This window comes from Pseudomonas sp. NBRC 111123, assembly GCF_001320205.1.
Lineage (GTDB): Bacteria > Pseudomonadota > Gammaproteobacteria > Pseudomonadales > Pseudomonadaceae > Aquipseudomonas > Aquipseudomonas putida_J.
In genome coordinates this window covers 1-41,117 of sequence record NZ_BCAZ01000050.1, presented here as the reverse complement: position 1 = coordinate 41,117, position 41,117 = coordinate 1, and the positions used below count along the sequence as shown (strand labels likewise).

Genomic DNA, 41,117 nt, shown 5'->3' with positions numbered 1-41,117 from the left:
GCGGGCCGAAAAACCATCAACCCCGGGCAAGTTCCGCCAGGTGAGCCGTAGCTTCTTCGCTCTTGAGCACCAACACGTCGCCTTCTAGAGCGTCCAGTACGACTTCCGAGGTATTGCCGATCAGGGCCCCGGAAATCCCGGTGCGAGCGACCGTGCCCATGACCGTGACCACGGCATCAAGCTGCTTCTCGAAATGGGGGATCAGCACATCCGCAGGCCCCTCCGCGACATGCAGGCGATCTTCACTGATATCGAATTCAGCCTGGAACGCGCTGCAGGCTTCCCGGTAGCGCTTTTCGATGGTCTCGCTCAGCTGATACACAGGATCAGACGCAGACAGCATGGGGGAGGGGTGTGCACTGATCACGTGCAGGTCGCCTTTGGCCAATCCGGCAATGGCATAACCATGGTCGATGATGCTGGCATGCAGCCGACGATGATCTTCGTCCTGGTTCCCCACATCCACCGCCGCGAGGATCACGCCTGCGGTCCATGGGCGTTCGCTTTTGACCATCAGTACCGCGCACGGGCACTGGCGCAGCAGTTTCCAGTCGGCAGGTGTCAGCAATGCCTTCTTGAGCGGGTTATCAGCTCGGTGTTCCTTGATGACCAGCTCACAACCCTCGGCCTGCTGCACATAGATGATCGACTCGTGCAGGCTCTCCTTCCACTTCTGCTCATGGGTGACGTTGTCATAACCGTCGTCATGCAGCTGGCTGCTGAGCAGGCTCAGCAAAGCGCTATGGTCATGTCTCTTGTCACACATCAACAGGTGCAGACGCGCACCGGTCACACCGGCAATCAGCTTTGCCCGGGTGAGTGCACGGCTATGGGCATGGTCGGGGTCAAGGACGACGAGGATGCTGCGGACGGCTTGCATGGCGTGAACTCCCTTCAAAGGTGGCGAGCAATGCCTGACTATAGTCGGCGCCCCTCGCGTCGCCGCTTGATGTACATCAAGCATAGTCACTGGTGCTACCCGTCGCCGTCGGTATAATCGCCGGTCTTGCCCGTTCAGTGTGGTTGTTCGCTTATGTCCCTGATCCCCGAAATCGATGCCTTCCTCGGCTGCCCGACCCCAGATGCCTGGATCGAAGCGGCACTCGCCGACCAGGAAACCTTGCTGATCGACCACAAGAACTGCGAGTTCAAGGCAGCCAGCACCGCCCTCAGCCTGATCGCCAAGTACAACACCCACCTGGACCTGATCAACATGATGTCGCGCCTGGCCCGTGAAGAGCTGGTGCACCACGAGCAGGTTCTACGCCTGATGAAGCGCCGCGGCGTGCCGCTGCGGCCAGTGTCGGCGGGGCGTTATGCGTCGGGCTTGCGTCGCCTGGTGCGGGCCCATGAGCCGGTGAAGCTGGTGGATACACTGGTGGTCGGGGCATTCATCGAAGCCCGCAGCTGCGAGCGCTTTGCGGCCTTGGTGCCACACCTTGATGAAGAGCTTGGCACCTTCTATCACGGCTTGCTGAAAAGCGAAGCACGCCACTATCAGGGCTACCTGAAACTGGCCCACCAGTATGGTGACGAGGCGGACATCGCCCGCCGCGTCACCCTGGTGCGTGAAGCTGAAGCCGAACTGATCCAGTCACCGGACCAGGAGCTGCGTTTCCACAGCGGTATCCCGATGGTGCAAGCTGCCTGACACTCAGTAGCGGCGCCCCAGCAGCAGGCCGATCACCAGGCCGAAGCCTGCGGACACCGCCACCGTCTGCCATGGGTGGCCACCAATGTAGTCCTGGGTGGCATCGACCACCGGTTGCGCCTTGGCGCGTACCTGGCCGGCGGCCTGGCGTGCCTGGCGCAGTTTCAGACTGACCTGCGCACGCAGGGTCTCGGCTTCTTCGCCAACCAGAGCGGCGCTTTCATCGAGCAGCTTTTCCGATTCTTCGATCAATGCCTGCAGTTCACTGAACATTTGGTCCTTGATCTGATCACTGTCGGCCAGAGCGGCGTTTTTACGGGCCATGAACACGTCCTCGTTGATGGAGTGGTTTGAACAATGGATGCCTGCGCGCCGGGAAAGTTGCGACAGCTTTGCCGATGATGCGACGCCACGGTGTAAGATAGCGGCCATTTTCAACAGGCAGGTACTTTCATGAGTTTCAATCTGGCCAACATGAGCTTCGAGGAACGGGCGCAGATCGAGGCAGAAAAGGCCCGGCTGTTCGAGATGTGGCAGAACAACCTGGGCAAAGCCAAGGGCGAAGCCGCGCGGCTGATTTCGGAAAAATCACGGCGTAAAGGCAAGTGGGCAGAGTGGGTACGTGCCGAGCTGGAGGGCATGTCGCCACCAGAGTACGCCAACATGGTGCGCAGCGAAGTCAACAAGATGATGGCCGCAGCCAGCGCTAACCGCTGATCTGGCGCCTCACCAATACAGGCTGCCATCCTTGGGCAGGTCCAGCGTGCCCTCGTCGCTGAAGCGCACCGTGCCCAAGGGGCCCCCGGCCAATTTGCCGCGCAGCTTGTAAGGCATCCCTTGCAGCGAATCGAGCTTGCCCAGGCCATATGCCTGACGCAGAAAGGCGAACGCCGTGATGCTTACCGGTACCACGATCACGGCTTCGTCGTAGCGGCCGATGTGCCCTTTCTGGTCACTGACCCCAGCTGCCAGTGGTTGGCCGTTGACCTCCAGGTTCAGCGCTACACCGTTGTAATCGATGGCCGACTCGTTGGGGTTTTGCACCCGCATCTTCACCGCCATGCGCATTTCCAATTCCTGCCCCGGCAGTGGCTCGATGCCGATCACACTGATATTGAGCGGGTCGCTGGCCTGAAACAGTGCACAGGCGTTCAGCCCGCCTGCCAGTAGCAGGACCAGAAGCAAACGAACGTAGCGGCGCAAATGGGCAACCATGGAGAAAGACCTTGCCGGCGAAGTTGAGACTGGAGTGTGGCAAATGCACGGCAGCGTTGAAAGTGTCGGGCCTAATGAAAGATACTGTTTCTCATTAACGCCCGATAATCCCTCTTGCTGGCAGTGTTTTTACCCAATGCTGACGTCTCCCGTGTCCGGTCTGCTGGCGAGTTTCCAGGAGCACTACGACGACCTTCTGCAGTTTCTTACCCGGCGCATGAACGACCGGCAGCGTGCCGCCGACGTGGCCCAGGAGACGTACCTGAAGCTGGTGAAGATCGACGAGCAAGCGGTACCGGTGCTGCATGCACGCAGCTTCATCTTCCGTGTAGCTGGCAACCTGGCCATCGATGCACTGCGCCGCGAGCAGCGTATCGCCGCCAGCCATGAGGACAGCGAAGGGGCAGGGGAGGTGGCCTGCCCGGCGCCCGCCCCGGAGGCAACGTTGCTGGCCCGCGAGCGACTGCAGATACTCGACGAGGCCCTGCTGCAGTTGTCCAGCAATGCGCGTCAGGCACTGTTGCTCAATCGAGTCGAGGGCCTCACCCAGGCGCAGATTGCACAACGACTGGGCGTTTCCGAGAGCATGGTGGCAAAATACATCGGCCACGCCCTGCGCCATTGCCGCGATTGGCTCAAGCACAACCATGACTGAAACTTCGACCATGCACGCGCCCCACCCCATCAGCGACCTGTCCGACGATGCCCTCGACTGGCAGGTGCTGTTGCACTCGGGCCATGCCAGTGCAAGTGACCGGGCCGGTTACCAGCGCTGGTGCCAGCTGAGCCTGGCGCATGCCGAAGCTGCGCGGGAGGCTGAGGCACTCTGGCAGGATCTTGGCCATACGCCGACTGCCCAAGTGTTTCAGGCAGCGCCTGCGCGGCGCAGCAAGTGGCACTGGGCATCGGGCATCGCCGCCTCACTGGTGCTGCTGGTGGCAGGCTACAGCGGTTGGCAAAACGTACCGGTGTGGCTGGCGGACTATCACACGGGCGTTGGCGAGCAGCAGCGCGTTACCTTGGCAGACGGTACGCGTGTCGTGCTCAATAGCGGCAGTGCCCTGAACGTGGCCTTCAGCACCAGCGAACGCAGGGTGACGCTGCAGGCTGGCGAGGCGCTGTTTGAAACCGCCGATGATCCGCGACCCTTCGTGGTCGAAACCGCCGGTGAGGCTGTGCAGGGCAGTGCGGCCACCTTCAGCGTGCGCCGTGACGGCCATGTGGTGCTGGCCAAAGGTGAAGCCTGGGTCGGTGCACAGCACCTGGCCATCGCCGCCGACGCCGGCGCGCAGACAGCCTGGCAGCGCGGCAAGTTGATCTTCAATGGCAAACCACTGCGCCAGGTACTGGCCGAACTCGAGCGCTACCAGCATGGCCGTATCGTGCTCTCCGACAACAAGCTCGCCGCACTCGAGGTCAGCGGCGTGTTTGACCTGAACGATCCGCAGGCCCTGCTGCGCACGCTGGAGCAGCGTTACGGCCTCAAGGTCACTTATCTGCCGTGGCTGGCAGTGGTGCACTGATTCTGTAAAAAATAATCGAAATATTTTTCATTTGGCGCTGCAAGTTCGTGCAGGCCAGATCGTCGTAGTGGGACTGATCAGCAACCCTTCTCAATCACGACTTGTCTGGAAGCTCATTCGTGCCTCTTTTGCCCAAGCCTACCCACCGTCGCGGCGGTCGCCTACACCATGCCTTGATGTCTTGCAGCGCCCTGGCAGTTCTTGCCGGCCCCCTGCAAGCATGGGCCGCCCCAGATGCGCAGGCACACATGCAGGCCCGCCAGGTCCAACTGGACCTGCCGGCACAACCCCTCGATCAGGCCCTGACTGCATTTGCCGACCAGGCCGGCCTGCACCTGCTGTACACCACGGGTGATGTAGCAGGCCTGAGCAGCCCGGCGCTGCAAGGCAGCTACAGCATCGAACAGGCGCTGCAGCTGCTGCTGGCCGGCAGTGACATGGCCTGGCAGTTCAGCGATGCCCGCACGGTTACCCTGCGCAAGGCGGGGCCAGCAGGGCAGGCGGTCAACCTCAAGCCTATCGAAGTCAGCGTTGCCTCGCGCACCAGCACCGCCATCAGCGAAATCCCCGGTACGGTGTGGGTGGTAGACCAACAGCAGCTGCGCGAACAGATCGACAGTGGGGTCAGCCTCAAGGAGGCCATCGGCAAGCTGGTGCCGGGCCTGGACCTGGCCCCCGAAGGGCGCACCAACTATGGCCAGAACATGCGTGGGCGCAATGTGCTGGTGATGATCGACGGTGTCAGCCAGAACAGCTCGCGTGGGCTGTCACGCCAGTTCGACAGCATTTCGCCGTTCAACGTCGAACGCGTCGAGGTGCTCTCCGGCGCCAGCGCCATTTACGGCGGCGGTGCCACCGGCGGCATCATCAACATCGTTACCAAGAAGGGCGAACCGGGCCCGGCACGCTTCGAAACCCAGCTCGGTGCCAGCAGTGGCTTCAACAACAGCGACGACCTGGCCACGCGCTTCGCCCAGTCGATCAGTGGCGGCAACGACCGGGTCAATGCGCGCCTGGGGATTTCCGGCGAGCAGAACGAAGCCTTCTACGACGGTGCGGGCGAGCAGATCTTCATCGACAACACCCAGACCGACCTGCAGTACAACCGCACCCTCGATGTGCTGGGCACTCTGGGCCTGAAACTCACCGATGAACAAAGCCTCGACCTGCTGGCCCAGTACTACGATTCCGGCAACCACGGCAGCACCGGTATCTACTTCCCCAACCTGAACTACAACGCCCCCTCCGACCTGGAGGACGCCGAACTGCGCAGCGGTTATTCCTCGGATCTGGAGCCTCGCACCCGGCGACTGCTGCTCAACGCCAACTACCACCATACCGATGTGCTGGGCCAGGACTTCTACCTGCAGGCCTCGTACCGCAAGGAAGACGACAATTTCTACCCGTTCCCGTACTACAACCGAGCCACGCCGACCGGCTCGCGCGGTGTGTACTTTGCCGCTTCGCAGCAGAATTTCGAGGTCACCAGCCTCAAGGGGCTGTTCGCCAAGCAGTGGGACACCCTCAAGCTGACCTATGGCGTCGACCTGGATCGGGAGCGCTTCAATGCCGACCAGACCACCTTCGATGCCCTGACTTCATCCGAGAGCGGCGGGCTGGACCTTGAAAAAGAGAGCAAGGCGCCGCGTTATCCCAGTTACCGGGTCGACGGTGTTTCGGTCTACGCCCAGCTCGACTGGCATGCCACTGACAACCTGACCCTGTCCGGTGGCGCCCGGCGCCAGCAGATGGACGTGGATGTCAGTGATTTCAAGGGCGTGCCCGGTGGCAGCAATGACTATGAGGTCAACCTGTACAACATTGGCGCCATCTACGACTTCAAGAACGGCCACCAGGTGTGGACCAACTATGGCGAAGGCTTCGACCTGCCGGACCCGGCCAAGTACTACGGCAAGCCTGGGCTGAGCGTGGCGGACAACCCGCTGGCTGGCATCAAGAGCCGCCAGGTCGAACTGGGCTGGCGCTATGCCGACCTGGATTGGGACGCGCAGGCGGCGCTGTACTACATCTGGTCGGACAAGATCATCAACGTCGATTCGCAAACCCTGACCATCAACGTCGAGGACCAGAAGAGCCGCGACTTCGGCTTCGAAGGCGCGCTGACCCGGCACTTCCAGACGGGTTGGGAAGCGGGCGGTACCGTGCACTTGACTCGTTCCGAGGAGGAAGGCGCCAACGGCGACTGGATCAAGCGTGATGCCCGTTATGCCTCGCTGTCCAAGGCCACCGCGTTCGTCGGCTGGAAGGGCGATGGCCGCAGTGCGCGGCTGCAGGCCAACCATGCCTTCAGCCTGAAGGATGATGCCGACCATGAGATCGACGGTTACACCACGTTTGACCTGCTGGGGAGCCAGGACACCGGTTTTGGGACCTTCAGCGCGGGGATCCAGAATTTGCTGGACAAGCAGTACAGCACGGTCTGGGGGCAGCGGGCCACGCTGTTCTATTCGCCGACCTATGGCCCGGCCTATCTTTATGACTACCAAGGCCGGGGTCGTACCTACACCCTGACCTGGAGCATGGCCTACTGAATGCTCCGGCCTCTTCGCGGGAAGGCCCGCTTTCACAGGTATTGGGCAACCTTCAAACCGTGCGCGATCCCTGTGGAAGCGGGCTTGCCCGCGAAGAGGCCGGTTTAGGCAAACGCCACCAGCAAATCATCCATGAATGCCGCCTGGGCCTCTCCAGCTACCTGTCCCCGATGCCGGGCCAAGGTGAATGGCACCACAAAATCCAGCCCCGGATCCAGCGCCCGCAACATCCCCTGAGCCTCCCAGCTCGCCGCGCAGTGGCACGGCAGATAACCAATGTGCCGCCCAGAGAGAATGAGCGTCAGCACGCTCTCGATCTGCTCCGCCACCGCCATGCTGCGCCGGCTCTGAAACGGCTCGCCGCCCTTGAGAAAGCGGTACGGGTGACGTACCTGATCCGCCTCCAGCAACTGCTCAAGCGTCACCTCGGTCGCATCGAACAGCGCATGCCCTTTGGCACAGTACAAACGCTGGCGCTCCTCGAACAAAGGTTGATAGTCGAACGCCGCCTGGTTGCCGGAAAAGTAGCTGATGGCGAAATCCAGCCGTTGTTCCAGCAGCAGCCGCTCCAGTTCCGCCGGAGGCGCGCTGATCAACTCCAGTTGCACCGATTCATCGCGTAGGCGAAAACGTGAAATGGCCATCGCCAGGCGCAGGTTTACGGCCGCATCCTGGTTTTCCGCAATGCCCACCCGCACCGTCCCCAGCAAGCGCCCGGCCACGCCGTTGGCCTGTTGGCGAAACAGCTCGATGTTCAGCAGCAGGCTACGTGCCGCCTCCAGCAGCAGCTCGCCCTTGTCGGTCAGGCGAAAGCCGCTCTTGCCGCGGCTGCACAGGCGATAGCCGAGCCGCGTTTCCAGCTGCGCCATGCGCTGGCTGATGGTGGGCTGGCTCAAGCCCAGCACGCCCTGGGCGGCACTGAAACCGCCGGCCTCTACTACAGTGACGAACAGCCGCAGCAGGTGCAGGTCAGGGTCGTGCAGTTGTCCGAGCATCACATTGCTCCTGAAGAATGTCAGCTTTGTAAACTTGCCATTCTTGCAATGTTACCCGGCTGGCATGCTGGCGGCATCCACCCCATTTGCCGAGGTGTCCGTCATGCGTCGATCGTTGTGCCTGTTGTCCCTGATTCTGGCCCTGCCGCTGCAGGCCGAAGAAAAGGTCGTCAATCTTTACAGCTGGGCCGACTACGTTGCCCCGGAAACGCTCAAGCGCTTCGAACAGGAAACCGGCTACAAGGTGCGCTACGACACCTTCGACACCACCGAGGTCCTGGAAACCAAGCTGCTCACCGGGCGCAGCGGCTACGACGTGGTGGTGCCCTCAGCCACCGTATTGGCCCGGGCGCTCAAGGCCAATGCCCTGCAACCGCTCGATGCGCAAGGCATGCCTGGTTACGCCAACCTCGACAAGGACCTGCTGGCCAAGCTGGCCGAGACCGACCCAGGCAACCGCTACGCCGTGCCCTACACCTGGGGCACCCTGGGCCTGGGGGTGAATGTCGAGGCGGTGCGCCAGCGCCTGGGCGATGTACCGCTGGACAGCCTCGACCTGTTGTTCAAGCCCGAGTACGCCAGCCGCCTGAAGGCGTGCGGCATCGCCATGCCGGACTCGCCACAGGAGGTGATCGGTGTCGCGCTCAACTACCTCGGCAAGGACCCGTACAGCCAGGACAAGGCAGATCTCAACGCCGCGCAGAACTTGCTGAACCAGCTGCAACCGTCGATCAGCTATGTCGCCAATGGCCGGCAGATCAGCGACCTGGCCAACGGCAGCGTGTGCCTGGCGCTGACCTACAATGGCGATGCTGCCATGGCCGCCGACCAGGCTCGCCGCGCCGGCAAACCGTTCGAGCTGATCTACCGCATCCCCCGTGAAGGCACGCTGGTCTGGCAGGACAACCTGGTCATTCCCAAGGATGCCCCGCACCCGCAAGCCGCCCGGGCCTTCATCGCCTTCATGCTCAAGCCAGAGTCGGTGGCGGCGCTGACCAATACGCTGTTCTTCGCCAATGCCAACCAGGCAGCGACGCCTCTGGTCGATGACGCCGTGCGCAACGACCCGGATATCTACCCACCAGCGGAGGTGCGTGGGCGGTTGTATGCCGACCGCAGCATGGCGCTGTCCGACCTGCGTCAGCGCAACCGGCTGTGGACGGCGTTCCGCAGCCGCCAGTGACCGACAACCACAAAGGAGCCCAACCGTGGAACAAGCCCAGAACAACGACCAGGCCATGACCCGCGACAGCCTGTACGGTACCGCAGCGGAAAGTACCTACGCCGGCATCACCAGTTTTTCCCGCCGGCGCTACAGCCGCGACTTGCGTGGGGTGGATGTGGTGGTCAGCGGAGTGCCGTTCGACACCGCCACCAGCAACCGCCCTGGCGCACGCTTTGGCCCGCGCGCGATCCGCGCTGCCTCGGTGCAGCAGGCTTGGGCGCGCCACTGGCCCTGGGCGTTCGACCCTTTCGACCACCTGGCCGTGATCGACTATGGCGACTGTGCCTTCGACAGCGGCACGCCGCAGTCGGTACCGGGCAGCATCCAGGCCCACGCCGAGCATATTCTTGAAGCGGGTTGCGCCATGCTCACCCTGGGCGGCGACCATTTCATCAGCTACCCCCTGCTCAAGGCCCATGCCCGCCGCCATGGCCCCCTGGCGCTGATCCATTTCGATGCGCACAGCGACACCTGGCCGGACGAAGAGGGGCGAATCGACCATGGCACCATGTTCTGGCATGCCGCACGGGAAGGGCTGGTCGATCCGTCCTGCTCGGTACAAGTCGGCCTGCGCACCACCAATGACGACAGCCAGGGCTTCGCCATTCTCGATGCCCGGCAGGTGCATCGCCAAGGTACCGAAGCGATCATCGCGGCGATCCGCCAGCGGGTCGGTGACCGGCCGGTGTACCTGACCTTCGACATCGATTGCCTCGACCCGGCCTACGCGCCCGGCACTGGCACCCCGGTGTGCGGCGGCCTGAGCACGGTGCAGGCACTGGAAATCCTGGGCGGCCTGCGTGGCATCAACCTGGTGGGCATGGACCTGGTGGAGGTGGCACCGGCCTATGACCATGCCGATATCACTGCGCTGGCCGGGGCCACCCTGGCCATGGAGATGCTGTGCCTGTACGCGGCGCGGCACAAGGTCGACGCAGTGCAAGGCCAATAGTGCCCGGTGATCGGCGAGCCGGATGGCCAACGCCATCAGGCCCATACTGAAACATCAGGAATCGCATTCACACTTTTGCCGCGAACCCTTCGCGCCTTAGGCTATCCAAACGCTCAAGGCGCGCTTTTTCGTACAGAGGTGAAGCATGAATCTTACATTGCCGACCCTGGCCATCGGTTTGGTGCTGTGCCTGCCGGTGCAGGCAGCGCCCGTGCAGCCACTGCAGCTCGCCGCCAGCAACAACAATCCGTACAACAGCCCGATTCAGCGCGCCAACCCCAATAGCCGCCAGGGCAGCATGCCGGCCACGCCACCCGTGCGTGGCCCGTCCACCCAGCCTGTGTACCGCACGCCAAGCCTGGATAACCGCGGCATCGGCAATGGCGACAACCTGCGCCGCCAGCAGCAGGCGCCGAACCTGGAACCCACCCGGCCGCCGCGTGACACCCAGCGCGCGCCTTGAGCCCCACTCGCGAGAAAGGAATTCTGCATGATCAAAGCTACCTGGCTGACAACCCTGACCGCTGCTGCACTGTTGCCTTTGATGGCCCATGCCGCCCCCGAGCAGCAGTTTCCCAGCGAGGAAGGGCAACTCACCGTCAGCACCTTGACCGACGGCCTGCGCAACCCCTGGGCGTTGGCATTCCTGCCCGGTGGCAAGGACATGCTGGTCACCGAGCGCCCCGGCAACCTGCGGGTGATCAATGCCGAAGGCAAGGTCGGCCCACCCATCAGCGGTGTGCCCAAGGTCTGGGCCGAAGGGCAGGGTGGCTTGCTCGACGTGGTGCTGTCGCCTGAGTTCGCCAAGGACCGTACGGTGTACCTGTCGTATGCCGAGGAGGGCAGTGATGGCAAGGCCGGCACGGCGGTGGGCCGTGGCCAGCTGTCCGAGGACCGCGCGCGGCTGGAGAACTTCAATGTCATCTTCCGCCAGCAGCCCAAGCTCTCGGTAGGCAACCATTTCGGCTCGCGTCTGGTGTTCGACCGTGACGGTTTCCTGTTCATCGCCCTGGGCGAAAACAACCAGCGCCCGACCGCCCAGGACCTGGACAAGCTGCAGGGCAAGATCGTGCGCATCCTGCCCGACGGTGAAGTACCGAAGGACAACCCCTTTGTCGGCAAGCAGGGTGTGCGTCCGGAAATCTGGTCGTTCGGCCACCGCAACCAGCAGGGCGCGGCATTGAACCCCTGGACGGGCAAACTCTGGACCCACGAGCACGGCCCACGCGGGGGCGACGAGATCAACATTCCGGCGCCGGGCAAGAACTATGGCTGGCCAATCGCAACACACGGTATCAACTACTCGCTGCTGCCTATCCCCGAGGCCAAGGGCAAGCATGTCGACGGCATGGTCGACCCGCACCATGTCTGGGAGAAGTCGCCCGGTATCAGCGGCATGGCCTTCTATGACAGCCCCACCTTCAAGGCCTGGGACCACAACCTGTTCATTGGTGCGCTGGCTACGCAGGAGCTGATTCGCTTGCAGCTCGATGGCGACAAGGTCGTCCATGAAGAGCGCTTGCTGGGTGAGTTGAAGGCACGCATCCGTGATGTGCGGGTGGGGCCCGATGGCTACCTGTATGTGCTGACCGATGCCAAGGATGGGGCACTGCTGAAGGTGGGGCTGGGCGAGGGCTGAGAGCGTTGTGGAGTACCTGTGGGAGCGGGCTTGCCCGCGAAAGGGCCAGTGCAGACAATGGAGCTCCAACAGGCCAAGCCAGTGACCATGCCCCTCGATCCGCAATCCCTCTATCAGCAGGCTTTAATTGAGCAAGGCTTCGCCCATGACCCGGCTCAGGCCCAGGCTGTCATGGCCCTGCAAACCTGTTTCGACGCCTTGGAAAATGGCCATGCCACACAGGGCCTGTACCTTTGGGGGCCGGTCGGTCGTGGCAAGACCTGGCTCATGGACCTGTTCCACCGTTGCCTGAACGTCCCGTCCCGGCGCCAGCACTTCCATCACTTCATGGCCTGGGTCCACCAGCGCCTGTTCCAGCTCAACGGCACTGCCGACCCCTTGCAGGCACTGGCCCGGGAACTGGCCGGGCAGATCCGTGTGTTGTGCTTCGACGAACTGTTCGTCAGCGACATCGGCGATGCGATCATCCTCGGCCGCCTGCTCCAGGTGCTGTTCGATCACGGTGTGGTGGTGGTCGCCACGTCCAACCAGCCACCGCAGCAGCTGTACCGCGATGGTTTCAATCGCGAGCGCTTTCTGCCAGCCATCAGCGCCATCGAGCGGCACATGCAGGTGCTTTCGGTGGCCGGTGAGCAGGACCATCGCCTGCACCCGGGGGCACAGCACCAGCGTTACTGGGTGGCCGAAGCGGGGACCGAAGGCGGTGCGCTGGCCGTGGTTTTCCAGCAGCTTAGCCCGGACGACCCTGGCAGCAGCGCACCACTGCAGATCGGCTCGCGGCAGATCGAAGTGATCCGCAGCAGCAGCCAGGCCGTCTGGTGCCGCTTTACCGAGCTTTGTGAACGCCCCTTGGCCGCCATGGAGTTCATGGCCTTGTGCGATCGCTTCCCGGCGATACTCGTCGAGGGTGTGCCGGCCCTGGGTGGTGAACAGCGGGCCGGGCGTATCGCCCGCGGCACCGAGGATGGCGCGGCGCGTGTCGCGGCAGGCGACCGCGAGCTGCCGATGCTGTCAGCCAAGGACGACGCCGTGCGTCGTTTCATCGCCTTGGTCGACGAATGCTATGACCGCCGGGTGGCGCTATACCTGGAGGCGCAGGTTCCCCTTGATGCCCTCTACACTCAAGGGTATCTGGCGTTCCCGTACCAAAGGACCTTGAGCCGGCTACGGGAGATGCAACTGCAACGCTTCGCCTGAAGGAGCCGAACCATGGAGCCGCTGTCGCATCATCTGCTGACCCAGGCCTACAACAATGGCTGGGCCAACCACCGCCTGTACAAGGCCTGCCTGCAACTGACCCACGATGAGTTCGTCGCCCCCCGTTGCAGCTTCTTCCCGTCGATCAAGGCCACCCTCAACCACCTGCTTACAGTGGACTGGTTCTACCTCGACATGCTCGAGTGCGAACAGCGCGGTGAGGCGCCGCACCCGGATGGCGAGCGCTTCTTCGAACCGGAGCAACCGTTCGCCACCTGTACTGACCTGCATGCCGAGCAGGCCCAGGCCGATCACCGGCTGATTGCCTATTGCAGCCTGTTGCAGGACGCCCAACTGGAGCGTTACGTGAGCATCGTGCGGCCGCAACGGATTCAGCGCGAACAGCGGCTACGCCTGCTGGCACACCTGTTCGAGCACCAGATCCATCACCGTGGGCAGGTGCATGCGATGCTCAGCGACACGGCGGTACGGCCACCGCAGCTGGATGAGTTTTTCTGCGAAGATGAAGCCGACCTGCGGGCGCTGGATTTTGCCGAGCTCGGCTGGACCGAGGCGCAGGTCTGGAGATTGTAGGGGGCCGCTGTGCGGCCCTTTCGCGACACAAGGCCGCTCCTACAGGAGAATGCGGTCCCTTGTAGGAGCGGCCGTGTGTCACGCATGGGGCGCAACGCGCCCCCATTCATCGGGTCAGCGGCCGAGCCACTCCACCAGTGTCCGGTTGAAGCGCCGTGGCTCCTCGATCTGCGGCGCATGCCCCATGCCCTCGAAGGTTACCAGCTCGCCCTGGGAATCAGCTTGGCTACCTGCGGCCCCAACACCTGGTACTTGCCCAACTTCGCCTTCACCTCTGGTGGGGCGATGTCGCTGCCGATCGCTGTGGTGTCCTGGTCGCCAATCAGCAGCAGTGTGGGCATCTTCAGGTCCTTGAACTCGTGATACACCGGCTGGGTGAAGATCATGTCGTAGATCAGCGCCGAGTTCCACGCCACCGCTTCATGCCCGGGCCCCTTGTTCAGCCCCACCAGCATCTGCACCCAGCGCTCGTACTCAGGCTTCCAGCGCCCCGCGTAGTAGGTCTTGCGCTCATACTCACGCACGCCTTCGGCATCGAGCTTGAGTTCGCGGGCATACCACTGGTCCACCGTACGATACGGCACGCCCAGTGCTTTCCAGTCCTCCAGGCCGATCGGGTTGACCATTGCCAGGCGCTCGACCTGCTGCGGGTACATCAGTGCATAGCGGGTAGCGAGCATGCCCCCGGTGGAGTGGCCGAGGACGATTGCCTGCTTGATGCCCAACTGCTCGAGCAGGGCGTGGGTGTTCACCGCCAGTTGCTGGAAGCTGTACTGGTACTGGGCCGGCTTGCTCGAAGTGCAGAAGCCAATCTGGTCGGGGGCAATTACCCGATAGCCCGCCTGGCTCAAGGCGTCGATGGTGGTTTCCCAGGTGGCGGCGCAGAAGTTCTTGCCGTGCATCAGTACCACGCTGCGGCCATTGGCCTGGCCTTGGGCCGGCACGTCCATGTAGCCCATCTGCAGGTGCTGGCCCTGGGACTGGAAATCGAAATGCTTGAGTGGGTGAGGGTAGCTGAAGCCTTCGAGCTGTTTGCCGTAGGTGGGCGATTCGGCGGCGATGGCCGGGGCGCCGACGAGGCAGGCCAGGGCCAGGGCGGTTGCGCGCAGCATGGGGGCACTCCGTGTAGGACCATGTAGGAATTGGCGACTGTAGCAGTCAGTGGACCACCTTAAACGTTAAAGGTGTTACCAGGCGTGAAACCCGCCCAGGGTAATCATCGCCACGATGATATAGCGCCCTGCCTTGGCCAGGGTGACCAGCAGCAGAAAGCGCCAGAACGGCTCGCGCATGATGCCGGCGATCAAGGTCAGCGGGTCGCCGATCACCGGCATCCAGCTCAGCAGCAGCGACCATTGCCCCCAGCGTTGGTAACGTTGCTGCGCCCGCTCCAGTTGGCGGGTGCTGAAAGGGAACCAGCGCCTGTCACGCAGGTGCTCGATGGCCCGGCCGAGCAGCCAGTTGACCACCGAACCGAGCACATTGCCCAGGGTGGCGACCAGCAGCAGCGTCAACCAGGCTTCGGGCTGGCGCAGCAGCAGGCCGACCAGCACAGCCTCCGATTGCAGCGGCAGCAGCGTGGCGGCACCGAAGGCGCTGAGAAACAGCGCCCAGAGGCTCAGCATCAGTAGCTGGCGACCACGGTGTCCTGGCCATCCTGGGTCACGCCGATGACCTGGTAGGCATCCTTGTGGTCACCCATTTCCATGCCGGGCGAACCCATGGGCATGCCTGGCACGGCCAGCCCCTTGAGGTCGCTGCGCTTGGCCAGCAGGCGTACCTGCTCGGCGGGCACATGGCCTTCGACGAACTTGCCGTCGATCACCCCGGTGTGGCATGACGCCAGGCGCGGCGCCACCCCCATGCGCTGCTTGACGGCGCTCATGTTCGGCTCGACATGGTCGTTGACGGTGAAACCGTTGTCGCGCAGGTGGCTGATCCAGGCCTTGCAGCAGCCACAGTTGGGATCGCGATAGACATCGATGGTTTCGGCAGCCTGGGCCAGGCCGGTGATGGCCAGCAGGCCGAAGGTGATCAGGTGTTTACGCAGCATGGTCAAACAACTCCTTAGAAACGCAGGCGTATGCCCGCCACCAGGCGGGTCTGGCCGAGGTCTTCGCCATCTTCACGGGCCTGGCTTGCGCGGTTGCCGTGCAGGCGCTCGAAGCTCACCCCGACATAGGGCGCAAAGCCTCGGCTGATTTCGTAGCGCAGGCGCAGGCCGACTCCGCTGTCGGCCAACCCGGCACCTTGTTCACGGCCGGCATCGTTGCGGCCAAAAAAATTGGCTTCCAGGGTCGGCTCGAGGATCCAGCGGTTGCTCAGCAGGATAGCGTAAGCGGCCTCCAGGCGCAGCGCGCTCTGTTGTCGCTCGCCGGCATAGGCTGTGGCTTGGAGTTCCAGGCCGTACAGCGGGGTGCCCTGGATGCCGAAGGCGGCCCAAGCCTGCCCGCTGCCCGGCTTGAAGTCTTGACGCAGGCCGCCGACCAGCTCCCACCACGGGCTGATCGCGTGCCCCCACAGCGCCTGCAACTCGGCCTTGTGGGTCTTGCCTTGTTGCCGTTCGCCCTCGGTGCGAAGCCACAGGCGATCGATGTCGCCGCCGACCCAGGCCGTGGCGTTCCATTTGAGGGCGCTGCTGCTTTCGACATGCTGGTATTCCAGCTGATCGACGATCACCGCCCAGTTGATTGCGTGGTCGTGCACCTGGTGGCCGGGCAGGGGCGGGAAGGCGGCCTGGCGGTCGGCGTCGTTCAGTACCGGGAGCGGCGTACGGGGTTGGCTCGGCGCACTGGCGTGGTTCATCTGGCCATGGCTTGTCTGACTGTGTTCCGTTGGCATGGCGTCATGGTTCATGTGCGCCATGCCGGCGGCCATGGCCCGTTCGCTGGCCAGCAGCGCGGCCAGGGCGACGCCGGTGACCAGGCGCCGGTTGTTGAGCTCATTCATCGACCCGTACCTCGCGGAACATGCCGGTCTCCATGTGGTAGAGCAGGTGGCAGTGGTAGGCCCAGCGGCCCAGGGCATCTGCGGTGACCCGGTAACTGCGGCGGCTGCCGGGCGGGATGTCGAGCGTGTGCTTGCGCACCAGGAAGCGCCCGTGCTCGTCCTCCAGGTCGCTCCACATGCCATGCAAGTGGATGGGGTGGGCCATCATGGTGTCGTTGACCAGGGTGATGCGTACGCGCTCGCCGTAAGCCAGGCGCAAGGGTGCGGCATCGCTGAACTTGACCCCGTCGAACGACCAGGCGAAGCGCTCCATGTGCCCGGTCAGGTGCAGCTCGATTTCCCGTGAGGGTTCGCGACCGTCCGGGTCGGGGTAGGGGCTGCGCAGGTCGGCGTAGGTCAGCACCCGGCGACCCTTGCCACGCAGCCCGATGCCGGGGTCAGCCAGGTTGGGCCGGGGGGCCAGGGTCTGCATGTCGACCAGCGGGTTGCCGGTTTCGCTGGCCGGGTGCTGCTGCATGGCCATCATCGCTGAGTGATCCATGCCGGCCATGTTGCTATGGTCCATGCTCGCCATGCCGCCGTGGCCCATGTCGGCCATGCCCAGCACCGGCCGGGGGTCGGGTTGCGGCACTGGCGCCTGCAAGCCGCTGGCGCGGGCCAGGGTTCCGCGGGCATAGCCGCTGCGGTCCATGCTCTGGGCGTACAGGGTGTAGGCGGGCAGGTCGCCCACAGTCACCAGCACGTCATAGGTTTCGGCCACGGCGATGCGCAGTTCGTCCACGGTCACGGGCGTCACCGGCAGGCCGTCGGCGGCGATTACCGTGAGCTGCAGGCCGGGGATGCGGAAATCGAAATAGGTCATGGCCGAGGCGTTGATCAGCCGTAGGCGTACGGTTTCGCCGGGCTGGAACAGGCAGGTGAAGTTACCGTCCGGTGGCTGGCCGTTGAGCAGGTAGGTGTAGGTGGCAGCGCTGATGTCGGCGAGGTCGGTGGGGCTCATGCGCATGCGCGCCCAGCTCAGGCGTTCGTCAACGGTGTTGTCCCAGCCCTGTTGCGCGACGTCGTCGATGAAATCGCCAAGTGTGCGCTTGTGGTCGTTGAAGGCGTCGGACTGCTTTTTCAGGGTCGCCAGCAACGCTTCGGGCGCCTCGTCGGACCAGTCGCTGAACAGCAGCACATGGTCGCGCTGGTAGACGTGCGGCTCGGGCTCGCGTGGCGCGATGACGATCGCGCCATAGACCCCGGCCTGCTCCTGCAAGCCAGAATGGCTGTGGTACCAGTAGGTACCGCTTTGGCGCAGGGTAAACCGGTACAGGTAGTCGCCACCCGGCGCGATGCCAGCGAAGCTCAGGCCTGGCACACCGTCCATGTTGGCCGGCAGGAGGATGCCGTGCCAGTGGATCGAGCTGCTTTGGTCAAGATGGTTGCGCACGCGCAGGGTCACCGTGTCGCCTTCACGCCAGCGCAGCAGCGGGCCGGGCAGGCTGTCATTGACGGTCAGCGCGGTCCGTGGTCGGCCGGTGATGTTGATCAGGGTCTGGCCGATGAACAGCTCGAAGTGCTGGCCGGCCAGCTCGCGGTCAGCGCTGGCCTGTGCCAGCGGGCGCCACAAGCCCAGGCCGGCCAGTGTGGTGGCGGCGCCCAGGCCTTTGACGAAGGTGCGGCGGGTTGGGTTGCGCAACATGGCGTGGCCTCATGCAGGAGAGCCACGATCCTCGCCGGTTGCGCCTGTCAGCTGGCTGAGGCGCAGATTACAGCGTTGTCAGGCGCTTGTTCATCGTTGCCCAGGTCGCGCATCAGCAGGCCAAACTCAAGGGCAACCTGCTCGGGGATCGGCAGGTACACCACATGGCCGTCACCGGGCGCCACCTCGATGGCGTGCTGCTGGCGATCGAGCAGGCGGTGCAGGTCGAAGTGGTAGTTGCCGCGCGGGGTCATCAATTCCAGGTGGTCACCCAGGGCGAAGCGGTTCTTCACCTTGACCTCGGCCAGGCCGTCGACGCGCACCCCCGTCAGTTCACCGACGAACTGCTGGCGCTCGGACAACGAATTGCCGCGCAGGTAGTTCTGGTATTCATCATGCACATGGCGGCGCAGGAAGCCCTCGGTATAGCCGCGCTGGGCCAGCGATTCGAGGTTGTCCATCAGCGCCATGTCGAACGGCCTCCCGGCTGCGGCATCGTCGATGGCTTTGCGGTAGGACTGCACGGCCCGCGCGCAGTAGAAGTGGCTCTTGGTGCGGCCCTCGATCTTCAGCGAGTGCACGCCCATGGCCGCCAGGCGCTCGACGTGCTGGATGGCGCGCAGGTCCTTGGCGTTCATGATATAGGTGCCATGCTCGTCCTCGAAGGCCGGCATCTCGCTGCCCGGGCGATTGCTCTCCTGCAGCAGGAATACCTGTTCGGTGGGCGCGCCGACGCCCAGGGTCGGCTCGACCTCGCGGACAATGTCGCCGGTGGTATTTTCGGTGGCAGGCGTGGCCTCGTATTTCCAGCGGCAGGCGTTGGTGCAAGTGCCTTGGTTGGCATCGCGCTTGTTCAGGTAACCGGACAGCAGGCAACGGCCGGAGTAGGCCATGCACAGGGCACCGTGGACGAATACTTCCAGCTCCATGCCCGGTACTTGCTGGCGAATCTCTTCGATTTCCTCCAGTGACAGTTCGCGCGACAGGATCACCCGGCTCAGGCCCAGTTGTTGCCAGAACTGCACGCTGGCCCAGTTCACCGTATTGGCCTGCACCGACAGGTGCACCGGCATCTGCGGAAAATGCTGGCGCACCAGCATGATCAGGCCGGGGTCGGACATGATCAGCGCATCGGGCGCCATCTCTACCACTGGCGCCAGGTCCTTGAGGAAGGTCTTCAGCTTGGCGTTGTGCGGGGCGATGTTGACCACCACATAGAAGCGTTTGCCCAGGGCATGCGCCTCGCTGATGCCCAGCGCCAGGTTGGCGTGGTCGAACTCATTGTTGCGCACCCGCAGGCTATAGCGCGGCTGGCCGGCGTAGACCGCGTCGGCACCGTAGGCGAAGGCATAGCGCAGGGTCTTGAGGCTGCCAGCAGGGGCGAGCAGTTCGGGCTTGGCGGGTCGATTCATGGGCGCACCGGGGCAAAGGCGCGGATGCTAACGGCTGATCGGGGGTATGGTATTGATTTGAATCAAGACCAAGGTGGCACTTTTGCGCAGGTGGCGTGCACTAATAACCATGACACTTGAGGATTCGCCATGAACCAAGACGCGCTACAGAACAGAGCCCTCGCCGTACTCCTGGCTCTGGTGACCATCGCCTTCGTGTGGATCCTGTTGCCCTATTATGGCGCCATCTTCTGGGCGGTGATTCTCGGCATCCTGTTCGCGCCGTTGCAGCGCCACTTGTTGATCCGCTTCGGCCGGCGCCGCAACCTGGCAGCGTTCACCACCTTGCTGGTGTGCCTGCTGGTGGCAGTGCTGCCGGTGATCATCACCAGTGCCTTGCTGATGCAGGAAGGCGCCACCTTGTACCAGCGTATCGAGAGCGGGCAGCTGGACATCGCCAGTTATGTCGCACGGGGCAAGGACATGCTCCCGGCCTTTGCCCAGCATGGGCTGGACACCATGGGCATGGGCAACCTGGACGGGCTGCGCGACAAGATCACCAAATGGGCCACCCAGGGCAGCCAGGTGCTGGCCGGCCAGGTCTTCAACTTTGGCCAGGGCACCTTCGAGTTCCTGGTGAGCTTCGGCATCATGACGTACCTGCTGTTCTTCTTCCTCCGCGAAGGCGCCGACGTGGCCCGCCGGGTGCGTCTTGCGGTACCGCTGCCGGAGCACCAGAAGCGCCGCTTGCAACTGAAGTTCAGCCGTGTGGTGCGGGCCACGGTCAAGGGCAATGTCCTGATGGCCATTACCCAGGGTGCGCTGGGTGGTTTGATCTTTTGGGTGCTGGATATCCCCAGTGCGCTGGTGTGGGGCGTGCTGATGGCGTTCCTGTCGCTGTTGCCGGCGGTGGGGGCGGGGATCGTCTGGGCGCCGGTGGCGGCGTACTTCCTGCTCACCGGGGCGATTTTGCCAGGGGTGATCCTGACGGCGTTCGGGGTACTGGTGATCGGCTTGGTGGACAACCTGTTGCGGCCGATCCTGGTGGGCAAGGACACGCGCATGCCCGATTACCTGATTCTGGTGTCCACCTTGGGCGGGCTGGCGGTATTCGGGCTCAATGGCTTCGTGATCGGGCCGTTGATCGCGGCGCTGTTCGTCTCCAGCTGGGCGATTTTCGCCGCGACCAAACCCCAGGTGCAGTTGCCGTCCTGAGCCGCTGCGTCAACGGAAGCTGTACGAAACGCCGGCGTAAACGCCAAAGCCTTCACCCGGTGTCGAGCGGGCAACATCCTGCCCGGCGTCGTTGTACCCCGGCGTCACCGTAGCGGCATAGCGCTTGTCGGTCAGGTTGCGCAGGTCCAGCCAGGTTTGCCAGTCCTGTTTCGGCGAGTTCCAGCCCAGGCGCGCACCGAGCAAAGCATAGGCATCGGCGTGGTAGCTGTTGGCGTAGTCAACCTGCACGTTCGACGCCATCTGCGTGTTGACCCCGGCGTAGAAACCGCTCGGCCAGTCGTAGCGCAGTTCGGCCTGGTAATAGTGCATGGGGATGCCGGGCAGGCGGTTGTCGCCGAACGTGTCGTCGTCGCGGTAATGGAAGTCGCTGAAGGTGTACGCCTGGCGCAGGCTCAGCTTGCCCGTGCCGGGTTGCTCCCAGAGGTTGCTTTCCAGGCCGGCTTCGACGCCCTGGTGCACGGTGGGGCTGGCGTTGAACTCCTTGAACGGCAAGCCTTGCACGACCTCGACGTTCAGCAGTTCATGACGCACTTGCGAGTAGTACCAGGCCAGGTCCCAACGCCCCAGCGCCGAATCGCCGCGGGCGCCCAGTTCCAGGGTGGTGGCGGTCTGGTTCTGCATCTTCATGGGCTGGTTGGTGACCGGCGCGCTCCAGACCAGGGACCACGGATGCGGTGGCTCCACCGAACGGCTGAGGTTGCCATAAACCTGAAGGTCCGGGCGAAGGTCGTAACGCAAGCCAATGCGTGGCGCATAGTCCCAGTCATGCTGGCTTACCTTGCCGCCATCGGCAGGGTACGTGACATCGCTTTCACGACGGGTGTAGATCATCGCCAGCCCGGTGGTCAGCCACAGGTCAGGGATCAGCTCCAGGTCGTTGCCCACATGCAACACGGTGTCCGACCCCTGATAGGTGAAGTCACGCGTGCGTGCGCCGACTACATCGTTGACCCGCGAGAACTGCGAGGCGCCACTGTTGGGCAGGTGCTTGGTGGTGCGCCAGCCGATGGTGGTCTTGCTCTCGTGGCCGAACAAGGTGTCGCGACGGAAGTAGTTCAGTGTGCCGCTGGCATCGGCGTAGGCCACCTTCAGGCGCATGGCGCCCTCGCGCAAGTCCATCGGGTAGTCGTGATAGACCAGCCCGGCCTCCAGGCGTGAGTCGTCGTCGAGGTAGAACGTGGTCTTGTTGCCCACCCAGGTGCTACCCGGTTGCGGGCGGCTGTCGTTGCGCGACAGGTAGCCCGGGTTGGCAGCGCGAGGGTCGTGCTTGATCTGCTCCTTGGTCAAGCGCCCGGCCAGGTCGTTTTCGGTTTCCCGGTAACGCAGGTAGAAGCGCGTCTCCAGGTTCGGGTTGAAGCGGTAGCCGACGTCGGCGGCGATGCCTTTCGCGCTACCGCTGCTATGCGCCTGGTAGCCGTCGTACTCCGAGTCGGTCAGGGCCACGTAGTAGTCGAGATTGCCCAGCACGTGCCCCGCGCTGATGTGGCGGTGCTGGTAACCGCGGCTGCCGACCTCGTAGCGCACCTGCAAGGGCGCGGCGTCGTAGCCGGTGTGGGTCACATAATTGATTGACCCACCCAGGGCCAGCGAGCCTTGGTCGAAGCCGTTGGCCCCGCGCAACACTTCGGCCCGGTTCAGCCATAACGGTTCGAACAGCTCGTAGGGCGTACCGCCGGGGCCGGTCAGCGGCAGGCCGTCGAACATCGTGTATACCCCGGAGCCATGGGCGCCAGGGGCTCGGTTGATACCCGAGCCGCGGATCGACAGCTTGATGCCATCGTTGCCCGCCGATTGAGCGAACACGCCGGGCTGATAGGCCAAGACGTCCTGATTGCTGGCGACCCGGCCTTGCCCGACGCGTTGCATGTCCACCAGGTTGGTGGCGCCTGGCACCGCACGCAGGCGTTCGCGGGCGTCGTTCAGTTCGCTTTGTTCTTCATCGTTGATCAGCACCTGGCCCAATTCAACGGCAGGCGCTGCCGCAGTTTGCTGGCTGACCGTGAACATGGCCAGCAGGCCAAGGTAAGACGAGAAGGGTAAAACGGGACGCATCGTACAACTCCAGGCGATTGGCAGACAGGCAACCGCGTTGTGACGAGCGAAGATCCTGCCAGAGCACGAACAATTGAGATTTTCATGCGTACGTCGTGTTGAACGGATGTGTAGGACGGTTCTTTACAAGTTGCATCGCTGGAGTGGGCACGGCTGGCATCCGTAAGGTGGGCCCTACACAGCGGCAGCACGCTGCGCTGCCACAACTGGCGACTACTTGGGGAACTCAGTGATGGAAACCAACATGCGACGGACACCTGAAAGCCATACCGAAGCGCCGATTTACCTGACACCGCGAGAACAGCAAGTGCTGTTGTGGTGCGCCTATGGCAAGACCTCATGGGAAATCGGCCAGATTCTGCAGTGCAAAGAGTCGACAGTGAATTTCCATGTGGCCAACTTGCTGCGCAAGTTCGATGTTCCCACACGTGTCGCGGCCGTCATCAAAGCCATTCGCTACGGCATGCTGGCCGAGCAGTGAGGGGGCGATATGCATGATGGTCACCTGACCCCGCAATCACGGATCGCGCCTTTTTCCAAGGCTTCACGGTTTCCCGATTGTCACGATCCATTCTGGCCACGCATCGAACTGAATGTGTTACGCGAACGCCTGCACCTTGACGAAAATGTCAGTGAGGCTCGCCTTGCATTGGCCATGCGCTGCGCCGCGATAGATGCCGCCAGAGAGTTCGCGAGCTGGCGCATTGCACTGCGTAGCCGTGGTTACCGGCGCCTTGAAGATGTCGCAGGTCATGCCAGCGGACGGGCCCTGTCGGTCTGCTACCGATATTTCATCGCGGCTGCGGTGAGGCTCAACCTGCAGGCAGGGCCGGCAGCGGGCGGAGGGGCTGAGCATGGATGAGTCCTATCTGGTGGAGGCCGCCATCGCTGCATTCTACGAATTGCTGGACACCGAGGGCAGGGCCCTGTTCGGCGCACTGTTGGGGGCACTGTTGGTGAGCGCCGCCCGGGATCGACTCATCATCGTATCTCGCAGGCGCCTGTCGGCCCGCAAGCAGGTCTTGCTGGTATTCCTGACCCTGGGGGTCGGCTACCTGTTCGAGCCACTGCTGCATGCGCTGGCGCCGATGTTGTCGCGTGGCATGGCCGCGTTTGCCGCTGCGGTAGTGGTTATACCGATAACCTTGAAGGTGCTGGTATGGCTGGACTCGGTGGACCTGCGCGAGGTCATCCAGCGCTGGCGCCGCCGAGGCTGACGTTACTGTGCCGCAGAGCTGCGCTTGGCCAGATCCTGCAGTTGTCGCTCGAGCTGACGGATACGTTGCTTGTCCTCGATATGCAGTTGTACCGACTGGCGGTCTGTGTGGGAAAGCTCGCGCAGGCGGCCGAGCATGTCGCTCTCCCAGTCGTTCTGGCTTTGCACAGCAAGGCTGTCATCTTGCTTACCCAGGAGGAGCCAATCCAGCGAGCAGCCATGCTGACTGGCCAGGTCTACGCAAAGTGAATATGGAATGCTGTCGCGAACTTTCCAGCTGCTCAGTGTCTGTGGGCTGACTTTCATGGCTCTTGCCAACTGAACGTCAGTCTCGGAGCCGGTAAGAAGCTTCAGGCGCGCCAGCACCGGTGTAAGCAATTGGCTATTCATAACAAATATCCATGACTGGTTTAACGACATTCTCTGGGCTTAAAATACTCGTTATGAATACTAGCCATTCGATTTGAGGAGATATCTTGGCATGAGAAGTACTTTGATGAAAAACCTTTCTATGACCGTAGCTAATACGCAGCACACTGGCGGCCTTTTCTTACGGCTAATTTTTTCAAGCAGCGCTGGCAGGTATGTTGTGTGAGTACTTACAAACTGGTCTGCCCGCACTGCAACAGCCGTATGCGCATTCGCACCAGTGAGGGTCGGCATATCTTTTTGCGCGTGGCCTACTTGCAATGTATCAATGAGGCTTGCGGCTGGTCGGTGAGGGCGGAGTTTGAAATGACCCACGAACTTTCACCCAGTGGCATGCCCAACCCGGAAGTACAGCTGCCATCTGCCGGCAAGGAATTGCGCAAGTCTGCTTTGGCACGTGATGAGGGGGCACCGAGTCGCCCGCGTTTGGGAAAGCCTTCGCAGGCGGCCACCAGGCACAGATAAAAAAACACCCCGCATGTGCGGGGTGTTTTTACTTAAGCTGCGATCAGCCGAGCAGTTGCAGGCCTGCGTGCTGAACCAGGTCCAGCAGCGGCTGCGGGTACACACCCAGGACGAAGGCCAGAATGGCGATGGCCAGCAGCATCACGCCGCCGGTGCGCTGTTCCCACTTCAGTGGGGCGTCGTGGCGACGCAGGTTCGGCTCGACCAGGTACAGGGTGACCATGACGCGCAGGTAGTAGTACACGCCGATGGCGCTACCGATCACCAGCGCACCGACCAGCCACCACAGCTGCGACTCGACGCCGGTGGCGATGATGTAGAACTTGCCGATGAAGCCAGCGGTCAGCGGAATGCCTGCCAGCGACAGCATCATCACGGTCAGTACCGCAGTCAGGTACGGACGGCGCCAGAAAAGGCCGCGGTATTCGTACAGTGCATCGGCGTCACGGCCGCCGTAAGGCGAGGACATCAGGGTGATGACACCGAAGGCGCCGAGGCTGGTGATCACATAGGTGACCAGGTACACGCCCATGGCTTCCATGGCCAGGCCCTTGCTGGCAACCAGGGCGATGACCAGATAGCCGAAGTGGGCAATGGACGAGTAACCGAGCAGGCGCTTGAGGTTGCTCTGGGTCAGCGCCAGCAGGTTACCGATCAGGATCGAGGCGACTGCAATCACGGCCAGTACGGTGCTCAGTACGCCGCTGCTGGCAGCAGGGGAGAGCATGAACAGGCGCACGACCACGGCGAACACGGCAACCTTGCTGGCGGTGGCCAGGAACGCGGCAACCGGCGCCGGGGCGCCTTCGTACACGTCCGGGGTCCACAGGTGGAACGGTACCAGCGACAGCTTGAAGGCCAGGCCGACCAGCATCATGCCCAGGCCCAGCTGGGCCAGCAGGCTCGGCATGCTGGTAGTGGCCAGGGCCTTGCCCAGCTGGTCGAAGGTCAGGCTGCCAGCGTCGGCGTACAGCAGGGCCATGCCGAACAGCAGGAAGGCGGAGCCGGCGGCCGACAGCACCATGTACTTGATGCCGGCTTCCAGCGAGCGCTTGTTGAAGAAGGCATACGCCACCAGGCCGTAGACCGGTACCGACAGCAGCTCCAGGCCGATGAACAGGCCGGCCAGGTGGTTGGCGCTGACCAGCACCAGGCCACCGAGGGCGGACATCAGCAGCAGCAGGTACAGCTCTTCACGGTTGCCCGGGAAGCCCTTGGAGCCTTCGCCGAGGTAGGCGTGGGCGAGGGTGACGCAGGCCAGCGTGGCAACCAGGATGATCGCCATGTACAGGCAGGCGAACTTGTCGATGGTAACCAGCGAGGTGACCGCCAGTGGCGCGACTTTCAGCGCCGGCAGAATCGACAGCAGGGCCAGGTTCAGGCCCACGGTGGACAGCAGGAAGGTCTGCGAGTGGTTGCGCTTCCAGGCGATCGCCAGCATCACCACCACCGTGGTGAGGGTGGTGATCAGCATCGGCGCCAATGCGATGAAGTGTTGAGTGGTGAATTCCATAGCGCTCTTACCGGGCCGAAGCGAGTTGAGTGAAAGCGGAACCGAGCCACTGCTGCACACCACTCATGGTGGCGGCAGAGGTGTCGAGGAACGGCTGTGGATACACGCCCAGCAGGATCAGCAGCCCGGCAAGGCCGAGGACCATGATCAGCTCGCGACCGTCCATGCCGGCCAGCACGGTGTCGGACTTGGCTGGGCCGAAGTAGGCACGGTGGATCATGATCAGCGAGTAAACCGAACCGAACACCAGGCCGGTGGTGGCGATCACGGTGATCCACGGTACATGCATGAAGCTGCCGATCAGGATCAGGAACTCGCCGACAAAGTTGCCGGTGCCTGGCAGGCCCAGCGATGCCGCCGCGAAGAACAGGCTGATGGCCGGCAGGTAGGCGATGCGGTGCCACAGGCCACCCATCTGACGCATGTCGCGGGTGTGCAGGCGCTCGTACAGCTGGCCGGACAGGATGAACAGCGCGGCAGCCGACAGGCCGTGGGCCAGCATCTGGATCACCGCGCCTTGCAGGGCCTGCTGGCTGCCGGAGTAGATACCGATCAGCACGAAGCCCATGTGCGAGACGCTGGAGAAGGCGATCAGGCGCTTGATGTCGGTTTGCGCAAAGGCCAGGAAGGCACCGTAGAAGATACCGATCAGGCCCAGGGTCATGGCGATCGGCGCGAACTCGGCCGAGGCGTTCGGGAACAGCGGCAGGGCGAAGCGCAGCAGGCCGTAGGCCGCGGTCTTCAGCAAGATACCGGCCAGGTCCACGGAACCTGCGGTCGGTGCCTGGGCGTGAGCGTCAGGCAGCCAGGAGTGGAACGGTACCACCGGCAGCTTCACCGCGAAGGCGATGAAGAAGCCCAGCATCAGCAGGTACTCGGTACCGGCCGGCAGGTCGGCCTTGAGCAGGTCGCTGTAGTTGAAGGTGATCACCCCGGTGTTGGTGTAGTTGACCAGCACCAGGCCAAGGATCGCTACCAGCATGATCAGGCCGCTGGCCTGGGTGAAGATGAAGAACTTGGTCGCCGCGTAGATCCGGGTCTTCTTGCCATCTGCCGAGCTGTGACCCCAGAGCGCGATGAGGAAGTACATCGGCACCAGCATCATTTCCCAGAAGAAGAAGAACAGGAACAGGTCCAGGGCCAGGAACACACCGACCACGCCGCCAAGGATCCACATCAGGTTGAGGTGGAAGAAGCCGACGTGGCGCTGGATTTCTTTCCAGGAGCACAGTACCGACAGCACACCGAGCAGGCCGGTGAGCAGGATCATCAGCAGCGACAGGCCATCGAGGGCCAGGTGGATGCTGATGCCGAAGCGCTGGATCCACTGGACTTTGTATTCCAGGGCCCAGGCAGGCTCGGCGCCCGGAGCAGGGGCGAGGGTGTAGTCGCCGTGAGCCCACAGCCAAAGGCCGATGCCGAGCAGCAGGGACATGGTCAGCAGTGCAATCCAGCGCGGCAGGGTGGCGCCGAAGCGCTCACCCAGCCAGCACAGGAAGCCGCCGATGAAGGGGATCAGGATCAGCCAAGGCAAAATCATGACGGGTTCGTTTCCTTTCGCAGAGTCGCAAGGTTCGCAAAGTTCATGGTCATACCGCTGCCACTACTACAGCGCCGAGTACCAGCACTGCGCCAACGGCGATAGAAGCGGTGTACCAGCGCAGCTGACCGGTCTCGGTCTTGCTCATGGCGACGTGGCCGCCGCGAGCCATGCGAGGGATGAGGCCGATGCTGCGGTCAACCGGATCCTTGCGCAGGATGTGGCTGATCAGCAGGTAAGGTTTGACGAACAGCTTGTCGTAGATCCAGTCGAAGCCCCAGGCGGCGAACCACCAAGCCGACAGGACGCGACCGATGCCACTGTTGGCGATCGCGCTGACCAGGCGGCGCTTGCCGAGGAACAGCATGGCCGACAGCAGGATACCGGCGATGGCGATGGCACCCGAGGTGATCTCCAGCGCGTGCTTGGCTTCGCCTCCGGCATGGCCGGCGCTCTCTGGCAGTACGCCTGCCAGCGGTGGGGTGATCCAGGCGCCGACGAAGGTCGACAGCACGATCAGCACACCCAGCGGCAGCCAGTGGCTGATGCCGTGGCCAGCATGGGCTTCGGTCTTCGCTTCGCCGTGGAAGGCGATGAAGATCAGGCGGAAGGTGTACAGCGACGTCATGAACGCGCCGACCAGGCCGGCGTACAGCAGGCCGGTGTTACCGCTGGCGAAGGCCTCCCAGAGGATTTCGTCCTTGGAGTAGAAGCCCACGGTCACGATCGGCAGGGCTGCCAGGGCAGCGCCACCCACCACGAAGCTGGCGTAGGCCAGTGGCAGTTTCTTCCACAGGCCGCCCATCTTGAAGATGTTCTGCTCGTGGTGGCAGGCAACGATCACTGCACCGGAGGCCAGGAACAGCAGGGCCTTGAAGAAGGCGTGGGTCATCAGGTGGAAGATCGCCGCGTCCCAGGCACCCACGCCCAGGGCCAGGAACATGTAGCCGATCTGGCTCATGGTCGAGTAGGCGAGGATACGCTTGATGTCGGTCTGCACCAGCGCGGCGAAGCCGGCCAGTACCAGGGTCACGCCACCGACGACGCCGACCAGGTGCAGGATGTCCGGCGCCAGCAGGAACAGGCCGTTGGTACGGGCGATCAGGTACACGCCCGCAGTTACCATGGTTGCCGCGTGGATCAGTGCCGAAACCGGCGTCGGGCCTGCCATCGCGTCGGCCAGCCAGGTCTGCAGTGGCAGCTGGGCCGATTTACCGACCGCACCACCCAGCAGCATCAGGGTTGCCAGCACCATCCAAGTGTCGCCAGCCTGGAACTTCTGCGGTGCCAGCACCAGCAGTTCCTGCACGTTCAGGGTACCCAGCTGGGCGAACAGGATGAACAGGCCGATGGCCATGAACACGTCGCCGATCCGGGTGACGATGAACGCCTTGAGTGCCGCGTTACCGTTGTTGCGGTTGCTGTAGTAGAAACCGATCAACAGGTACGAGCACAGGCCCACGCCTTCCCAGCCGAAGTAGATGAACAGCAGGTTATCGCCGAGGATCAGGAACAGCATGCTGGCGATGAACAGGTTGGTGTACGAGAAGAAGCGCGAGTAACCGGCTTCGCCGCGCATGTACCAGGACGCGAACAGGTGGATCAGGAAACCGACACCGGTCACCACGCCAAGCATGGTCACCGACAGGCCGTCCAGGTACAGGGTGAAGTTCGGCGCGAAGCCGTCCACCGACATCCACTGCCACAGCAGCTGGCTGTACGCGCCGCCCTCAGGCGGGGCGACGTTGAATTGCCAGATGACGTAGGCAGCGGTGGCGGCCGAGAGGCCCACCGAGCCGACGCCGATCAGGGCGGACAGGTTCTCCGAGAACCGCCCGCGCGAGAACGACAGCAGCAGGAAGCCGACGAGGGGGAAGACGAAAGTCAGGAAGAGAAGGTTCATCCGCGCATCTCACTGGCAGCATCGATGTCGAGAGTGTGGAAGCGGCGATACAGCTGCAGCAGGATCGCCAGGCCAATGCTGGCCTCGGCGGCTGCCAGGCTGATCACCAGAATGAACATCACCTGGCCGTCGGGCTGGACCCAGCGGGCACCGGCGACGATGAACGCCAGGGCAGAGGCGTTCATCATGACTTCCAGGCTCATGAGCACGAAGAGGATGTTGCGGCGGACCATCAGGCCAACCAGACCTAAGCAGAACAGGATGCCGGCGACTGCCAGACCATGCTCGAGAGGGATAGCACCCATGATTTACTCCTTCGCCTCGTTGCGGCCCAGGTGGAAGGCGGTGACGGCTGCAGCCAGCAGCAGCATCGATGCCAGTTCGACCACCAGCAGGTACGGGCCGAACAGGCTGATACCCACTTCTTTCGGGCTGACGGTGGTACCGCTGATGGCCGCGCCGCTAGGGGAGACGAACAGCACGTACAGCAGCTCCAGCAGCAGCAGGGCGGCAAGGATCACCGGCCCGGCCCAGATGCCGGGCTTGAGCCAGCCCCTCTCCTGGGCGACCGAAGCCGGCCCGAGGTTGAGCATCATCACCACGAACACGAACAGCACCATGATGGCGCCGGCGTAGGCGATCACTTCCAGGGCGCCGGCGAACGGCGCACCCAGGGCGAAGAAGATCATCGCTACGGAAATCAGCGAGATGATCAGGTAAAGCAAGGCGTGCACGGGGTTGGTGCCCGTCACCACCCGAAGGGTGGAGACCACGGCGATCCCGGATGCGAAGTAGAAAGCGAATTCCATCTTTCTGTCCTTATGGGAGCAAGCTCTTCACGTTGATCGGCTCGGCTTCGTTCTGTGCAGCGCCCTTCGGCTTGCCAGCGATTGCCATACCCGCAACACGGTAGAAGTTGTAGTCAGGGTTCTTGCCGGGGCCGGAGATCAGCAGATCTTCTTTCTCGTACACCAGGTCCTGACGCTTGAACTCGGCCATTTCGAAATCCGGAGTCAGCTGGATCGCGGTGGTCGGGCACGCCTCTTCACACAGGCCACAGAAGATGCAGCGCGAGAAGTTGATGCGGAAGAATTCCGGGTACCAGCGGCCGTCCTCGGTTTCGGCCTTCTGCAGCGAGATGCAGCCGACCGGGCAGGCCACCGCGCAGAGGTTGCACGCTACGCAGCGTTCCTCGCCATCGGGGTCGCGGGTGAGGACGATGCGGCCGCGGTAGCGCGGCGGCAGGTACACAGGTTCTTCGGGGTACTGCAGGGTGTCGCGCTTGCGGAACCCGTGGGAGAACACCATTGCCAGGCTGCGCAGCTGGGTGCCGGTGCCCTTAACGATGTCGCCGATATACTTGAACATGGGTCAAATCCTCACTGGGCCGCGACGGCTGGCGTGTTGTAGAGCACGATCGCAGCGGTCACCAGCAAATTGATCAGGGTCAGCGGCAGGCAGAACTTCCAGCTGAAGTCCATCACCTGGTCATAGCGTGGGCGCGGGATCGAGGCGCGCAGCAGGATGAACAGCATGATGAAGAACGCGGTCTTCAGGGCGAACCACAGGAACGACAGTTGCGGCAGGATGCCGAACGGGCCGTGCCAGCCGCCGAAGAACAGGGTCACCAGCAGCGCCGAGATGAGGATGATGCCGATGTACTCACCGACAAAGAACATGCCCCATTTCATGCCGGCGTACTCGATGTGGTAGCCGTCGGCCAGTTCCTGCTCCGCTTCTGGCTGGTCGAACGGGTGACGGTGAGTCACGGCGACGCCAGCGATGAAGAAGGTGCAGAAGCCGAAGAACTGCGGAATGATGAACCACAGGTTCTGTGCCTGGTATTCAACGATGTCGCGCATGTTGAACGAACCCACCTGCACCACCACGCCCATCAGCGCCAGGCCCAGGAACACTTCGTACGACACGGTCTGTGCCGAGGCACGCAAGCTGCCCAGCAGGGCGTACTTGTTGTTCGACGACCAGCCGGCGAACAGCACCGCGTAGACCGACAGGCCGGCCATGGCGAAGAAGAACAGCAGGCCGATGTTCAGGTCGGCGACGCCCCACAGCGGGGTGATCGGGATTACGCAGAAGGCGATCAGCAGTGCACTCATGGCCACGACCGGCGCCAGGGTGAAGATCATGCGATCGACGAAGGGCGGGTTCCAGTCTTCCTTGAAGAACATCTTCAGCATGTCGGCAGCGATCTGGAACATGCCGAACGGGCCGACGCGGTTCGGACCGTAACGGTCCTGCCACCAGCCCAGCAGGCGCCGCTCGACGAAGCTGAGCAGCGCGCCGCAGACCACCACCGCAAGCAGGACCACAACGGCCCGGACCACGGTGAGGATCACATCGATCACTTCGGGGGTGAACCAGCTCATTGTGCTGCCTCCTGCAGACCTTCGACGGATGCACCGAAGATGGCAGGCGGAATGCCGGCCAGGCCTTTGGGCAACGCAACCAGGCCAGCGCCCAGTTCTTCATTGATGCGCAGCGGCAGGCGCAGGGCCACACCGGCCACGTTCAGGCTCAGCAGCGCGCCGTCGTTGACACCCAGGCGGTCGGCTTCGGACTTGGCCAGGCCGACGTAGGCGGCCGGGATGCGCTCTTGCACCGGGGCGGCGCGCGAGGAGCTTTCTTCGCTGCCGAACAAGTGGAAGAACGGTACCGCAGTCCAGGTGCCACGGGCCGGGTTGAACGCGCCGGGGATGGCGTTGAACCAGTTCAGGCGATCACCTTGCGATTCGATCAGACGAACGCCCGGGTCACCGGCACGCAGGTGGCCACCGACCTCGTCCTGGAACTTGTTCCAGGCTTGCGGCGAGTTCCAGCCCGGCGACCAGGCGAACGGCACCTGCTGGCGCGGTTCGGCCGAGCCCGAGTAGCCTTCCATGGAGAAGGCGAACGCGGTGTCCTTGTCCTGCGGCGTACGCGGCTCGTGCACGCTGATATTGGCGCGCATGGCGGTACGGCCCGAGTAGCGCAGCGGCTCACGGGCAAGCTTCATGCCCTTGATGCGGAACGCGGCGCTTGGGGCGGCGTTGATGATACCGGCCAGTTGCGGCGCGGCTTCGGCGCAGGCGCTGGTGACGTGGTCCAGCTGGGTCCAGTCGACCGGCTTGTTCAGCAAGGTGGCACGCAGGGCGTGCATCCAGCGCCAGCCTTCGTGAACCAGGATGCTGCTGTCCAGGTACTGCGGGTCGAACACCTGGAAGAAGCGCTGGGCGCGGCCTTCCTGGCTGACCAGAGTACCGTCGCCTTCGGCGAACGAGGCCGCCGGCAGTACCAGATGGGCGCGATCGACAGTGGCGGTCTTGGAGTGGTCGGCGACGATCACTACCTTGGCCGCGGCCAGGGCTGCATCGACCTTGGCAGCTGGTACGCGGGCGTACAGGTCGTTTTCCAGCACGACGATGGCGTCGGCCTTGCCGCTGATGACGGCGTCCAGCGCAGCATCGACCGACTCGCCACCCAACATGGCCATGCCCAGGCTGTTGGCCTCAGGCACCACCAGGCTCAGCGAGCCGTTCTTCTCGCGCAGCTTCAGGGCCTTGGCGATGTTGGCGGCGGCTTCGATCAGCGCAGGGTCGGCCAGCGAAGTACCGGCAACCACCAGCGGGCGCTTGGCCGCGACCAGGGCGTCGGCGATGCGCTGGGCCAGGGCCTTGGCTTCGTCGTCCAGGCCGGCAACAGCCGGTGCGCTCGGGTCGATGGCGTGGGCCACGGCGAAACCGATGCGGGCCAGGTCGGCCGGGGCGGCGTGTACGCATTCTTCGGCGACGTCGTCCAGCTTGGTTTCAGCCAGCGAGGCGATGAACAGCGGGTACAGTGCGTGCTGGCCGATGTTCTTCACGGCGGCGTCCAGCCAAGGCTGCACTTTCATCGCTTCGGCCATGGCCTCGGCCTTGCCTTTGGTGGCCTGGCGCACGGACAGCGCCACACGGGCAGCGGTCTGGGTCAGGTCTTCACCGAGCACGAACACGGCGTCGTGGTCTTCGATGTCGCGCAGGGTCGGCACCGGCAGCGGGCTGTTGTTCAGCACGTTCAGTGCCAGGCGCACGCGGGCCAGTTCGCCTTCTTCCATACCGGAGTAGAAGTAGTCGGCGCCGACCAGCTCACGCAGGCCGTAGTTGCTTTCGAGGCTGGCGCGTGGCGAGCCGATGCCGACGATGGTACGGCCGCGCAGCAGGTCGGCGGCCTTGTCCAGGGCAGCGTCCAGGCCCAGCTTGGTGCCGTCGGCCAAGTGTGGCTGGCGCGGGCGGTCCTTGCGGTTGACGTAGCCGTAGCCGAAGCGGCCGCGGTCGCACAGGAAGTACTGGTTGACCGAGCCGTTGAAGCGGTTTTCGACCCGACGAAGTTCGCCGTAGCGTTCACCCGGGCTGATGTTGCAGCCGCTGGAGCAGCCGTGGCAGATGCTTGGGGCGAACTGCATGTCCCACTTGCGGTTGTAGCGCTCGGAGTGGGTCTTGTCGGTGAACACGCCGGTCGGGCAGACCTCGGTCAGGTTGCCGGAGAACTCGCTTTCCAGCACGCCGTCTTCGACGCGGCCGAAGTACACGTTGTCGTGGGCGCCGTACACGCCCAGGTCGGTACCACCGGCATAGTCCTTGTAGTAACGCACGCAGCGGTAGCAGGCGATGCAGCGGTTCATCTCATGGGCGATGAACGGGCCGAGGTCCTGGTTCTGGTGGGTACGCTTGGTGAAACGGTAGCGGCGCTCGTTGTGGCCGGTCATTACCGTCATGTCCTGCAGGTGGCAGTGACCGCCTTCCTCGCACACCGGGCAGTCGTGCGGGTGGTTGGTCATCAGCCATTCGACGACGCTGGCGCGGAACGCCTTGGACTCGTCATCGTCGATGGAGATCCAGGTGCCGTCGGAGGCAGGGGTCATGCAGGACATGACGATACGACCACGGGTGTCGTTCTCGTCGGTGTACTGCTTGACCGCACACTGCCGGCAGGCGCCGACGCTACCGAGCGCCGGGTGCCAGCAGAAATAAGGGATGTCGAGGCCGAGCGACAGACAAGCCTGTAACAGGTTGTCTGCACCGTTGACTTCGAGCGCTTTGCCGTCTACGTGGATAGTGGCCATTGTTCAAAGTTCTTCGTTGGCCCGCGTGAGCGGGCGTGGCTAATGGAAATCGGTGAGCTTGCGACACGCCGCGAACGAATCGGGCCTGCCGGCAAGCTGGCGAGTGGCACGGACCACCCGCTTAATCATCTTGTTATGCGCCGACCACGATCGGCTTGGCCAGGTTAGGGCGCAGGGTGTCGGCAGCGCTTGCTGGGGCGACACCGGCCTCGAACTCGGACCGGAAGTATTTGATGGCGCTGCCCAATGGCTCGACGGCACCTGGTGCGTGAGCACAGAAGGTACGGCCTGGGCCGAGGAAGTTGACCAGCCCCAGCAGCGTCTCGATGTCTTCGGCGCGGCCCTGGCCTTTCTCCAGTGCGCGCAGCATCTTCACGCTCCACGGCAAGCCGTCACGGCATGGGGTGCACCAGCCGCACGATTCGCGTGCGAAGAACTCTTCCATGTTGCGCAGCAGCGAGACCATGTTGACGCTGTCGTCGACCGCCATGGCAAGGCCGGTACCCATACGCGTGCCGACCTTGGCGATGCCACCGGCGTACATCTGTGCGTCGAGGTGCTCGGGCAGCAGGAAACCGGTACCGGCGCCGCCTGGCTGCCAGCACTTGAGCTTGAAGCCATCGCGCATGCCGCCGGCGTAGTCTTCGAACAGCTCGCGGGCGGTGACGCCGAACGGCAGTTCCCACAGGCCCGGGTTCTTCACCTTGCCGGAGAAGCCCATCAGTTTGGTGCCGTGGTCTTCGCTGCCTTCACGGGCCAGCGACTTGTACCAGTCGTTGCCGTTGGCAACGATGGCTGGCACGTTGCACAGGGTTTCGACGTTGTTCACGCAAGTCGGCTTGCCCCACACACCAACGGCGGCCGGGAAGGGCGGCTTGGAGCGCGGGTTGGCGCGGCGGCCTTCCAGCGAGTTGATCAGTGCGGTTTCTTCACCGCAGATGTAGCGCCCGGCACCGGTGTGCACGAACAGCTCGAAGTCAAAACCGCTGCCCAGGATGTTCTTGCCCAGCAGGCCTGCGGCCTTGGCTTCATCGATGGCACGGTTGAGGTTCTTCGCCGCGGTGGTGTACTCGCCACGCAGGAAGATGTAGCCACGGTAGGCCTTCAGGGCGCGGGCGCTGATCAGCATGCCCTCGACCAGCAGATGGGGCTGTTGCTCCATCAGCATGCGGTCCTTCCAGGTGTTCGGCTCCATTTCGTCCGCGTTGCACAGCAGGTAGCGGATGTTCATGGATTCGTCTTTGGGCATCAGGCCCCACTTCACGCCAGTGGGGAAGCCTGCACCGCCACGGCCCTTGAGGCCAGAGTCCTTGACGCTTTGCACGATGTCGTCAGCGGACATGTCTGCCAGCGCCTTGCGCGCGGCGGCATAGCCGTTCTTCGACGCGTACTCGGCCAGCCAGACGGGCTCGCCGTCATCACGCAGGCGCCAGGTCAGCGGGTGGGTTTCGGCCGAACGCGCGATGCGGTTGGCCGGGCCGAAGGAAGTAATGGTCATACGTAACCCTCCAGCAGTTTGGAAACGCCAGCCGGCTGCACGTCACCGAAGGTGTCGTCATCGATCATCAGCGCCGGGGCTTTGTCGCAGTTGCCCAGGCAGCACACCGGTAGCAGGGTAAAGCGCCCGTCCGCGGTGGTCTGGCCGAGGCCGATACCCAGCTCGCTCTGGATCTGGCTGACCACGGATTCGTGGCCACCGATGTAGCAGACCATGCTGTCGCACACACGGATGATGTGGCGGCCAACAGGCTGACGGAAGATCTGGCTGTAGAACGTGGCCACACCTTCGACGTCGCTGGCCGGGATGCCCAGCACTTCGCCGATGGCATGAATGGCGCCGTCCGGCACCCAGCCACGTTCCTTCTGGACGATCTTCAAAGCCTCGATGGACGCCGCGCGCGGGTCCTCGTAGTGATGCATTTCGTGCTCGATGGCCGAGCGCTCGGTTTCGCTCAGGGCGAAACGGTCTGTCTGGATAAGCGTGCTGTTCATGCTTAGCGGTCCACGTCAGCCATAACGAAGTCGATACTGCCCAGGTACGCAATGAGGTCGGCGACCATGCTGCCTTTGATCACAGAAGGGATCTGCTGCAGGTGCGGGTAGCTCGGGGTACGGATCCGGGTGCGGTAGCTCATGGTGCCGCCATCGCTCGTCAGGTAGTAACTGTTGATGCCCTTGGTGGCCTCGATCATCTGGAACGACTCGTTGGCCGGCATGACCGGGCCCCACGAGACTTGCAGGAAGTGCGTGATCAGGGTCTCGATGTGCTGCAGGGTGCGCTCTTTCGGCGGCGGCGTGGTCAGCGGGTGGTCCGCCTTGTACGGGCCTTCCGGCATGTTGCGCAGGCACTGGTCGATGATGCGGATACTCTGGCGCATCTCCTCGACACGGACCATGCAGCGATCATAGGCATCGCCGTTGTGGGCCAGCGGTACTTCGAACTCGAAGTTTTCGTAGCCGGAGTAAGGGCGGGCTTTACGCAGGTCGAAGTCGCAACCGGTGGCGCGCAGGCCGGCGCCGGTGGTACCCCACTCCAGGGCTTCCTTGGTGTTGTACGCGGCAACGCCAATGGTACGGCCCTTGAGGATGCTGTTCTGCAGGGCAGCCTTGGTGTACTCGTCGAGGCGCTTGGGCAGCCATTCGACGAAGTCCTTGACCAGCTTGTCCCAGCCGCGCGGCAGGTCGTGGGCGACGCCACCGATGCGGTACCAGGCCGGGTGCAGGCGGAAACCGGTGATCGCTTCGATCACGGTGTAGGCGCGCTGGCGGTCGGTGAAGGTGAAGAACACCGGGGTCATTGCGCCGACGTCCTGGATGTAGGTACCCAGGAACAGCAGGTGGCTGGTGATACGGAAGAACTCGGCCAGCATGATACGGATCACGTCGACCTTCTGGGGCACCTGGATGCCGGCCAGCTTCTCGACCGCGAGCACGTACGGCAGGTTGTTCATCACCCCGCCGAGGTAGTCGATACGGTCGGTGTAAGGGATGAAGCTGTGCCAGGACTGGCGCTCGGCCATTTTTTCGGCACCACGGTGGTGGTAGCCGATGTCCGGTACGCAGTCGACGATCTCTTCACCGTCCAGCTGCAGGACGATACGGAAGGCACCGTGGGCCGAAGGGTGGTTGGGGCCGAGGTTGAGGAACATGTAGTCCTCGTTGGCGCCCTGACGCTTCATGCCCCAGGCTTCCGGGTTGAAGCGCGCCGATTCCTCTTCAAGCTGCTGCTTGGCCAGGGTCAGGCTGTAGGGGTCGAACTCGGTGGCACGGGCCGGGTAGTCCTTGCGCAGCGGGTGACCTTCCCAGGTCGGCGGCATCATGATGCGGCTGAGGTGTGGGTGGCCGGCGAAGTCGATGCCGAACATGTCCCAGACTTCGCGCTCGTACCAGTTGGCGTTTGGCCAGATGCCGGTGACGGTTGGCAGGTTCAGGTCGCCTTCGCTGAGCGACACCTTGATCATCACGTCGCTGTTACGTTCCACCGACAGCAGGTGGTAGAACACACTGAAGTCGGCAGCTGGCAGGCCGCGGCGCTGGGTGCGCAGGCGTTCGTCGACGCCGTGAAGGTCGTACAGCATGCTGTAAGGCTTGGCGACGCCACGCAGGAAGCTGAGCACTTCCTTGAGCTGGGCGCGCTTGACCCACAGCACGGGCATGCCGGTGCGGGTTTCCTGGGCGACGAATGCGTCGGCGCCAAAACGGTTGTGCAGTTCGACGACCACATCCTGGTCGTCAGCCTTGTAGGGCGGAATGAAAATAGCGTTGTCCGCTGTCATGGTCTCGGTCGCTTTGGGTCAGCGTTAAGAATGAAGCCAGGCCGCCGGCTCCTTCGGGAGCGGGCGGCAGGTCGCTGGATCAGACTTCGTCGGGGCTGCGCAGGTTGGTTACCGCAATGCGCTGTTCGCGACGCAGGTCTTTCTGGGCTGGCATCTCGGCACGGTAGATGCCTTGATCACCAACCACCCAGGAAAGCGGGCGTCGTTCTTGGCCGATCGACTCCTGCAGCAGCATCAAGCCTTGCAGGAAAGCCTCAGGGCGCGGCGGGCAGCCAGGCACGTAGACGTCCACGGGGAGGAACTTGTCGACCCCCTGAACGACCGAGTAGATGTCGTACATGCCGCCGGAGTTGGCGCACGAACCCATGGAGATGACCCACTTGGGCTCGAGCATCTGCTCGTACAGGCGCTGAATGATCGGCGCCATTTTGACGAAGCAGGTACCGGCAATGACCATGAAGTCGGCCTGACGCGGCGAGGCCCGGATGACTTCGGCGCCGAAGCGGGCGATGTCGTGGGGTGCCGTGAAGGCCGTGGTCATTTCCACGTAGCAGCAGGACAGGCCGAAGTTGTACGGCCAGAGGGAGTTCTTGCGACCCCAGTTGACCGCGCCACGCATCACATCTTCAAGCTTGCCCATGAAGATGTTCTTGTGGACCTGGTCCTCGAGCAACTGGTCGGTGACGGTTTCCCGATCACCTACCGGGTATTGCTCGTTGGGCGCATCCGGATCGATTCTGGTGAGATTGTATTGCATTGCCAAAGCCTCATTGTTTCAGCTTCGCTTGCCGCTTGCGGCGACCTTCGGGAGCCCAGTCAAGGGCCCCGACGCGCCAAAGGTAGACAAGACCAGCCAACAGAATTGCTATGAAAACGAGTGCTTCGACGAATCCGGTCCAGCCGCTTTCGCGGACGGACACAGACCATGCATACAGGAAGAGGGCTTCGATATCGAAGATCACGAACAGCATCGCGACCAGATAGAATTTGGCGGACAGGCGCAGGCGGGCGCTGCCGACGGGCAGCATGCCGGATTCGAAGGGTTCGTTCTTGGCACGGCCCCAAGCCTTGCTACCGAGCAGGCTGGAGAGGCCGAGCATGAAGGCACACAGGCCGACGACACCCAGAAGGAAGATGGCAAAGCCCCAGTTGTGGGCGATGAGTCCTGCCGAATCGGACATGCTAGAGATCCTTATACAGAGACCCAGCTCTGCAGTCTGAAATAAGTAGAGCGGCGACGTGGTGTCGCAGGTGCAGTGACCAAATGTCGCAGCTGAATCAATCGCGCTGATTTTATGGGTAAACCCGGTGCAAGTAAAATTTCCGTTGCAAATTTATTCGTAGGATTTAGAACAAATCCCGCTCCTAACTGGCTGAAAGCCTTGATATTCGGGCATTGCATGCGGTTTTGTTAATTATGTTTCTTGCCACGGGTAACGAATGACAAACTTCGTAATGATAATTGATATCATTTGAGCTGATGCCTTCTAATTTGTCTGTTCTGTGCCTTGTAAAGTTCATTTACGGGCTTGCCCTACTTGCAAATGCGAAATAGTCCTGTTCTAGCAGCTTCCGACACCGCGCGCACCGCTCTGGGTCAATACTTTATCGGTTGAGCCATGGCGAACGGATGAAGCAATCGCCCATTGGCCAAGCCAGTAGGCGAGGATGATCACGTAGGGCGCGGCAGCGAACGGGCTGACGAAGCGGTCAATGCCGATCAGGCTGTCAGAGAACACGAACAGGCAGGCGCCGAGCGCGGCGATACCACCGCAGGCCAGGGCCCGCCAGAGCATGGCGCTGATCGCCAATGCGTAGACCGACACCGGAAGCAGCAGCGGGCCAAGGCCATGGCTGGCAAGCACGCTGAACAGGCTGACGCCGATGATGGCACTCGACAGCAGTGCGGGCAGGGCGGGGCGTAAAGTCAGGCCGCAATAGGCGCGCAGGTAGGCGAGGTGGGCGCAAAGGAAGGCGGCCAGGCCGAACACGAACAGGTCAGCGGGGATGGCCAGAAGAATGTCGCCGAGCACCGAGAAAGCCAGGCCGACGCTGATCCCGCGGCGATAGGGTGTGGCGGGGGCGCTGCGCAGCCAGGCGATCAGGGCCAGTACCGGGACGGGTTTGGCCAGCAGGCCGAGCACGGTGTTGTCGCTGGCCAGTGCATATATATAGAGAGAAGCGGCGGCCAGGGCGATGACGATCAGGTGGCTTGGGCGGGGCATGGGCGATCCTTGCTGCTGTGCTGCCACAAGCATAGACTTGATCGCGGTTTTTGCTGCTCCCAGGTTGGCTGCAATCCTTGTAGGAGCGGCCTTGCGT

General features: G+C 63.2%; 40 protein-coding genes and 2 pseudogenes. 16 read left to right on the top strand and 26 right to left on the bottom strand.

Features of this window, described 5'->3' with window-relative positions:
• Window positions 1–16 precede the first annotated feature (16 nt).
• Window positions 17–880 carry a universal stress protein gene (locus tag APH27_RS21355; protein ID WP_060485840.1) on the bottom strand — a complete coding sequence of 288 codons (864 nt, stop codon included), beginning with the start codon at window positions 878–880 and terminating at the stop codon, window positions 17–19.
• Between the two features lie 153 nt (window positions 881–1,033).
• On the opposite strand from APH27_RS21355, the gene APH27_RS21350 reads away from it, so the two are divergent.
• Window positions 1,034–1,651 (top strand): tRNA-(ms[2]io[6]A)-hydroxylase, encoded by a 618-nt coding sequence (locus APH27_RS21350; RefSeq protein ID WP_027920630.1) that lies wholly within the window; start codon window positions 1,034–1,036, stop codon window positions 1,649–1,651.
• A 3-nt stretch (window positions 1,652–1,654) separates the two neighbouring features.
• Here the strand turns inward: APH27_RS21350 and APH27_RS21345 are convergent, their stop codons facing one another.
• Window positions 1,655–1,975 carry a YqjD family protein gene (locus tag APH27_RS21345; RefSeq protein ID WP_027920629.1) on the bottom strand — a complete coding sequence of 107 codons (321 nt, stop codon included), beginning with the start codon at window positions 1,973–1,975 and terminating at the stop codon, window positions 1,655–1,657.
• Window positions 1,976–2,104: 129 nt separating this feature from the next.
• Here APH27_RS21345 and APH27_RS21340 point away from each other — a divergent pair, with 129 nt between their 5' ends.
• Window positions 2,105–2,368, top strand: a complete 264-nt coding sequence (locus APH27_RS21340) for a hypothetical protein (RefSeq protein WP_027920628.1) — start codon at window positions 2,105–2,107, stop codon at window positions 2,366–2,368.
• A 9-nt stretch (window positions 2,369–2,377) separates the two neighbouring features.
• Here the strand turns inward: APH27_RS21340 and APH27_RS21335 are convergent, their stop codons facing one another.
• Window positions 2,378–2,866 (bottom strand): LEA type 2 family protein, encoded by a 489-nt coding sequence (locus tag APH27_RS21335; protein WP_027920627.1) that lies wholly within the window; start codon window positions 2,864–2,866, stop codon window positions 2,378–2,380.
• Window positions 2,867–3,002: 136 nt separating this feature from the next.
• Between APH27_RS21335 and APH27_RS21330 the strand changes: the two are divergent.
• From APH27_RS21330 to APH27_RS21320, 3 genes and pseudogenes are all read left to right on the top strand, one after another.
• Window positions 3,003–3,509 (top strand): annotated as a pseudogene (locus APH27_RS21330) (RNA polymerase sigma factor); the annotation flags it as partial.
• A gap of 4 nt (window positions 3,510–3,513) precedes the next feature.
• A complete protein-coding gene (locus tag APH27_RS21325; RefSeq protein WP_256250673.1) occupies window positions 3,514–4,389 on the top strand; it encodes a FecR domain-containing protein in 876 nt (291 codons plus the stop codon).
• 128 nt (window positions 4,390–4,517) lie between these two features.
• The gene (locus APH27_RS21320; RefSeq protein ID WP_060485839.1) at window positions 4,518–6,941 is read left to right on the top strand and encodes a TonB-dependent receptor; all 2,424 of its coding nucleotides are present in this window, start codon (window positions 4,518–4,520) and stop codon (window positions 6,939–6,941) included.
• A gap of 104 nt (window positions 6,942–7,045) precedes the next feature.
• Here APH27_RS21320 and APH27_RS21315 read toward each other — a convergent pair whose 3' ends face one another.
• Window positions 7,046–7,936 (bottom strand): LysR family transcriptional regulator, encoded by an 891-nt coding sequence (locus APH27_RS21315; protein WP_027920625.1) that lies wholly within the window; start codon window positions 7,934–7,936, stop codon window positions 7,046–7,048.
• A gap of 103 nt (window positions 7,937–8,039) precedes the next feature.
• Here APH27_RS21315 and APH27_RS21310 point away from each other — a divergent pair, with 103 nt between their 5' ends.
• The 6 genes from APH27_RS21310 (at window position 8,040) to APH27_RS21285 (ending at window position 13,543) form a co-directional block, all read left to right on the top strand.
• The gene (locus APH27_RS21310) at window positions 8,040–9,119 is read left to right on the top strand and encodes an extracellular solute-binding protein (RefSeq protein ID WP_060485842.1); all 1,080 of its coding nucleotides are present in this window, start codon (window positions 8,040–8,042) and stop codon (window positions 9,117–9,119) included.
• Between the two features lie 25 nt (window positions 9,120–9,144).
• Entirely contained in the window at window positions 9,145–10,113 is a 969-nt protein-coding gene (gene speB, locus APH27_RS21305) for an agmatinase (RefSeq protein ID WP_060485838.1), read from the top strand.
• Between the two features lie 145 nt (window positions 10,114–10,258).
• Window positions 10,259–10,576: a hypothetical protein gene (locus tag APH27_RS21300; RefSeq protein WP_060485837.1), complete on the top strand. Its 318-nt coding sequence runs from the start codon at window positions 10,259–10,261 to the stop codon at window positions 10,574–10,576.
• 27 nt (window positions 10,577–10,603) lie between these two features.
• Window positions 10,604–11,752, top strand: coding sequence for a PQQ-dependent sugar dehydrogenase (locus APH27_RS21295; RefSeq protein WP_060485836.1), 1,149 nt, complete (start codon window positions 10,604–10,606; stop codon window positions 11,750–11,752).
• An 87-nt stretch (window positions 11,753–11,839) separates the two neighbouring features.
• Window positions 11,840–12,949 (top strand): cell division protein ZapE, encoded by a 1,110-nt coding sequence (zapE, locus tag APH27_RS21290; protein ID WP_060485841.1) that lies wholly within the window; start codon window positions 11,840–11,842, stop codon window positions 12,947–12,949.
• A gap of 12 nt (window positions 12,950–12,961) precedes the next feature.
• Window positions 12,962–13,543 (top strand): DinB family protein, encoded by a 582-nt coding sequence (locus tag APH27_RS21285; RefSeq protein WP_027920619.1) that lies wholly within the window; start codon window positions 12,962–12,964, stop codon window positions 13,541–13,543.
• A gap of 114 nt (window positions 13,544–13,657) precedes the next feature.
• On the opposite strand, the pseudogene APH27_RS21280 reads toward APH27_RS21285, so the two are convergent.
• From APH27_RS21280 to yegQ, 6 genes and pseudogenes are all read right to left on the bottom strand, one after another.
• Window positions 13,658–14,655, bottom strand: a pseudogene (locus tag APH27_RS21280) (alpha/beta fold hydrolase).
• 75 nt (window positions 14,656–14,730) lie between these two features.
• A complete protein-coding gene (locus APH27_RS21275; protein ID WP_027920617.1) occupies window positions 14,731–15,168 on the bottom strand; it encodes a YqaA family protein in 438 nt (145 codons plus the stop codon).
• Window positions 15,168–15,596 carry a DUF411 domain-containing protein gene (locus tag APH27_RS21270; protein ID WP_027920616.1) on the bottom strand — a complete coding sequence of 143 codons (429 nt, stop codon included), beginning with the start codon at window positions 15,594–15,596 and terminating at the stop codon, window positions 15,168–15,170. The genes APH27_RS21275 and APH27_RS21270 overlap by 1 nt, the downstream gene beginning before the upstream one ends.
• 14 nt (window positions 15,597–15,610) lie before the next feature.
• Window positions 15,611–16,492, bottom strand: a complete 882-nt coding sequence (locus tag APH27_RS21265; protein ID WP_060485835.1) for a copper resistance protein B — start codon at window positions 16,490–16,492, stop codon at window positions 15,611–15,613.
• Window positions 16,485–18,176 (bottom strand): copper resistance system multicopper oxidase, encoded by a 1,692-nt coding sequence (locus APH27_RS21260; protein ID WP_060485834.1) that lies wholly within the window; start codon window positions 18,174–18,176, stop codon window positions 16,485–16,487. The genes APH27_RS21265 and APH27_RS21260 overlap by 8 nt, the downstream gene beginning before the upstream one ends.
• Window positions 18,177–18,223: 47 nt before the next feature.
• A complete protein-coding gene (yegQ, locus tag APH27_RS21255) occupies window positions 18,224–19,588 on the bottom strand; it encodes a tRNA 5-hydroxyuridine modification protein YegQ (RefSeq protein ID WP_060485833.1) in 1,365 nt (454 codons plus the stop codon).
• Window positions 19,589–19,717: 129 nt separating this feature from the next.
• On the opposite strand from yegQ, the gene APH27_RS21250 reads away from it, so the two are divergent.
• Window positions 19,718–20,782, top strand: coding sequence for an AI-2E family transporter (locus tag APH27_RS21250; RefSeq protein WP_027920612.1), 1,065 nt, complete (start codon window positions 19,718–19,720; stop codon window positions 20,780–20,782).
• 9 nt (window positions 20,783–20,791) lie between these two features.
• On the opposite strand, the gene APH27_RS21245 is transcribed toward APH27_RS21250, so the two are convergent.
• Window positions 20,792–22,855, bottom strand: coding sequence for a TonB-dependent receptor domain-containing protein (locus APH27_RS21245; protein ID WP_060485832.1), 2,064 nt, complete (start codon window positions 22,853–22,855; stop codon window positions 20,792–20,794).
• A 232-nt stretch (window positions 22,856–23,087) separates the two neighbouring features.
• Between APH27_RS21245 and APH27_RS21240 the strand changes: the two genes are divergently transcribed.
• From APH27_RS21240 to APH27_RS21230, 3 genes are read left to right on the top strand one after another with little or no spacing between them, the layout of a single operon-like run.
• Entirely contained in the window at window positions 23,088–23,336 is a 249-nt protein-coding gene (locus APH27_RS21240) for a response regulator transcription factor (RefSeq protein ID WP_027920610.1), read from the top strand.
• 9 nt (window positions 23,337–23,345) lie between these two features.
• The gene (locus APH27_RS26170; protein WP_082435229.1) at window positions 23,346–23,717 is read left to right on the top strand and encodes a head completion/stabilization protein; all 372 of its coding nucleotides are present in this window, start codon (window positions 23,346–23,348) and stop codon (window positions 23,715–23,717) included.
• Window positions 23,710–24,072, top strand: coding sequence for a hypothetical protein (locus APH27_RS21230; RefSeq protein ID WP_027920608.1), 363 nt, complete (start codon window positions 23,710–23,712; stop codon window positions 24,070–24,072). Before APH27_RS26170 ends, APH27_RS21230 begins: the two co-directional genes overlap by 8 nt.
• A 2-nt stretch (window positions 24,073–24,074) precedes the next feature.
• Here the strand turns inward: APH27_RS21230 and APH27_RS21225 are convergent, their stop codons facing one another.
• On the bottom strand, window positions 24,075–24,461 hold the full coding sequence (locus APH27_RS21225) for a helix-turn-helix domain-containing protein (RefSeq protein ID WP_027920607.1): 387 nt from the start codon (window positions 24,459–24,461) through the stop codon (window positions 24,075–24,077).
• A gap of 201 nt (window positions 24,462–24,662) precedes the next feature.
• On the opposite strand from APH27_RS21225, the gene APH27_RS26165 reads away from it, so the two are divergent.
• Entirely contained in the window at window positions 24,663–24,965 is a 303-nt protein-coding gene (locus APH27_RS26165) for an ogr/Delta-like zinc finger family protein (protein WP_081784344.1), read from the top strand.
• Between the two features lie 43 nt (window positions 24,966–25,008).
• On the opposite strand, the gene nuoN is transcribed toward APH27_RS26165, so the two are convergent.
• The 14 genes from nuoN to APH27_RS21155 form a co-directional block, all read right to left on the bottom strand.
• The gene (nuoN, locus tag APH27_RS21220) at window positions 25,009–26,478 is read right to left on the bottom strand and encodes an NADH-quinone oxidoreductase subunit NuoN (protein ID WP_027920606.1); all 1,470 of its coding nucleotides are present in this window, start codon (window positions 26,476–26,478) and stop codon (window positions 25,009–25,011) included.
• A gap of 7 nt (window positions 26,479–26,485) precedes the next feature.
• Complete coding sequence (gene nuoM / locus APH27_RS21215) at window positions 26,486–28,018, bottom strand: NADH-quinone oxidoreductase subunit M (protein WP_060485830.1); 1,533 nt, start codon at window positions 28,016–28,018, stop codon at window positions 26,486–26,488.
• A gap of 49 nt (window positions 28,019–28,067) precedes the next feature.
• Entirely contained in the window at window positions 28,068–29,921 is a 1,854-nt protein-coding gene (nuoL, locus tag APH27_RS21210) for an NADH-quinone oxidoreductase subunit L (protein WP_027920604.1), read from the bottom strand.
• Complete coding sequence (gene nuoK / locus APH27_RS21205; protein ID WP_008096201.1) at window positions 29,918–30,226, bottom strand: NADH-quinone oxidoreductase subunit NuoK; 309 nt, start codon at window positions 30,224–30,226, stop codon at window positions 29,918–29,920. The genes nuoL and nuoK overlap by 4 nt, the downstream gene beginning before the upstream one ends.
• Window positions 30,227–30,229: 3 nt before the next feature.
• Entirely contained in the window at window positions 30,230–30,730 is a 501-nt protein-coding gene (gene nuoJ, locus APH27_RS21200; protein ID WP_027920603.1) for an NADH-quinone oxidoreductase subunit J, read from the bottom strand.
• A gap of 10 nt (window positions 30,731–30,740) precedes the next feature.
• Window positions 30,741–31,289, bottom strand: coding sequence for an NADH-quinone oxidoreductase subunit NuoI (nuoI, locus tag APH27_RS21195; RefSeq protein ID WP_016488223.1), 549 nt, complete (start codon window positions 31,287–31,289; stop codon window positions 30,741–30,743).
• An 11-nt stretch (window positions 31,290–31,300) separates the two neighbouring features.
• The gene (gene nuoH, locus APH27_RS21190; RefSeq protein WP_027920602.1) at window positions 31,301–32,308 is read right to left on the bottom strand and encodes an NADH-quinone oxidoreductase subunit NuoH; all 1,008 of its coding nucleotides are present in this window, start codon (window positions 32,306–32,308) and stop codon (window positions 31,301–31,303) included.
• Window positions 32,305–35,019 carry an NADH-quinone oxidoreductase subunit NuoG gene (nuoG, locus tag APH27_RS21185; protein WP_027920601.1) on the bottom strand — a complete coding sequence of 905 codons (2,715 nt, stop codon included), beginning with the start codon at window positions 35,017–35,019 and terminating at the stop codon, window positions 32,305–32,307. Before nuoG ends, nuoH begins: the two co-directional genes overlap by 4 nt.
• 133 nt (window positions 35,020–35,152) lie before the next feature.
• On the bottom strand, window positions 35,153–36,517 hold the full coding sequence (gene nuoF / locus APH27_RS21180; RefSeq protein ID WP_060485829.1) for an NADH-quinone oxidoreductase subunit NuoF: 1,365 nt from the start codon (window positions 36,515–36,517) through the stop codon (window positions 35,153–35,155).
• Entirely contained in the window at window positions 36,514–37,011 is a 498-nt protein-coding gene (gene nuoE, locus APH27_RS21175) for an NADH-quinone oxidoreductase subunit NuoE (protein ID WP_003251433.1), read from the bottom strand. The genes nuoF and nuoE overlap by 4 nt, the downstream gene beginning before the upstream one ends.
• A gap of 2 nt (window positions 37,012–37,013) precedes the next feature.
• Complete coding sequence (gene nuoC / locus APH27_RS21170) at window positions 37,014–38,795, bottom strand: NADH-quinone oxidoreductase subunit C/D (RefSeq protein WP_027920599.1); 1,782 nt, start codon at window positions 38,793–38,795, stop codon at window positions 37,014–37,016.
• A 79-nt stretch (window positions 38,796–38,874) separates the two neighbouring features.
• Window positions 38,875–39,552, bottom strand: coding sequence for an NADH-quinone oxidoreductase subunit B family protein (locus APH27_RS21165; protein WP_027920598.1), 678 nt, complete (start codon window positions 39,550–39,552; stop codon window positions 38,875–38,877).
• Window positions 39,553–39,562: 10 nt separating this feature from the next.
• Window positions 39,563–39,976 (bottom strand): NADH-quinone oxidoreductase subunit A, encoded by a 414-nt coding sequence (locus tag APH27_RS21160; RefSeq protein ID WP_011534614.1) that lies wholly within the window; start codon window positions 39,974–39,976, stop codon window positions 39,563–39,565.
• 381 nt (window positions 39,977–40,357) lie between these two features.
• The gene (locus tag APH27_RS21155; RefSeq protein ID WP_177331702.1) at window positions 40,358–41,020 is read right to left on the bottom strand and encodes a lysoplasmalogenase; all 663 of its coding nucleotides are present in this window, start codon (window positions 41,018–41,020) and stop codon (window positions 40,358–40,360) included.
• Window positions 41,021–41,117 lie beyond the last annotated feature (97 nt).

Excerpts from the sequence above, each read along its gene's own strand:
- APH27_RS21245 (WP_060485832.1), bottom strand. The coding sequence starts at position 22,855 with ATGCGTCCCGTTTTACCCTTCTCGTCTTACCTTGGCCTGCTGGCCATG.
- APH27_RS21340 (WP_027920628.1), top strand. The coding sequence starts at position 2,105 with ATGAGTTTCAATCTGGCCAACATGAGCTTCGAGGAACGGGCGCAGATC.
- APH27_RS21250 (WP_027920612.1), top strand. The coding sequence starts at position 19,718 with ATGAACCAAGACGCGCTACAGAACAGAGCCCTCGCCGTACTCCTGGCT.
- APH27_RS21295 (WP_060485836.1), top strand. The coding sequence starts at position 10,604 with ATGATCAAAGCTACCTGGCTGACAACCCTGACCGCTGCTGCACTGTTG.
- APH27_RS21315 (WP_027920625.1), bottom strand. The coding sequence starts at position 7,936 with ATGCTCGGACAACTGCACGACCCTGACCTGCACCTGCTGCGGCTGTTC.
- APH27_RS21310 (WP_060485842.1), top strand. The coding sequence starts at position 8,040 with ATGCGTCGATCGTTGTGCCTGTTGTCCCTGATTCTGGCCCTGCCGCTG.
- nuoL (WP_027920604.1), bottom strand. The coding sequence starts at position 29,921 with ATGAACCTTCTCTTCCTGACTTTCGTCTTCCCCCTCGTCGGCTTCCTG.
- APH27_RS21345 (WP_027920629.1), bottom strand. The coding sequence starts at position 1,975 with ATGGCCCGTAAAAACGCCGCTCTGGCCGACAGTGATCAGATCAAGGAC.
- APH27_RS26170 (WP_082435229.1), top strand. The coding sequence starts at position 23,346 with ATGCATGATGGTCACCTGACCCCGCAATCACGGATCGCGCCTTTTTCC.
- nuoN (WP_027920606.1), bottom strand. The coding sequence starts at position 26,478 with ATGGAATTCACCACTCAACACTTCATCGCATTGGCGCCGATGCTGATC.
- nuoC (WP_027920599.1), bottom strand. The coding sequence starts at position 38,795 with ATGACAGCGGACAACGCTATTTTCATTCCGCCCTACAAGGCTGACGAC.
- nuoE (WP_003251433.1), bottom strand. The coding sequence starts at position 37,011 with ATGAACAGCACGCTTATCCAGACAGACCGTTTCGCCCTGAGCGAAACC.
- APH27_RS21240 (WP_027920610.1), top strand. The coding sequence starts at position 23,088 with ATGGAAACCAACATGCGACGGACACCTGAAAGCCATACCGAAGCGCCG.
- APH27_RS21300 (WP_060485837.1), top strand. The coding sequence starts at position 10,259 with ATGAATCTTACATTGCCGACCCTGGCCATCGGTTTGGTGCTGTGCCTG.
- APH27_RS21225 (WP_027920607.1), bottom strand. The coding sequence starts at position 24,461 with ATGAATAGCCAATTGCTTACACCGGTGCTGGCGCGCCTGAAGCTTCTT.
- nuoH (WP_027920602.1), bottom strand. The coding sequence starts at position 32,308 with ATGAGCTGGTTCACCCCCGAAGTGATCGATGTGATCCTCACCGTGGTC.
- APH27_RS21355 (WP_060485840.1), bottom strand. The coding sequence starts at position 880 with ATGCAAGCCGTCCGCAGCATCCTCGTCGTCCTTGACCCCGACCATGCC.
- APH27_RS21335 (WP_027920627.1), bottom strand. The coding sequence starts at position 2,866 with ATGGTTGCCCATTTGCGCCGCTACGTTCGTTTGCTTCTGGTCCTGCTA.
- nuoK (WP_008096201.1), bottom strand. The coding sequence starts at position 30,226 with ATGGGTGCTATCCCTCTCGAGCATGGTCTGGCAGTCGCCGGCATCCTG.
- APH27_RS21160 (WP_011534614.1), bottom strand. The coding sequence starts at position 39,976 with ATGTCCGATTCGGCAGGACTCATCGCCCACAACTGGGGCTTTGCCATC.
- APH27_RS21155 (WP_177331702.1), bottom strand. The coding sequence starts at position 41,020 with ATGCCCCGCCCAAGCCACCTGATCGTCATCGCCCTGGCCGCCGCTTCT.
- APH27_RS21270 (WP_027920616.1), bottom strand. The coding sequence starts at position 15,596 with ATGCTGCGTAAACACCTGATCACCTTCGGCCTGCTGGCCATCACCGGC.
- APH27_RS21350 (WP_027920630.1), top strand. The coding sequence starts at position 1,034 with ATGTCCCTGATCCCCGAAATCGATGCCTTCCTCGGCTGCCCGACCCCA.
- APH27_RS21230 (WP_027920608.1), top strand. The coding sequence starts at position 23,710 with ATGGATGAGTCCTATCTGGTGGAGGCCGCCATCGCTGCATTCTACGAA.
- nuoG (WP_027920601.1), bottom strand. The coding sequence starts at position 35,019 with ATGGCCACTATCCACGTAGACGGCAAAGCGCTCGAAGTCAACGGTGCA.
- nuoF (WP_060485829.1), bottom strand. The coding sequence starts at position 36,517 with ATGACCATTACTTCCTTCGGCCCGGCCAACCGCATCGCGCGTTCGGCC.
- APH27_RS21275 (WP_027920617.1), bottom strand. The coding sequence starts at position 15,168 with ATGCTGAGCCTCTGGGCGCTGTTTCTCAGCGCCTTCGGTGCCGCCACG.
- APH27_RS21165 (WP_027920598.1), bottom strand. The coding sequence starts at position 39,552 with ATGCAATACAATCTCACCAGAATCGATCCGGATGCGCCCAACGAGCAA.
- nuoJ (WP_027920603.1), bottom strand. The coding sequence starts at position 30,730 with ATGGAATTCGCTTTCTACTTCGCATCCGGGATCGCCGTGGTCTCCACC.
- APH27_RS21260 (WP_060485834.1), bottom strand. The coding sequence starts at position 18,176 with ATGTTGCGCAACCCAACCCGCCGCACCTTCGTCAAAGGCCTGGGCGCC.
- yegQ (WP_060485833.1), bottom strand. The coding sequence starts at position 19,588 with ATGAATCGACCCGCCAAGCCCGAACTGCTCGCCCCTGCTGGCAGCCTC.
- APH27_RS21285 (WP_027920619.1), top strand. The coding sequence starts at position 12,962 with ATGGAGCCGCTGTCGCATCATCTGCTGACCCAGGCCTACAACAATGGC.
- nuoM (WP_060485830.1), bottom strand. The coding sequence starts at position 28,018 with ATGATTTTGCCTTGGCTGATCCTGATCCCCTTCATCGGCGGCTTCCTG.
- APH27_RS21325 (WP_256250673.1), top strand. The coding sequence starts at position 3,514 with ATGACTGAAACTTCGACCATGCACGCGCCCCACCCCATCAGCGACCTG.
- APH27_RS21265 (WP_060485835.1), bottom strand. The coding sequence starts at position 16,492 with ATGAATGAGCTCAACAACCGGCGCCTGGTCACCGGCGTCGCCCTGGCC.
- zapE (WP_060485841.1), top strand. The coding sequence starts at position 11,840 with ATGCCCCTCGATCCGCAATCCCTCTATCAGCAGGCTTTAATTGAGCAA.
- nuoI (WP_016488223.1), bottom strand. The coding sequence starts at position 31,289 with ATGTTCAAGTATATCGGCGACATCGTTAAGGGCACCGGCACCCAGCTG.